Raw genomic sequence first — 44,064 nt, forward strand, 5'->3', positions numbered from 1 at the left:
CGGTCGTTCTGACGCGCCGGGTGGGCGTGCTGGTGGTTCCGGTCGTTCTGACGCGCCGGGTGGGCGTGCTGGTGGTTCCGGTCGTTCTGACGCGCCGGGTGGGCGTGCTGGTGGTTCCGGTCGTTCTGACGCGCCCGGTGGGCGTGCGGGTGGTGCCGGCCGTTCTGACGCGCCAGGGGGACGCGGCGGGGCCGCGGGTCCTTCCGGCGCGCCTGGCGGCCGTGCGGGCGGTTCCGGTCGTTCCGATGGGCCCGGTGGGCGTGCTTCAGGTCGTTCCGACGGGCCGGGCAGGCGTGCGGGCGGTCCCGGGCGTCCCGAAGGGGGCGCCGGGCGTCCCCGGGGAGCGAAGGGACGGCCCGACGGACCCGCGCGCGCCTTCAGATCCGAGGGCGGCGAGGGCTCCGGGCGTCCCCCCCGGCCGGTCGGCCCCCGGGGTGAGGGCCCCTGGCGCCCGTTCGGCCCCGGCCGTCGAAGGGTGCCGCCGCGAGGCCGCCCGCCGATGGGCCCCGACGACCCCGAGCGCCGTCCCGGGCTGCGCATCACCTGGAACCCCCGCCCGCCGGTCCCGCTGCGCCTTGGCAACCCCTCGCGCCGCATCAACATCGGCCTGATGGGGATGGCCGTCGTGCTGTCGCTGTTCGCCGGGCGCCTGGTGCAGCTCCAGGGCCTGGACTCCAAGGTCTTCGAGGCCAGGGCCGAGCGGCTGCGGGTCCAGGAGGAGACGCTGACCGCGCGCCGGGGGTCCATCACCGACGTCAACGGCCACGAGCTGGCCCTCACCGTCGAGGCCCGCGAGATCTCCGCCGACCCCACCAAGGTGCTCCCGGCCAAGCGCGACCAGGTCGCCGGGTCCCTGGCCGCGCTGCTGGGCGTCGACAAGGGCGTCATCGCCGCCAAGCTGGCGCAGCCGAAGACGCGCTACACGCTGCTGGCGGGCAACGTCCCCACGGCGACCGCCGCCAAGGTGCTCGACCTGAAGATCGACGGGCTGGCCGCGACGCCCCACTACGAGCGCCTGTACCCGGGCGGGAACCTCGCCGGCGGGGTCATCGGGTACGTCGGCGACGAGGGCCACGGCCTGGTGGGCTTCGAGCAGGTCTACGACAAGCTGCTGGCCGGGCAGGACGGCAAGCAGACCGTCGAGACCGGCGGCACCGGTCAGCGCATCCCCATGACGCGCAGCACCAAGCAGGAGCCGGTCGCCGGGCGCGGCCTCCGGCTGACCATCGACCGCGACATCCAGTGGGCGGCGCAGACGGCCATCGCCAAGCAGGTCCAGGCCACCGGCGCCCGCAGCGGCAGCGTCATCGTCATGGACGTGCGCACCGGCCAGGTGGTGGCCATGGCCAACGCCCCCGAGGTGGACCTCAACGACTGGGAGCGCACGCCGAGCCTGGGCAACCGCGCGGTGTCGGAGGTCTTCGAGCCGGGCAGCACCAACAAGGTCATCACGGCCGCGGCGGCCCTGGAGGCCGGGGCGGTCAGGCCCGAGACCGTGTTCGAGGTCGCCGACAAGTACCGCTGCGCCGACCGGGTGCTCAGCGACGCCCACCCGCACCCGCCCGAGAACCTGACCTTCACCGGCATCATCGCCGAGTCCAGCAACGTCGGCACGATCATGGCGGCCGACCGGGTCGGCGACCAGCCGCTGTACAACATGCTCAGGGCCTTCGGCTTCGGCGCCAAGACGGGCGCCGGCCTCTACGGCGAGGAGGCCGGGCTGCTGCCCAAGAGGGAGACCTGGTCGGGCAGCCAGCGGTGCACCATCGCCTTCGGCCAGGGCGTCTCGGTGACGGCCCTGCAGATGGCCAGCGTCTACCAGACCATCGCCAACGGCGGCGTGCGCGTCACCCCGCAGATCGTCGCCGGCACGGTCGACCAGCACCGCAGGTTCGTCCCGGCCAAGCCGGCCAGGCAGACCCGCGTCATCACCGCGCGCACGGCCAAGGACATCACGCGCATGCTGGAGGCGGCGGTGAGCGCCGAGGGGAGCACCGGCTCGCTGGCCGCCATCAAGGGATACCGCGTGGCTGGTAAAACCGGAACCGCCATGCGATACGACGAAAGCTGCCGAGGGTATTGCGGATATACCGCTACTTTTGTGGGGTTCACTCCCGCCGACGCGCCCCGGCTGGTGGCGCTGGCCGTGCTCCAGGCTCCGGAGAACGGCCACTTCGGTGGGGAGATCGCCGCACCCGTGTTCAAGGATGTCATGACGTTCGCGTTGAAGAGCCGCAAGATCCCGCCGACCGGCACGACCGCTCCATCGGTGCGCATGAGCACCGACGGGTGACGGGGGAAGGTACGCTCTCGCCCGTGCGTCCCCCGTCGTCCATGCGTCCAAGGTCCTGCCCGGTCCGCCCGCTGTCCGGCCTGGCGGCCATGCTCGGCGCGCCCTCCGGCGGCCCCCGAGCGCCGCTCGCCGCGGTGACCGGCGTCACCATCGACTCCCGCCAGGTCCAGCGCGGCGACCTGTACGTCGCCCTGCCCGGCTCCACGGCGCACGGCGCGGCCTTCTCCGCCGCCGCCGTCGCCGCCGGGGCCGTGGCGATCCTGACCGACCCCACCGGCCGCGAGGCCGCGGTCGCGACCGGCGTGCCGGTGCTGGTGGTGCCCGACCCCCGCTCGGTGCTGGGCCGGGTCGCCGCCTGGGTGTACGGGCAGCCCTCCTCCGGCCTGCTGCTGCTGGGCGTGACGGGCACCAGCGGCAAGTCGACCACCACGTTCCTGCTGGAGGCGGGCCTGCGGGCGGCCGGGCACAGCACCGGCCTCATCGGCGGGGTCGAGATCCACGTCGGCGCCACGACCTTCCCGCCCACCCTCACCACCCCAGAGGCGACCGACCTGCAGGGGCTGCTCGCCCTCATGCGCGAGGACGGCGTCACCGCCGCCGCCATGGAGGTCTCCAGCCACGCCCTGGCCCTGGGCCGGGTCGACGGGGCGTCCTACGACGTGGCGCTGTTCACCAACCTCTCGCAGGACCACCTGGACTTCCACCGCGACCTGGAGGACTACTTCCTGACCAAGGCGCGGCTGTTCACCCCCGAGCTGTGCCGCGCGGGCGTCGTCAACATCGACGACGAGCACGGCAGGGAGCTGGTGGGCATCGCCAAGGTGCCGGTCACCACCTTCTCGGCCGCCGGGGCCGCAGAGGCCGACTGGCGGGCCCAGGACGTGCGCCTGGGGTCCGACGGCAGCACCTTCCGGGTGATCGGCCCGGGCGGTGTCGAGGCCGACGTGTCGGTGGCCCTGCCGGGCCCGTTCAACGTCGCCAACACCCTCGGCGCGCTCGTCACCCTGGTCGAGGCCGGGGTGCCGCTGCAGACCGCCGTGAACGGCGTGGGCACGGTCACCGGCGTCCCCGGCCGCATGGAGCGCGTGCCGGGCGCGGACGGCTTCCAGGCCATCGTCGACTACTCCCACAAACCGGGCGCCGTGGAGTCGGTGCTGCGGGCGCTGCGCGAGGTCACCTCGGGCAGCCTGATCGTCGTCCTCGGCTGCGGCGGCGACCGCGACCGGGGCAAGCGCCCCATGATGGGCGAGGCCGCGGCACGCCTGGCGGACGTCGCCGTGCTGACCAGCGACAACCCCCGCTCGGAGGATCCTCTCCGCATCCTTTCCGCGATGTTCGAGGGCGTCCTGCGGGTGCCGCGCCGCGAGCGCGCGCACGTCATCGTCGAGCCCGACCGGGCCGCCGCCATCGGCCTGGCCGTCGGCCGGGCCGGTCCCGGCGACGTGGTGGTCGTCGCGGGCAAGGGGCACGAGCAGGGTCAGTACGTCGACGATGAAGTGCTGCCGTTCGACGACAGGCAGGTGGTCGCGGAGGCCATCCGCAGACGGGACCGCATGTGATCGTTGTGCTTGTGCGAGGCTGATGTGAAAGCCGGGCCGGGCGCCCCGTGCGAGGCGCCGGTCCATCCCGACACGCACGGACAGCTTGTATGGAGAGTAGGGAAGACGAATGATCCCGTTGCCGCTGGCGAGGATCGCCGAGGTGACCTCGGGGGCCCTGGCGGGCAAGGCCGATCCCCGCGCCGTGGTCCGAGGGCCCGTCCTGATCGACTCGCGCGCGGCCGAGCCGGGTTCGCTGTTCGTGGCGATCAGGGGAGAGCGGGCCGACGGTCACGAGTTCGCGGCCCAGGCCTGTGAGGCCGGCGCGGTCGCCGTGCTGGCGAGCAGGCCGCTGGACGTGCCCTGCGTGGTCGTGGCCGACGTCGTGACGGCGCTCGCCGACCTGGCGTCGGCGACGGTGGCCGAGTTGCCGCACGCGACCGTCGTCGGCGTCACCGGGTCGGCGGGCAAGACCACCACCAAGGACCTGCTGGCCCGGCTCACCGGCCGCATGGGTCCCACCATCGCCCCGGCCGGCAACTTCAACAACGAGATCGGCCACCCCCTCACCGTGCTGCGCGCCGACTCCGGCACCAGGTTCCTGGTCCTGGAGCTCAGCGCCCGGGAGGAGGGCCACATCGCCTATCTGGCGCGCATCGCCCCGCCCAAGATCGGCGTGGTGCTCAACGTCGGCACCGCCCACCTCGGCGTGTTCGGCGGGCGCGAGCAGATCGCCAAGGCCAAGGGCGAACTGCCCGAGGCGCTGCCCGCCGACGGGGTGGCCGTGCTGAACGCCGACGACCCGTTCGTGCGCGCGATGGCCGACCGCACCCAGGCCCGCGTCACCTGGTTCGGGCGCTCGGCCGAGGCCGGAGTGCGGGCCGAGGAGGAGCGGCTGGACGAGCGCGGCCGGGCCGCGTTCACCTTGCGCACCCCCTCCGGCACCGCCGAGGTGCGGCTGCGCCTGTACGGGGCGCACGCCGTGGAGAACGCGCTGGCCGCCGCCGCGGCCGCCTACGAGCTGGGCCTGCCGGTGGCCACCATCGCCGAGGAGCTGTCGGCCGCCGAGCCGCGCAGCCGCTGGCGCATGGAGGTCACCGACCGCCCCGACGGGGTCACCGTGATCAACGACGCCTACAACGCCAACCCCGACTCCATGCGGGCCGCCTTCGACACCCTCGGCGTGCTCGGCAAGGACCGCCGCAAGTACGCCGTGATCGCCTCCCTGCGCGAGCTGGGCGACGAGAGCGACGAGCTGAACGAGGAGGTCGGCCGGGTCGCCGCGCGGGCGGGCCTGGAAGGGCTGTGGGTGGTCGGAGAGGCCCCCTGGCCGGTCCTGGCGGGGGCGAAGGGGGCGCCGGCCGTCCACGTGCCCGACGCGGCCGCCGCTGCCGCGGAGCTCGCGGCCAGGCTCGCGCCCGGCGACGTGGTGCTCATCAAGGGCCCGCGCGCCGCGGGCCTGGAGAAGGTCGCGCAGGTCCTGCTCGGCGGTGAGGCCCGATGAGGGACATCCTCGTCGCCGCCGCGGTGGCGCTGCTGCTGTCGATGCTCGGCACCCCCCTGGCCATCCGGCTGTTCAGCCGCCGGGGCTACGGCCAGAACATCCGCGAGGAAGGGCCCTCGGGCCACCACGACAAGCGCGGCACCCCCACCATGGGCGGCACGGTCATCGTGATCGCCGCGCTCATCGGGTTCGCCTGCTCCCACCTGGCCACGCTCACCCCGCCGACGGCCTCGGCCGTGCTGGTGCTGTTCCTGATGGCCGGCCTCGGCACGGTCGGGTTCCTTGACGACTTCATCAAGATCTACAAGCAGCGCAGCCTGGGCCTGCGCAGCGGCGCCAAGGCCCTCGGCCAGCTCATCGTCGGCGCGATCTTCGCGGTGCTGGTCGTCCAGTTCAAGAACAACTACTCGATCACGCCCGCCGAGACGCGCCTGTCGTTCCTGCGCGACTTCGGGCCCTCCATCGGCATCGTCGTGTTCACGATCTGGGTCCTGATCATGATCGTGGGCTTCTCCAACGCGGTGAACCTCACCGACGGCCTCGACGGCCTGGCCAGCGGCGCCACCGGCGCCGTCCTGACCGCCTACGTGCTGATCGGCAACTGGCAGCTGCGCAACAGTTGCCTGAACCAGCTCGGCCCCAACTGCTACTGGGTGCGCGACCCGCTCGACCTGGCCGTGGTCGCCGCCGCCGTCCTCGGCGCGCTGGTCGGCTTCCTGTGGTGGAACGCGCCCCCGGCCAAGATCTTCATGGGCGACACCGGCTCCCTGGCCCTCGGCGGGGTGCTGGCCGGCCTGGCGATCACCACGCGCACGCAGTTCCTGCTGTTCATCCTGGCGGGCCTGTGCGTCGTCATCACCGCCTCGGTGATCATCCAGGTCGGGTTCTTCAAGATGACGGGTAAACGGGTGTTCCGCATGGCCCCGCTCCAGCACCACTTCGAGCTCAAGGGCTGGGCCGAGACCACCATCGTGGTCCGGTTCTGGCTGATCGCCGGCCTGTGCGCCGCCGCCGGGCTCGGCCTGTTCTACGTCGAGTGGATGCCCAAGGCATGACCATCTGCGTCACGGGTCTCGGGGTCTCGGGAGCGGCGGCGGCGCGCAGCCTGCTCCAGGCGGGCGAACGCGTCGTGGTGGTCGAGACCCGCGACGGCGAGCGCCAGCGGGCGGCGGCGGCCGAGCTGGCCGCCCTCGGGGCCGAGGTCCGCTTCGGCGGCGAGCTGCCCCCCGGCACCACCCTGGTGGTCACCTCGCCCGGCTGGCGGCCCGACCAGCCGCTGCTGGTGGAGGCCGCGGCCCGCGGTGTCGAGGTGATCGGCGAGGTCGAGCTGGCCTGGCGGCGCCGTCCCGCCGGCGCGGCGCCCTGGCTGGCGCTCACCGGCACCAACGGCAAGACCACGGCCGTGCGCATGCTCACCGCCATGCTCAGGGCGGCCGGGCACGCCGCCGCGGCGGTCGGCAACGTCGGCACCCCCATCATCGAGGCCGTCGCGCAGCCCTACGACGTGCTGGCGGTGGAGCTGTCCAGCTTCCAGCTCCACTGGTCCTCCACCGTGGCGCCGAGCGCCGCGGCCGTACTCAACGTCGCCGACGACCACCTCGACTGGCACGGCTCCATGGAGGAGTACGCCCGGGTCAAGGGCCGCATCTACCAGCGCGCCGGCGTGGTGGTCCACAACGCCGACGACGCCTGGTCCACCCGCCTGGCCGCCCCCTACGCCACGGCGGCGGACGGGCCGGTGGGCGGCGGGCCGCGCACGGCCGGGTTCACGCTCGGGGTGCCCGGCCGCGGGCAGATCGGCGTCGTGGAGGACCTCCTGGTCGACCGCGCCTTCGTCGAGGACCCGCTGCACGCCGCCGAGGAGCTCGCGACCCTGGCCGACGTCCGGCCGTTCGCGCCGCACAACGTGGCCAACGCGCTGGCCGCGGCGGCGCTGGCCCGCGCGCACGGCGTCCCCGCCGCCGCCGTACGGCAGGGCCTGCTGGACTACGTGCCCGACCCGCACCGCATCGCCCACGTGGCGCGGGTGGGCGAGGTCGACTACGTGGACGACTCCAAGGCCACCAACCCGCACGCCGCCGCGGCGTCGCTGGCCTCCTACCCCTCCATCGTGTGGGTCGCCGGCGGCCTGCTGAAGGGCGCCGACGTCGGCGAGCTGGTGCGCCGCGCGGCGGGCCGGCTGCGGGGAGCGGTGCTCCTGGGCGCCGACCGGGCACGAATTCGTGAGGCACTGGCGCGACACGCGGCGAATGTTCCGGTCGTGGAGGTCGAAGGGCAAGACACTGGGGTCATGGACCGTGTCGTCACCGAAGCCGCCCGGCTCGCCTCCCCCGGGGACACCGTGCTGCTCGCCCCCGCCGGCGCCTCGCTGGACATGTTCGCCGACTACGGGGCCCGTGGGGAGGCGTTCGCGCGAGCCGTCCACCGCCTGGCGACCTCGGGCGTGCGATGAGCGACACCACGATCGCCCCCGGCGGCGCCAAGGGCCTTCCCGCCGGCTCCGCTCCCGGCGCGGGCGATGAGGGCCGAGGGTGGGGGCACGAGCGGCTCGCCGCGCTCGGCAGGCTGCTCGACCGGCCGCTGACCTCCTACTACCTGCTGCTCGGGTGCAGCGCGCTGCTGCTCGCGCTCGGCCTGATGATGGTGCTGTCGGCCTCCAGCATCAAGGGGCTGCAGGTCAAAGGCGACCCGTTCTACTGGTTTCTGAAGCAGTCGATGTCGGTCGGCATCGGGCTGCCGCTCATGTGGGTCTGCTCGCGCCTGCCGCCGCGGTTCTTCCGGCTCGCCGGCTACCCGCTGATGGCCATCTCGATCATCGCGCTGATCATGACGATCTTCCTCGGCCGCACCGAGCTGGGCGCCCAGCGGTGGCTCGACATCGGCGGGTTCTCCCTGCAGGCGTCCGAGCCCGCCAAGCTCGGCCTGATGCTGTGGGGCGCCGACCTGCTCGCGCGCCGGGCCAAGGGCGGCATGATCGAGTGGCGCCAGCTCCTGCTGCCGCTCATGCCCGGCACCGCGATCATCGCCATCCTCGTCATGGTGGGACGCGACCTCGGCACCACCGTCGTGCTCATGCTCATCTTCCTGGCGCTGCTGTGGGTGGTGGGGGCGCCGCTGCGGCTGTTCGGCGGCGTCCTGGCCCTGCTCACCATGGCCACGGTCATCATGATCAGCGTCGAGGGCTACCGTTCCGAGCGCATCGAGGGCTGGCTGGACGTCTGGGGCACCGCCTCGGGCGCCGGCTACCAGGCGGCCATGGGGCAGATCGCCATGGGCTCGGGCGGCTGGTTCGGGCTGGGCCTGGGCAGCAGCAGGCAGAAGTGGGGCCGGGTGCCGCACGCCGAGAGCGACTTCATCTTCTCCATCCTGGGCGAGGAGCTCGGCCTGATGGGCACCCTGGTGGTGATCGCCCTGTTCGGCCTCCTCGGGTACGCCGGCCTGCGCGTCGCCTCCCGCGTCAAAGACCCCTTCATCCGGCTGGCGGCCTCGGCCGCCGTGGCCTGGATCGCAGGTCAGGCCATCGTGAACATCGGCGCGGTGATCGGCGCGCTGCCGGTCACCGGCATCCCGCTGCCCCTGGTCTCCTATGGCGGTTCGGCGCTGTTGCCCACGCTCGCGGCGCTCGGCATGCTGTTGTCGTTCGCCAAACGCGAGCCCGGCGCGGCGGACGCGCTGGCCGCTCGTGGACCCGGGCCCCTGGCGAGGGCTCTAAGCTGGCTTGGCCTGGGTCGCCCACCGGCGGGGGTCCGTCGTCCCGAGCGGCGCAGGCCGACATCGAGGCACGCGGATTTGAAAGGACCGACATGAGGGTGGTCCTCGCAGGTGGCGGCACGGCCGGTCACATCGAACCCGCCTTGGCGCTGGCCGACGCGCTGCGCAGGCTGGACCCGGGCATCGGGATCACCTGCCTCGGCACCGAGCGCGGGCTGGAGACCAGGCTGGTGCCCGCGCGAGGCTATGAGCTGGCGCTGGTGCCCGCGGTCCCGCTGCCGCGCGCCATCACGCCGCAGTTGCTCACGGTCCCGGGCAGGCTGGCCGGGGCGATCAACGCGGCCGCCGGCATCATGGACCGCGTCCAGGCCGACGTGCTGGTCGGCTTCGGCGGCTACGTCGCCACGCCGGCCTACCTCGGCGCCAGAAGGCGCGGGCTGCCCATCGTGGTGCACGAGGCCAACCCGCGCCCGGGCCTGGCCAACCGGCTCGGGGCCCGGCTCACCGAGCACGTGTTCACCGGCCACCCCGACGCCTCGCTGCCGCACGCCGAGTACGTCGGCATCCCGCTGCGCCGCGAGATCGTCGCGCTCGACCGGCTGTCCACCGGAGACAAGGCCAGGTCGTACTTCGGGCTGGAGAACGACCGGCCGACGCTGCTGGTCTTCGGCGGGTCCCAGGGGGCGCGGGCCGTCAACGAGGCGGCCCTCGCCAGCGCGCCCGTGCTGCGCCAGGCGGGCGTTCAGGTGCTGCACGTCATCGGCCCGAAGAACACCATCGAGGTCGAGCCGCCGCCCGGCGACCCGCAGTACGTGGTGCTGCCCTACGTCGACCGCATGGACCTCGCCTACGCCGCGGCCGATTTCGTGCTGTGCCGCAGCGGCGCGATGACCTGCGCCGAGCTCACCGCCGTCGGGCTGCCGGCCGCCTACGTGCCGCTGCCGCACGGCAACGGCGAGCAGAGGCTCAACGCCGCCCCCATCGTCGAGGCCGGGGGAGGGATGATGGTCGACAACGCCGACCTGACCGCCGACTGGATCCTCCAGCACGTGCTGCCCGTCCTGCGCGACCCCGAACGCGTGGTGCGCATGTCCGAGGCCGCCTCACGCATGGGACGAAAGGACGCCGACACGGTGCTGGCCCGCAAGGTGATGCAGGTCATCTCGGCCGGAGGCCGCCGATGAGCCTGGTCAAGCTGATCGAGCCGGTCGCTGCCACCGAGCTCGGCCGGGTGCACTTCATCGGCATCGGCGGCGCCGGCATGTCCGGCATCGCCCGCATCCTGCTCAAGCGCGGCGTCGCGGTGTCCGGCAGCGACGCGCGCAGCTCCCAGCTCGTCACCGAGCTGCGCGAGCTCGGCGCCATCGTCCACGTCGGCCACGCCGCCTCCCACATCAGGAACGTCGACACCGTCGTGGTCTCCACGGCCATCCGCGACTCCAACCCCGAGCTCGGCGAGGCGCTGCGCCAGGGGCTGCGCGTCATCCCCCGGGCGGCGGCGCTGGCCGCCGTCATGGTCGGGCGCACGGGCATCGCCGTCGCCGGCACCCACGGCAAGACGACCACCACCTCGATGCTCACCGTCGCCCTGCAGAAGTGCGGGCGCGACCCGTCCTACTGCGTGGGCGGCCAGCTCGTCACCACCGGGCTCGGCGCCGACGAGGGCGCGGGCGAGGTCTTCGTGGCCGAGGCCGACGAGAGCGACGGCTCCTTCCTCATGCTGGCCCCGCAGGTGGCCGTGGTCACCAACGTCGAGGCCGACCACCTGGACAACTACGGCGACCCGCAGGCCGTGTACGACAGCTTCGCCCGCTTCGTCGAGCGCATCGGCTCGGTCCTGGTGGTGTGCGCCGACGACCCGGGCGCCGCGGCGCTGATCCCGCTCGCCCGTGCCCGCGACCTGCGCGTGCGCACCTACGGCGAGTCCGAGGGGGCCGACTTCCGGGTCACCGGCATCGCCCCCGACGGGTTCGGCGTCGTGTGCACCGTCGAGGGCAGGGGCGAGGTGCGGCTGGTCGTCCCGGGCCGCCACAACGCGCTGAACGCCACCGCGGCCCTGGCCGTCGCCGAGGAGCTCGGCGTCCCGTTCGACGAGTTCCGCGACGGGCTGGCCGCCTTCACCGGCGCCAAGCGCCGCTTCGAGGCCAAGGGCGAGGCCGCGGGGGTCGCCGTCTTCGACAGCTACGCCCACCACCCGACCGAGCTGGCCGCCGACCTGCGCGCCGCGCGCGACGTCGTGGCGACCTTCTCCGGGCCGTCCGGCCGGGTGATCGCGGTCTTCCAGCCCCACCTGTACTCCCGCACCCGCTTCTTCGCCGAGGAGTTCGGCGCCGCGCTCGGGCTGGCCGACGAGGCCATCGTGCTCGACGTCTACGGCGCGCGGGAGGACCCCGAGCCGGGTGTCTCCGGGGCGCTGGTGGCGGGCAAGGTGCCGCTGCCGGCCGGGCGCGTGGCCTACGCGCCCGACCGCGGCGCGGTCGCCGCCCTGGTGGCCGAGCGGGCGCGTCCCGGCGACATCGTCCTCACCATGGGCGCCGGCGACGTCACCGAGCTCGGCCCGCACATCGTCGCCGAGCTCGCCTCGCGGTGAGCCATCCGGCGTGGCGAACGGCCTTCGTCGTCCTGCTGTCCTTCGCGGTGGTGGGCGCGGCGGCCTGGCTGGTGTTCTTCTCGCCCGTCCTCGGCGTCCAGCGCGTCGCGGTGTCGGGCGCCACGGGGACCGCGGCCGACCAGGTGCGGCGGGCGGCGGCGGTCCCCGACCGCCAGCCGCTGGCCACCGTCGATCTCGAGCAGGTCCGCCGCCGCGTCGCCGGGCTGCGGCAGATCGAGTCGGTGAGCGTCGAGCGCGCCTGGCCGGGCACGCTGAAGGTCCGCGTCGTCCAGCGCCGGCCGGTGGCCGTGGTGGCCGTGGCGGGCCGGGCCGAGGTGGTCGACCGGCACGGCGTCGTCATCGAGACCGGGGACGCCGCGCCGGCCGGGCTGCCCTCGCTGCACGTCGACCGCTTCGTCCCCGGCGACCCCGCCACCAGGGCCGCTCTGGCGGTCGCGGCCGGGCTCCCGCCCGACCTGCGCCGCCAGGTGCAGACCATCCGCGCGACGACGACACAGGACGTGTCGTTGCGTCTGGGCGACGGCCGTACGATCATGTGGGGTGGTGCCGAGCGCACGAAGGACAAGGCCCGGGTGGCCCTCACGCTGCTGCGACGCCCCGCGGACGCCTATGACGTCAGCTCGCCCGATGTCGTGACGGTCCAGTGATGAGCCCCGCCGCCCGACGGGCTCCGGCAGGAGCGAAAAGGGACAGGCCGCGACACGCCGGACGAGCTTGCGGCGCGGTGAGTTGACCCTGGGGGAGGGGCAACCCTACTGTCCGTATCATTCCTCAGGTTGACATAACTCTAAATCTCAACTTGAGGGTGAGAGTTAAACAAGAAGGTCCGGCACCGTTTCGGGCTTCACGTAATGCAAGTAAACGAGCGGAAAGGCCCCTCGTCGTGGCAGCACCGCAGAACTACCTCGCGGTCATCAAGGTCGTCGGCATCGGCGGCGGCGGAGTGAACGCCGTGAACCGGATGATCGAGGAGGGACTCAAGGGCGTCGAGTTCATCGCCATCAACACCGACGCCCAGGCGCTGCTGATGAGTGACGCCGACGTCAAGCTGGACGTGGGCCGCGAGCTCACGCGCGGCCTCGGCGCGGGAGCCAATCCCGAGGTCGGGCGCAAGGCCGCGGAGGACCACCGCGAGGAGATCGAAGAGGTCCTCAAGGGCGCCGACATGGTCTTCGTCACGGCCGGAGAGGGCGGCGGCACCGGCACCGGCGGCGCGCCCGTGGTGGCCAACATCGCCCGCTCGCTGGGCGCGCTGACCATCGGCGTGGTGACCCGGCCGTTCAGCTTCGAGGGCCGGCGCCGGGCGATGCAGGCCGAGGCCGGCATCGAGACCCTGCGCGACGAGGTGGACACCCTCATCGTGATCCCCAACGACCGCCTGCTGTCGATCTCCGACCGCCAGGTCAGCGTCCTCGACGCCTTCAAGGCGGCCGACCAGGTGCTGCTGTCCGGTGTGCAGGGCATCACCGACCTCATCACCACGCCCGGCCTGATCAACCTGGACTTCGCCGATGTGAAGTCGGTCATGTCCGGCGCCGGCTCGGCGCTCATGGGCATCGGGCACGCGCGCGGCGACGACCGGTCGGTGGCGGCCGCCGAGATGGCGGTGTCCAGCCCGCTGCTGGAGGCCAGCATCGACGGCGCCCACGGCGTGCTGCTGTCGATCGCCGGCGGCTCCGACCTCGGCCTGTTCGAGATCAACGAGGCGGCCCAGCTGGTGTCCAACGCCGCCGCCATCGACGCCAACATCATCTTCGGCACGGTCATCGACGACGCCCTCGGCGACGAGGTGCGGGTCACGGTGATCGCCGCCGGGTTCGACGAGGTCGCGCCGTCGGAGAAGCCCGCGGCCCAGCCGGCCGCGCGCCCCCAGCAGGCCTCGCGTCCCGCGCCCGCCCCGGCGGCGCCCGCACCGCCCGCACGACCGGCCGCCTCGGCCTTCAGCGCGCCCAAGAACGAGCCGCCGCGGGCCGAGCAGCGTCCCGCCCCGGTGCGCCCGCTGCCCTCGGCGCAGCCGGCCGCGGTGCCCGACCCGGCGCCCGCCGCCGACGCGGCGGTCTCCTCCTCCGTTCCGGCCGCCACGCCGTTCACCCGCGAGCCCGCCGCGACCGAGACTCAGGGTCCGCAGGCCGCTCCGGCCGCGCAGGCCGAGCAGCAGCCCCAGGGGCCGGTCTCGATCCCGCGGCCGGCTCCCGAGCCGCCGACGCCGATCACCTCCCGCGTCTCCGAGCCCGCCCGGCGCCGCCCGGTGGTCTTCGAGGAGCCGGAAGAGGAACTGGACGTCCCCGACTTCCTGAAGTGAGCCCGGCGCGCGCCGTCCGTCCCTATGGGGGAGTGGTGGCGCGTGCCGCTCGCCGGCCCGGCCCGGTGGCCGCCCCCTCCCGTGGGGCCCCGTCCCGTGGGGCCCCGTCCCGTGCGGCCCCGTCCCGTGCGGCCCCGTCCCGTGCGGCCCCGTCCCGTGCGGCCGCGGTGAACGCTCCGCGTCCCGCCGGACCTCCGCCGGCGTGCGGCCCTCCGCGCGCCCCGACACCGCGAAACGATCGAACCCCCTCGTGAACAACCGTGACACCACGCGCCGCGACGAGATCGCGGCCGGCCTGACCGAGGTCGAGCGCCGCATCGCCGCCGCCTGCGCGGCGGCCGGCCGCGCCCGCCAGGAGGTCACCCTCGTCGCGGTGACCAAGACCTATCCCGCTTCCGACGTGCGCCTCCTTTCCGGACTGGGCGTCGCGCACGTCGGCGAGAACCGCGACCAGGAGGCGGCGCCCAAGGCCCGCGAGTGCGCCGGCCTGCCGCTGACCTGGCACTTCGTCGGCCAGATCCAGACCAACAAGGCCAGGTCGGTGGTGTCCTACGCCGACGTGGTCCACTCGGTCGACCGTCTCCGGCTGGCCGAGGCGCTGAGCCGCGCCGCCGCCGGGGCCGGGCGGCGGGTCACCTGCCTGCTGCAGGTCGCGCTGGACGACGACCCGGGCCGGGGAGGCGTCCTCCCCTCGGGGGTCGCGGCGCTCGCCGAGGCGGTCGCGGCGTCCGAGGGGCTGGTCCTCGGCGGCGTGATGGCCGTCGCCCCCCTCGGCGGCGATCCCGGCCGGGCGTTCGCCCGGCTCGCGGAGATCTCAGCGGATCTGCGGACGGACCACCCCGAAGCGACGGTGATCTCGGCGGGCATGAGCGGAGATCTGGACCACGCGATAGCCCATGGTTCGACACTCGTGCGTGTCGGTACGGCGTTGCTCGGTCGCCGCAAGCCCTTCGTCAGGTAATGTCCCCCCGAGTGGACCATGATGTCCACAGATCCGAGCAGAGGTCGACAGCGGTGCCTTAGGTTGCCCTGGGTGCGGCGACCATGAGCAGGAGGACGACGTAGCGATGGCCGGCGCGATGCGCAAGATGGCGGTCTACCTCGGTCTCGTGGAGGACGACCGCTACCCGGATTACGGCAGTTACCCCGATGACGACGACTACACCGACGACTACGTCGAGCGGCGTCGCGGCGACGAGCGGGTGCTTGGAACGCCCCAAGAGGGCCAGGAAGAGGTCGAAAGCCCTGTTCCGGCCCCTCGTGCGGGGGCGGCGGTCGTGGAGCGCCGTACGACCGATCTGGCGCGCATCACGACCCTGCACCCCCGCACCTACAATGAGGCGCGCACCATCGGAGAGCACTTCCGCGAGGGCACACCTGTCATCATGAATCTGACTGAAATGGTCGACAGTGACGCGAAGCGTCTTGTTGATTTCGCGGCAGGTCTGGTCTTTGGCCTACATGGCAGCATTGAACGTGTTACCAACAAGGTGTTCCTGTTGTCCCCTGCCAATGTCGAGGTGACCGCCGAGGACAAGGCCCGAATCGCGGAACGAGGGTTCTTCAACCAGAGCTAGAGTTCCACCATGAGCAGTGAACGGCCATACATGGCCCACCCAGACCGAGATCGGCAGATCGGGATGGAGGAGGCAGGGCGCGACCGTGGGGATCGTTAGCGACATCTTGGTCACCGTCCTGTCCATCTACCTGGTCCTGCTGATCGGCAGAATGATCTTTGATGCGGTGCAGGCGTTCGCCCGCTCCTGGCACCCCCGGGGGGTAGTCCTGGTGCTGGCGGAGGCCACGTACACGGCGACGGATCCACCTCTCAAGTTCCTCCGCCGTTTCATTCCGCCCCTCCGGTTGGGTACGGTGGCCTTTGACCTAAGCTTCACAGTGCTGTTCATTGTGGTCTTGGTCATGATCCAAATCGTGTCCGCGCTTCCTTTTTGATCGGGTACCGTCCCCCGGACAGACTCCGAGCGCGCCAAGGAGACCGAAATGCCGCTGACGCCCGCTGATGTGCGGAACAAGCAGTTCAGTACGACCCGGCTCAGGCCGGGGTACGACGAGGAAGAGGTTGACGCCTTCCTGGACGAGGTCGAGGCCGAGCTCGACCGCCTCATCCAGGAGAACGAGGAGCTCCGGGCGAAGCTCACCGAGTGCTTGCGTGGCAAGGTGCCGGGTGGCATGGGCATGAGCATGGCGCCGGCCCCGGTCGCCGAGCCCAAGCCCGAGATGATGATGCCCCAGCCGGAGCCGATGAAGCCGCCGGAGCCGATGAGGCCCGAGCCGGTGCCCGTGGCCATGGGCATGCCCCCGGCCGAGGACAACATGGACACCGCCGCCCGCGTGCTCGCCCTGGCGCAGCAGACCGCCGACCAGGCGATCGCCGACGCCCGCCGCGAGGCCGACGAGACGGTGACCCGCGCCCGCCGCGAGGCCGACGAGGTCCTCGGCAAGGCCCGCCGCCAGGCCGAGCAGATCATCGGTGACGCGCGCGCCCGCGCCGAGACGCTCGAGCGCGACGCCCAGGAGCGCCACCGCCAGGCGATGGGCTCGCTGGTGCAGACCCGCGACGAGCTCGAGCGCAAGGTGGAGGAGCTGCGCAGCTTCGAGCGCGAGTACCGCAGCAGGCTCAAGCTCTACCTCGAGAACCAGCTCGCCGAGCTCAACGTCTCCGCCGAGGGCAGCGGCGCCTTCCCCGTCGTGGGCGCGCAGATGGGCGGGGCTCCGGCCATGTCCCACGCGGTCCAGCAGGGTGGCCCGCAGCAGCTGCAGGGCAACCCGAGCAACCCCTTCGCCCCCGAGCCCGCGCAGCACTCCGGCGCCTTCCAGGGAGTTGACGGCCCGCACAACGACCGCCGTTAGGGTAACGGGTCAGGGCAGTCACCGACCCGCGTCTGGGAGCACCTGTGATCTACGTCAGCGCCATTCTGGTCGTCCTCGCCTTCGGCCTTCTGGTCGCGGGCGTGGTGACCGGAACAGCGGTTCTGGTCATGTGGTCGATCGTGGTCAGCGTGCTGTCCGCGCTCTTCCTGATGATCGGGGCGCTGCTGCGACGCCACGAGCTGTTCCCATCCGGCGGCAGGCCGGCGGACCTGGTTCCGCCGATGCCTCCGGTGGGCGCCGGCGTCGGCGGTGGCGTGATGGGGCGCAGCGCGACGGTGGTCTCCGACCGTCCCGGAGCGATGCCCGGGGGCCCGCTGCGCGGGCCTTCATCCCCCCTCGCCACCCCCATGGCCGCGCCGCACATGGCGCGCCAGACGACCACCATGGCTCCGCCGCGGGGTTTCCCCATGCCGGGGCCGCCCCGGGGGCCGGCCGCCGCGGGCGCGCGAGGCGGGCCGTCCCCCGAGGCGATCGTCCTGGTCGTGCCGGGGCGCAAGCGGTTCCACCTGCCCGGCTGCCGCCAGCTCGCCGGGCGCGACACCGAGGAGCTCACCTACGAGGAGGCGCGCGAGGAAGGCTTCACCGCGTGCACCACCTGCCTCCCCGACGGCTACAAGCCCTCCGCACCCCCCACCTCCGGCCGCCTCACCACGACGGCCTCCGGCCGCCCCTCCGCCTCGCCCTCAGAGCCGTCCGACGCTTCTGAGCCGTCCGACGCTCCCGAGCCGCTCGACGGTCCCGGACCGTCCGACGCCTCCGATTCCGAGGAGGCGGCCGCCGCCGCGACCTCCTCCCGCGCCGAGCCCGGACGTCCGTCCTCTTCGAGACCCGGGCCGGGCGGTCCCTCCGGCTCCACGACCCCGCGTCCCGATTCCGGCCGTCCGTCCGACTCCTCGCTCCTGCGTTCGGAGCGGGGTCGTCCGTCCGGCGCGGAGCGTGACCGGGCAGAGGCGAACAAGCCGGGGCCCGAGTCCGGTCGCACGTCCGCCTCCCGGCCCTCCGCCGGGCCGGACCCGTCCGGCACCACCTCAACCGGGTCCGCCAGGCCGTCCGGCTCCACCACGTCTACCGGGTCCACCGCGTCTTCCGGGTCCACCGCCTCCGGGGGGCCGGGGGCCGGTCATGGGTCCGCGGCGGGGGAGTCCACGCGGTCAGCGCCGGGCTACCGTTCGGACGAGACGCGGCCGGTGTCCCATCTCCGTGGCGAGCAGAAGGACCGGGACGACCAGTCCCCCGGGCCCGCCGGGGCTCCCGCCCGGCCCGGGGCCTCCGACTCCGCCGCCGCGCGCCCGTCCGCCGCCTCCTCCCGGCCCTCGGTGCCCCTGCCGGTGCCGCCGGTGGTCCCGGAGGCTTCGACGCCGTTCCAGGCGTTCAGGCGGCCCGATTCCGCCAAGCCGGCGAGCGGGCCGTCCACATCCACGAGCGAGCCCTCCACGTCCCCGAGCACGCCGCCCGCCAAGCCGTCGGCCGCCTCCGCGTCCGGCTCCGGCACCACCCGGGACGGCAAAGACGAGGACGACAAGGGCACGAAGGACGACAAGGGCACGAAGGACGACAACGACAAGAGCCGCACGTCCGGCGGCTCCGGTGCGCCCGCCCCCTCGGGCGGCTCCGGCGCCTCCACCGCGCCCGCCTCCTCGGCCGCCTCTTCCGGCCGATCCGGCGGCGACGACGGGTCCGTGGTCGTGGTCGGCTCGCCGTCGCGCACCGGCGGGACCGGCGGCACAGGCGTCCCCGCGAAGACGCGCGAGAGCGGCGCCCCGGCAAAGGACGACAAGGAGCGGCGGCCCGGCGACGCGGCCGGCGCGTCGACGTCCGGGGCGAAGGCGACGTCCGGGGCGAAGGCGACGTCCGGGACGAAGCCGGCGGGCGAGGCGAAGCCGGCGGCGGGCGAGCGGCCCGCGGACCGTGAGGCTTCCGAGCCGGCCGCCACGTCCGCGGCCAAGCCGTCCACCGGCTCCCCGGCGGGTGCCAGAAGCGGCGCCCCGGCCAGGGACGACGACCCGTCCGACGACGACGGAGCCGACACCGCGATGTTCCCCGCCATCGGCTCCGCCGAGGCCGAGCGGCAGCAGGCCAAGGCCGCCGCGCGCCCGGCCGGCGACGCCTCCGGCAAGGGGCGCGGGCCGGCCGCGACGGATGACGGCTCCGGCGAACGAGGCGGCGCTTCGACGGCCACCTCCGGCAGGCCGGCCGGTCCCTCGACCGGGACCTCGGGCAAGCCGGCCGGTCCCTCGGCCACGACCTCCGGCAAGCCCGCCGGCGCCTCGGCCGCGGCGGACGAGCGCGGCGGCTCGGGTGGCGCGGGCGGGGCGCAGGCCGGGACGTCCAAGGCGGGCGGCGCCTCCGGCACGTCGAAGGCGGGCGGTACGTCAAGCACGTCAGGCAAGAGCGGGGAGCGTCCCCGGCCGGGCATCGTCAAGGTCATCCCGGGCACCCGGCGCTACCACAGCGCCGCCTGCCCGCTGATCAAGGGCTCCGACCCCGCGACGCTGGAGACGATGTCGCGTGACGACGCCGAGGCCACCGGCCTCACCCACTGCTCGGTGTGCGAACACTACTGACGGCCGTAAAAGTGCGGGCACAGGCCGAGACCACCTCCGGAGGGCCCGCGGGAGCGTCACGGGCCGTACTTGTATCCTGACGATCATGAAAGCGATCACGCTGGACAAGTACGGGTCGGCCGATGACCTCCAGGTCGTCGAGCTGCCCGAGCCCAAGGTCGGCCCCGCTGAGGTGCTGGTCCGGGTGAAGGCCGCGGGCGTCAACCCCGTCGACTGGAAGCTCGCCGCAGGCTACCTCGACCCGGTCATGGAGGTCCGCTTCCCCCTGATCTCGGGCTGGGACGTCGCGGGGGTCGTCGAAGCGGTCGGCATGGACGCCGGGGAGTTCGCGGTGGGCGACGAGGTCTACGGTTACATCCGCAAAGACTGGGCGCAGAACGGCGCCTACGCCGAACTCGTCGCGGCGAACGTGCGGATGCTGGCCGCAAAGCCCGCCTCCCTGAGCTGGGAGCAGGCGGCCGGGGTGCCGCTCGCCGGGCTCACCGCCTACCAGTCGCTCAGGCGCGTCAGCGTCGGACCCGGCGACACCGTGCTCGTCCATGCCGCCGCCGGAGGCGTCGGGACGTTCGGGGTGCAGATCGCCGTGGCGCTCGGCGCCCGCGTCATCGGCACCGCGAGCGAGCGCAACCACGACTTCCTGCGCTCCCTGGGCGCCGAACCCGTCACCTACGGGGAGGGGCTGGCCGACCGGGTACGCGGCCTGGCCCCGGACGGCGTCGACGCGGTCCTCGACTTCGTTGGAGGTGACGCGGTGGAGACGTCCCTGCCCCTGGTGCGGCGGCCCGACCGCGTGGTGTCCATCGCGAGCGGCGAGGCCGAGAAGCACGGCGGCCACCTGCTGTGGGTGCGCCCAGACCCGGCGGGCCTGGCGAAGCTCGCCGAACTGGCCGACGCCGGCAAGCTCACCACCCACGTGGAGCGGACGCTCCCGCTGGAGCAGGCGGCCGAGGCATGGCGGCTGAACGAGTCCGGCAGAACCCGCGGCAAGATCGTCCTCACCGTCTGACGGCCGCCCCTGCCGTCCCCTCGGTCAGGGAGGCCCGGCCGCGGGCGACCGCGTCAGTTCTTGCGGGCGACGGCGCCGTAGAGCCACTTGGTGGCGGCGGGGGCGGGGTCGTCGGGGTCGGGGTGCCAGGCGTCGATGGTGACCAGGCCGGGGTCCACCAGGTCGAAGCGGTCGAAGAAGCGGGCGACCTCGGCGTGCTCGCGGAAGTAGATCGGCGTGGGGGTGGCGGCGTAGACCGACTCGATCTTCTCGACCGCCTCGCGGGAGTGGCCGTCGCGGGTGACGTGCGTGGCCGCGATGTGGCTGCCGGGGGCCAGGGCGTCGTACAGGGTGCCCATGATGCCCTCCCGCTCCTCCATGGTGAGGAAGTGCGTCATCGCGATGAGCAGGACGCCGACGGGGGCGTCGAAGTCGATGAGCTCGCGGGTGTCGGGGTGGCCGAGGACGCCCTCGGGGTTGCGCATGTCGGCGCCGGCGACCCGGGTGTTGCCGTCGGTGGCCAGCAGGGCGCGGCCGTGGGCGAGCACGATGGGGTCGCGGTCGACGTAGACGACGCGCGCGTCGGGGATGACCGACTGGGCGATCTCGTGGGTGTTGCCGGCGGTGGGCAGACCGGAGCCGATGTCGATGAACTGGCGGATGCCCTGGCGGGCCATGTGCCGCACGGCCCGGCGCAGGAAGGCGCGGTTCTCCTGGGCGAGCAGGCGGATCTCGGGCATGGCCTGCTCCACGCGGTCCACGGCGGCCCGGTCCACCGCGTAGTTGTCCTTGCCGCCCAGGTAGTAGTCGTACATCCGGGCGACACTGGGCCGCGTGGTGTCGATGTCCGCGGGGATGGAGGGGTCCAGGTCGGCCAAGGCGGTCTCCGTCGGTGTCGTGCGGAGGCCGGGGTGCGGCGGGGCCGCCACGCCCTGTCAGGAGGGCATCCGCTTCCTCGAAATGGGCTGGTTCATACCTTAGGACCTGTCCGATCTTGACGGGGCCTGTTTCCGCGGCCGGTGAGGCTCTCACCCGCCCGGCGCGAACGCGGGACGTAAGGACGAGCCGTTGATTTGCCGATCATGCCGTAGGGACCGAGGCGTCGCGCCGGGCGAGTGGGCCGAGGCGTCGCATGATCGGGACATGCGCCAAGTGAGAGCCGTCCTCGCGGCACTGCTGGCCGGGACCGCGACCCTGCCGTTGTGCACGCCTGCCCCCGCTCGCGCGAGCGGGTCGTCCTCCATCCTTGTCCGCGCCGGGGAGTCGTCGTACGCGCCGGTTCCCTCTCGCATGAGCGGACGGCCGTACGGCGTCGCGGCCACGTCGCCGTTTCTGCCGGGTTCCGTTCGAGGGGGCGGGGCGGACGCGCCGGAGGACTGTCCGGCCGGCGCCCTGTGCGGGACTCTGCGGGTGCCCCTGGACCGGGACGACCCGGCGGCCGGCACCACGGCCGTGGCCTACCGGCTGGTGTACCGGCGGGACGTGTCTCGTGCGGCCGTGGGGACGATCCTCCCCAATCCCGGCGGACCGGGCATGGCGGTCATCGGGCACCGCGACTACACCGGACGATATCGGGACCTGCTGGAGGACCACGACCTCCTGCTCGTCGATCCGCGTGGCGTCGGCAGGTCCGATCCGCTGACCTGCCGGTCGGCCGGATGGAACGGCCTGCGCGGCACGCACGCGTCGGCGGTCGCCGCCGCCAGGGCGTGCGGCCGTGAGCTCGGCCCCACCCTGCGGCACTACACGACGGCCGCCGCCGCCGACGACATCGACGCCGTCCGCGCGCACCTGGGCATCGACCGGCTCGACCTGCTCGGCCAGTCCTACGGGACGTATCTGATGACGGTGTACGCGCGCCGGCACCCGCGCCATGTCCGCTCCATCGTGCTGTCCGGGGCCTACCCGCTGCGCTTCGACATGCTGGGCCGGCCGTCGGCGCACGCCATGCGCAGAGCCCTTCGCCTGCTGTGCCACCGCTCGGGCGGCGCGTGCGACGGGGGAGAGGTGCTGGGGGACCTGTCGACCATGGCGGCGCGGCTGGACGAGCATCCCGCGCGGTACGGCGCGGACGCCGTCCTGGACGAGACCGCGCTGGCGAGCACGGTCTACAAGCTGACCTCCGGCCATGTGGACCGGCTGGGCCGGCTGCCGTCCGCGCTGCGCGCGGGCGTCCACGGGGACCTCGGCCCGCTGGAGGAACTGGCGGGGCAGGTGCGGCCGATCAGCGGGTCATCCGGCGGCGGCCGCTTCAGCATGCCGATGTACGTCACCATCGCCTGCAACGACTACCCGGTGCTGTGGGACCGGCGTGACCCGGTCCGCGCGCGGGCCCGGCAGTTCGGGGCGCTGCTGCACCACCTGGAGGCCCGGGACTACCGGCCGTTCAGGCCGGCCGCCTGGGTGCACGGCATCGCCGACCTCGGCGACCTGTGCGTCGGCTGGCCCGATCACCGGGAGCGGGCGCGGGTGCGGCTCGGCCGGGCGCCGGACGTGCCCGTGCTGGTGCTGACCGGCGAGCTGGACACCGGCACGCCGACCGAGGAGGCGCTGCAGGCGGCCGACCAGTACCGCCGCGCCGAGGTGATCGAGGTGCCGAGCGCCGGGCACGTCGCCGAGAACGACCGCAGGGCCGGAGCGTGCGTGGTGTCCCTGGAGACGCGCTTCATCCGCCTCCGGCACATCGCCGACCCTGCCTGCCTGCGCCACATCCCACCCGTCCTGGTCGACTCGGTGAACCACCCCCTGACCTGACCTGGACCTGATCCGCCGCCCGACTGGGCCGAACCCGGACCTGCCCTGTCGCCTGCCGGCCGGATCCGCCGCCCGCGCCGCGGACTGTTCAGCTCCCGGTCCGCCCTCCGGTCCCTGGCGGGCAAAGCGGTGGTGCGGACAATTCGGGCGGGTATTTTTCGTCGATCATCCCCATCCGTGCCGTGCCGCCGTCGCTGGCAGCGTGAGAGCGGGGGGATGCGCCGCATCCGGCGCCGCCTCCCCGGCGACGGAAGGGGCACGCAGTGCAGGTCAGTGCGAAGGCCGGCGTATCGGTCACGGGGCTCGGCGCCACGACGCCGCTCGGCGGTGACGTGCGGGGCACCTGGGAGGCGATGCTCGGAGGGCGGTCCGGCATTGTGCCGATCGAGGAGGAGTGGGCACAGGGCCTGCCGGTCCGCATCGCCGGACGGATGGCGGCCGACCCCGCGGGCGTGCTGGGACGGGTCGCGGCGCGCCGGCTGGACCGCTGCCAGCAGGCCGCGCTCGTCGCGGCCCGGGAGGCATGGGCGGACGCGGGAGCGCCCGCGGTCGAACCGGAACGCCTGGCGGTGGTCATCGGCACGGGGGTCGGCGGGATGCTGACCACGCTGGGCCAGGACGACCTGCTGGAGGCGTCCGGGGCCGGCAGGATCTCGCCGTACACCGTCCCGATGATGATGCCGAACGGCCCGGCGGCCGTGGTGAGCATGGAACTCGGCGCCCGCGCGGGCGCCCACACCCCGGTGAGCGCCTGCGCCTCCGGAGCCGAGGCGATCGCCATGGGGCTGGACTTGATCCGGCTCGGCCGCGCCGACGTGGTCGTGGCGGGCGGCGCCGAGGCGTGCCTGCATCCGCTGACCTTCGCCGGATTCGCCCAGGCCAAGGCGCTGTCGCAGCGCAACGGCGCCCCGGCCGAGGCGTCGCGGCCCTTCGACGCAGCCCGGGACGGGTTCGTCCTGGCCGAGGGGGCGGCGCTGGTGGTCCTGGAGCGCGCCGGCTTCGCCGCCGCGCGCGGCGGCCGGGCGTACGCGACGCTGGCCGGGGCGGGGGTCACCTCCGACGCCGGCCACATCACCGCGGCCGACTCCGCCGGGCAGGCGCGCGCCATCCGGCTGGCCCTGGCCTCGGCCGGCCTGACCGGAGCCGACATCGGGCACGTCAGCGCGCACGCCACCTCGACCCCGCTCGGCGACGTGACCGAGGCGGAGTCGATCGCCGAGGCGGTGGGCGCGCATCCGGCGGTCACCGCGGTCAAGTCGATGACCGGCCACCTGTGCGGGGCGGCGGGGGCGCTCGGCGCGATCACCACCGTGCTCGCCCTCCGCGAGGGCGTCGTCCCGGCCACCCGCAACCTGGACGACCTCGACCCCCGGGTCAAGCTCGACGTGGTCACCGGCCGCCCCCGCCACGGCCGCTGGACCGCCGCCCTCACCAACGCCTTCGGCTTCGGCGGCCACAACGCCTGCCTCCTGTTCACCACCCCGCAGGCCGATGGCGGGCGCTGAGCGGTTCTTGAGGGGACGGTCCCCGATGCGGCGCGGCGATAGATTTCTCCGGGATCGTGTCGATCCGCGGGCCGCTCGTTCGACCTGTGGGTGCGAGGGCCGAGAGGCGGCCCCGGCGGAGGAGGAGAACGCGATGTCGAAGTACCTGCTGATCATGCGGGGCACCGACGAGTCGAACGCGGCCATGATGGCCGACATCGAGGAGATGATGGCCGCGACCCACCGGTTCATCGAGGAGATGGTCAAGGCCGGCGTTCTCCTCGCGGCCGAAGGGCTGGACGATCCGGGCCAGGGCGTCGTGGTCGACTTCAGTGGCGAGGCCCCGGTGGTCACGGACGGGCCGTACGGCGAGACCAAGGAGCTGTTCGGCGGCTTCTTCCTGCTCGACGTCGCCTCGAAACAAGAAGCGGTCGAGTGGGCCAAGCGGGTCCCGGCGGCCCGCGGGTCCAAGATCGAGGTCCGGCGGGTGCCCGGGAGCGACGAGGTCCCGCAGGTCGACCAGTGATCACCGGGCGCGAGAGCAACGGCCGGATCTGATGAGTACGGCCGATGTCGAAGCCGTCTGGCGGATCGAGTCGGCGCGTATCGTCGCCGCGTTGACCCGGTTCACCGGCGATTTCGGGCTGGCCGAGGACGCGGCCCAGGAGGCGGTGGCCGAGGCGCTGGTGTCGTGGCCGCTCGCCTCTCCGGCGAATCCGGCCGGCTGGCTGATGGCCACGGCCCGGCGGCGGGCGATCGACGCGATCCGCCGCCGGGCCGCCCTCCAGGACCGATACGCCCTGCTGGCCGCCGAGCCGGCGGTTGACTCGGCGGTCGACGAGGAGATCGATCCCGACAGGATCGATGACGATGTGCTGGCGCTGATGTTCGTCAGCTGCCACCCGGTGCTCTCCCCCGAGGCCCAGGTGGCGCTGACCCTGCGCGTGGTCGGCGGCCTGTCCAGCGAGGAGATCGCCCGCGCGTTCCTGGTACCCGTGCCGACCGTGCAGGCCCGCATCACCCGGGGCAAGAAGACGATCGCGGCGGCCGGGGTGCCGTTCGAACTCCCGCCGGCGGCCGAGCGCCGGGAGCGGCTGGGCGGCGTGCTCAGCGTCCTCTACGTGATCTTCACCGAGGGGTCGACGGCCACGTCGGGCGACCGGCTGCTGCGCCCCGACGTCGCCTACGAGGCGATCCGGCTGGCCCGCACGCTGGCCGCGCTGCAGCCGGACGAGCCGGAGGTGCACGGTCTGCTGGCGTTGTGCGAGCTGACGGCCGCGCGTTTCCCGGCCCGGACCGGCCCGGACGGTTCGCCGGTCCTGCTCGGCGAGCAGGACCGGCGGCGGTGGGACTTCTCGGCGATCCGCCGCGGGCTGGCCGCGCTGGCCAAGGCGTCCAGTCGCGGCCTCGGCCCCTACGGCCTGCAGGCCGCGATCGCCGCCACCCACGCGTCGGCGCCCTCGGTCGAGGCGACCGACTGGGACCGGATCGTGCTGCTCTACGAGGCACTCGGCCGGGTCGCGCCCTCGCCGGTGGTCGAGCTCAACCGGGCCGTCGCCGTCGCCATGGCCTCGGGCCCGGCGCGAGCCCTGGCCATCGTGGACGAGCTGATCGCCTCGGACCGGCTCCCCGGTTCGCATCTGGTCCCGACGGTGCGCGGTGAGCTGCTGGCCCGGCTCGGACGGCGACCGGAAGCGCGCGCCGAGCTCGAACTGGCGGCCCGGCTGTGCGCCAACCAGCCCGAACGCTCAGTGCTACTGCGCAAGGCGGCCACACTGAGCTGACCGCTCCGGCTCGGTCGGCGACCATGATCAGATGTGCCGGCGCCCTCACTGATTCGGCCGAAGTGGGCATGTCCGGCTCGTGATCGATGCTGATCTACATCGTAAAGGGCCCCGGGACGTGTGTTCCGGGGCCCTCTGTACGGTGCGGGTCAGGCGCTGGTGCGCCTGAGGTGGAAGGTGAGGCCGAGGTCGGGGTCGTGGTGGGCGGGGAGGTCCTCCGGGGGGGTGCCTTCTGTCAGGGAGGTGGCCAGGACCTCCTCGGCGAGTTTGGCGCCGCCGGTGCGCAGGGCCTCGGCGAGGTCGCCGGAGGCGGTCCACCACAGGTCGATGCGGTCGGTGATGGACAGGCCGCTGGACTTGCGGGTGTCCTGCACCAGGCGGATGACCTCGCGGACCAGGCCCGCGCGCATCAGCTCCGGTGTGACCGCGAGGTCCAGCGCCACGGTCTCGCCGGTGCCGGTGCCGGTGCCCACCGCGCCGCTCTCCACCGCCCAGCCGGCCCGCGGCTGCTCGGTGATGATCACCTCGTCCGGGCCGAGGTCGACCGGCTCGCCGTGCACGACCACCGTCGCCGTCCCGCCGCCGCGGATGCCCGCGGCCAGCTCGGCGGGGTCGGTCGCGGTGAGGGCGGCGGCGACGTCCTTGGTGTCGCTGCCGAACCGCTTGCCGAGGGCGCGGAAGTTCGGCTTGACGGTGAAGGACACCAGGTCGGCCGAGTACGCCGACAGGTCCTCAAGGGCCTGCACGTTCAGCTCGTCGGCGATCAGCTCGCGCAGCGAGCCGGGCAGCGACGACCACCGCGGGCTGCCGACGAGCGCGCGCCCGAGCGGCTGACGGGTCTTGACCCCGCTGGACGCGCGCGCCGACCTGCCCAGCTCGACCAGGCGGCGCACCAGCGCCATCTGCTCAGACAGCCCGGCGTCCAGCAGGTCCTCGCGCACCTGCGGCCAGGTGGTCAGGTGCACCGACGCGGGCGCGTCGGGCGCGCGCAGCACGTCCCACACGTGGTCGGTGATGAACGGCACGAGCGGCGCCAGCAGCCGGGTGACGGTCTCCAGGCACTCGTACAGCGTCGCGAACGCCGACTCCTCGCCCGACCAGAAGCGGCGGCGCGACCTGCGGACGTACCAGTTGGACAGGTCGTCGAGGAACTCGGTGAGCCGCCGCCCGGCGCGGGTGGTGTCGAACGCCTCGAGCGCGTCGGTGACCTCGGCCACCGTGCGGTGCAGTTCGGCGAGCGCCCAGCGGTCGATCAGCGGCCGCTCGGCGTGCGGCGGGGCCTCGGCCAGCCGGGCCGGCGACCAGGACTCGGCGTTGGCGTACAGCGTGAAGAAGGAGGTGGTGTTCCAGTAGGTCAGCAGGACCTTGCGGACGATCTCCTCCAGCGCGGCGTGCCCGACCCGGCGCGGCGACCACGGGGACCCGGAGGTCGCCATGAACCAGCGCAGCGCGTCGGCGCCGTGCTGGTTCATCAGCGGGATCGGCCGCAGCACGTTGCCCAGGTGCTTGCTCATCTTGCGGCCGTCCTCGGCGAGGATCAGGCCGAGGCACAGCACGTTCTCGTAGGAGGACCGGTCGAACACCAGGGTGCCGACGGCCATCATGGAGTAGAACCAGCCGCGCGTCTGGTCCAGCGCCTCGCAGATGAACTGGCCGGGGTAGGCCGCCTCGAAGGCCTCCTTGTTGAGGTGCGGGGCGCCCCACTGGGCGAACGGCATCGAGCCGGAGTCGTACCAGGCGTCGATGACGTCGGGAACGCGCCGGGCCTCGTCGCCGCACACCGGGCAGGGGAAGGCGACGTCGTCGACGTAGGGCCGGTGCGGGTCCAGCGCCGACAGGTCGCGCCCGGCAAGGTCGCCGAGCTCCTTCAGCGAGCCGACGCAGGTGACGTGCGACTCGTCGGTCGTGCACACCCACAGCGGCAGCGGCGTGCCCCAGTAACGCGACCGGGACAGGGCCCAGTCGACGTTGTTGCGCAGCCACTCGCCGTAGCGGCCCTCCTTGATGGTGGGGGGGTACCAGGCGGTGCGCTCGTTCTCGGCGAGCAGGCGGTCCTTGATGCGCGTGGTGCGGATGTACCAGGACGGGAGCGCGTAGTACAGCAGCGGGGTGTGGCAGCGCCAGCAGTGCGGGTAGGCGTGCTCGAAGTGGTCGCCGCGGAACAGCAGACCGCGGGCCCGCAGGTCGTCGGTCAGGCCTTCGTCGGCGTCCTTGAAGAACTTCCCGCCGACCTGCGGCACGTCGGGCAGGAACCGCCCGTCCGGGCCGATCGGGTTGACCACGGGCAGGCCGTAGCGCTTGCAGACCGTCATGTCGTCGGCGCCGAACGCCGGGGCCTGGTGGACCAGGCCGGTGCCGTCCTCGACGGTGACGTAGTCGCCCAGCACGACGAAGTGGGCGCCGGGGATGTCGACCAGGTCGAACGGCCGCGAGTAGGGGGTGTGCTCCAGCTCGGTGCCCGGGAAGCGGTCGCCGGCCGTCCAGCCCTCGCCGAGGGCGCCCTCGAGCAGCGGCTCGGCCACGATGACCGGCCGCTCGCCCTCCTTGGAGGCGACCACGTACGTCACGTCGGGGTGCACGGCGACGGCGGTGTTGGACACCAGCGTCCACGGGGTGGTGGTCCAGATGAGCAGGTCGGTGCCCACGAAGCGCCCGGAGGTGACCGGCATGCGGACGTACACCGACGGGCTGGTGACGTTCTCGTACCCGCCGGGCTGTCCGAGCTCGTGGTCGGACAGGCCGGTGCCGCAGCGCGGGCAGTACGGCGTGATGCGGAAGTCGCGGAACAGCAGGTCCTTCTCCCAGATGACCTTCAGCGACCACCAGACGGACTCGACGTAGGAGGGGGCCATGGTGAGGTAGGCCTGGGACATGTCGACCCAGTAGCCCATGCGCTCGGTCATCTCTTCGAAGGCGTCGACGTGGCGCTGCACCGACTCGCGGCAGCGCTCGTTGAACTCGGCGATGCCGTACGCCTCGATCTCGGGCTTGCCGGACAGCCCGAGCTCCTTCTCCACCGCGACCTCGACCGGCAGGCCGTGGCAGTCCCAGCCGGCCCGGCGGGGCACGTTGTAGCCGCGCATCGACTTGTAGCGGGGGAAGACGTCCTTGAAGACGCGCGCCTCGACGTGGTGGACGCCGGGCATGCCGTTGGCGGTGGGCGGGCCCTCGTAGAACACCCAGGCCGGGCCGTCTGCGTTCTGCTCGAGCGAGCGCTCGAAGACCTTGCCGTCGCGCCAGCGGTCGAGCACCTCGGCCTCGAGGGCGGGCAGGTCCACCTGGGCGGCGAGCGAGCGGAAGTAGGGTGCTGACATCGTAGGGGCAGACCTCCACGCGTGCGTTTCTCCATGGCGTGGAGGGACGAGGCGCCGGGCCCCGCGGTACCACCCTCCTTGACCTCCCCTGCGGATCTCCCCAAAAGAAGATCTGCCGAAAAGAGGCCCTCTCTTTGTTCACCGCTGCCGGGTCTACTGGGCCGTGACCGTCGTACGGGCGCGGCCGTTCTTCCGGCGGCTCCGGGGTGATCTTCCCTCCGGGCCTCGCCCCGGGCTCGCACCGTCCCCGGGTCGCTCGTGCGAGGGGGCTCGGAGGTACTCGTCCCCATCAATGCCTTGCAAACTGAAACGATATCCCACGTTGGGGAAGGAGCCGACACGTTTATGAGGCTGGCCATCAGGGTGCGGCCGGGCGCCGCCCGCGAGTCCGTCGGCGGCGCCTACGGCGAGGAGGCGGTCGTGGTCAAGGTCAACGCGCGGGCGGTGGACGGCAGGGCCACCGAGGCGGCGCTGCGCGCGGTCGCGGACGCCTTCGGCGTGCGGCGGGCGGAGGTGCGTCTCGTAACCGGAGCGACAAGCAGGGACAAGGTCGTGGAGATAACCGGTAACGACCAGGAATTGACCGAAAGGGCTGTGGCGTTACGGATGGCGTAAACGGTCGGCGCGTCGTTTGTTCTTCGGATATGGCCGACCTATGCTTCCCGCACTGCTCAACAGGTGGATCGGCGAGGAGGCCTCGATGGCCGGTGTGACGCGGGCGGAGAAGACCGCCACTGAGACGAGCGGGGCGGCCGGCTGGACCGAGGAGGAACTCTCCGAGGTCCGAGGGCGCCTGCTCGGAGAGATCGACGAGCTGAACGCGGAGGTGGCGAGGTCGGAGTCGCAGATCGCCTCGGGCGACATCAGCGACAGCGCCGGGGACGACCAGGCCGATGCGGGGGCCAAGACCTATGAGCGGGAACGCGAGATCGCCCTTACCCTGAATGCGCGCGATCTGGTCGCGCAGAACGAGCGGGCGATCGCCCGCATCGACGCAGGAACATACGGAGTGTGCGAATCGTGCCACAAGCCGATCGGCAAGGAGCGGCTGCAGGCGTTCCCGAGGGCGACGCTGTGCGTGTCGTGCAAGCAGCGGGAGGAACGCCGCTGAACGCCTCGCCGGACGTGCCCCCCTCGCCCGAGGCCCCCGAGCCCCCCGAGCCTTCAGAGCGCGCCGAGGGGCGCGATGCGCCGCGCGGGCGGCGCATCGGCGCCCTGGCGGCCCTCGCGGTGCTGGTCTACGTCTTGGACCTGCTCAGTAAGACCATCGTGGTCGACGTGCTGGAGGGTCGTGAGCCGGTCCGCGTGATCGCCGGGGTGCTGCAGCTGCGGGTGATCCGCAACTCCGGCGCCGCCTTCAGCATCGGCACCGGCATGACGATCATCTTCACGGTCATCGCGGCCGTCGTCGTCGTCGCGATCCTGCGCACGGCCCGGCAGTTGCGCAGCGTCCCGTGGGCGGTCACCCTGGGCCTGCTGCTCGGCGGGGCCCTGGGCAACCTGACCGACCGCCTCTTCCGCTACCCCGCGCCCTTCCAGGGGCACGTCGTCGACTGGATCGAGGTCTTCCCGGTCACCCGCTTCCCCGTGTTCAACATCGCCGACTCGGCGATCGTGTGCGGCGGCATCCTGGCGGTGTTCCTCGCCTGGCGGGGCTACCAGATCGACGGGTCGCGCGCCGGCGACGAGCGCCCCGCCCCGTCCGGCGGCACTGGCGATGGTTTCGGCAGTGGCGGCGGCGACGTGGAGGGCGGCGCCCGTGGGTGAGCAGCGCAGTCTCCCCGTCCCCGACGGCCTGGAGGGTGAGCGCCTGGACGCCGCCCTCGCCCGGCTGTTCGGCTTCTCCCGCACCCGCGCCGCCGAGCTGATCGCCGCCGGCGACGTGCAGGTCGACGGCGCCGCCGCGGCCAAGTCCGACCGCGTGCACGCCGGCGCGTGGCTGGAGGTCGTGATCCCGCCGCCGCCCGGCCAGCCGGTGCCGGTGGCCGAGCCCGTCCCGGGCATGGGCATCCTGTACGAGGACGACGACATCGTGGTGATCGACAAGCCGATCGGGGTGGCGGCGCACCCGACGGTCGGCTGGACCGGCCCGACCGTCCTCGGCGGCCTGCTCGGCGCCGGGCACCGGGTGGCCACCAGCGGCGCGGCCGAGCGCCAGGGCATCGTCCACCGCCTGGACGCCAACACCACCGGCGTCATGGTGGTGGCCAAGAGCGAGGTGGCCTACTCCCGGCTCAAGCGCGCCTTCAAGGAGCGCACGGTCGAGAAGCACTACCACGCGCTGGTGCAGGGCCACCCCGACCCGCTGCGCGGCACCATCGACGCCCCCATCGACCGTCACCCGGCCGGGGACGGCCGGTTCGCCGTCGTCGCCGGCGGCAAGCCGTCGATCACCCACTACGACACGATCGAGGCGTTCCGGGCGGCGTCGCTGCTCGACATCAAGCTGGAGACCGGCCGCACCCATCAGATCAGGGTGCACATGTCGGCCACCCGCCACCCGTGCGTGGGCGATCTCGCCTACGGCGCAGACCCCACGCTGGCGGCGCGGCTGGGCGTCACCCGCCAGTGGCTGCACGCCGTCTCGCTGTCGTTCGACCACCCGACGGGCGGCGAGCGGGTGACCTTCACCAGCGGCTACCCCGAGGAGCTGTCCCGCGCGCTGGACGCCGTCCGCGCCGAGTCCTGACCACGGCCGGGCCGCCGGGCATCGTCCGGTCCGCCGGGTGATCACGGCCGGGCCGCCGGGCGCCGTCCGGTCCGCCCAGTCTGATCACGGTCAGGCCGCCGGGCCGCCGTCCGGGCTCACGTGCCCGACAGGGGGCCTCCGTCGACGTAGGAGGCGTCGTCGCCGCTGGTCTGGCCCTGGTCGTTGGTGACGTCGCCCTCGCCGCCGCCCCCGCCGTCCTGGCCGTCGCCGCGAGGCTCGTCGCCGCCCTGACCGGGCGGCACGGGGTCGTTCTCGCCCTTGTCGCTCTGGGTCTTGGTGGGCTTGGGCTTGGGAGTCGGCTTGGCGGAGGGCTTGGGCTTGGGCGTCGGCCGGTCCTCGCCGCCCTTGGTCCGGTCCGGCGTCGGCCGCCCCTGACCGGTGCGGGCCGCCGAGGAGACCGGCGCGTGGACGCTGGGCTGCCCGCCGCGCGAGGGAGCGTAGCCGTCCTGGCCCGAGCGCCGGGTGACCGGCTCGGCGGTCGGGGTGACCGACACCGTGACCCGCACGGTCGGGGAGACCTGCGGCGTCGAGGTGCCCGCCGAGCGGGCGGTCACCCAGGCCAGCCCGCCGGCCACCAGGCCGACCGACAGGATCAGCGAGGTGAGCCCGGCGAGCGCGATGCCGCGCCCGCCTCCCGGCCTGGTCTGCGGCGGCACCGACGCCGGGTCGGTGATCGGGGCGGCGGCCAGCCGTTCCCTGGTCGGGCTCGACGCCTGGGCCGGCACCGGGGCCGGCGCCTGCACGGGCAGGGCCGGCGTGGTCGGCTCGGGCTGGATGCCGGCGGCGACCATCCGCAGGTAGTGCTCGGCCTCGGCGGCGGTGAGCCGCTCTGCCGGGTCCTTGCGCAGCAGGCCGTTCAGCACAGGGCCGAGCGGGCCGGCCAGCCGCATCGGCTCGGGCGGGTCGTGCATGACCGCGCCGAGCGTGGCCAGCGGATTGCCGCGCTGGAACGGCGAACGCCCCTCCACAGCGACGTACAGCGTGACGCCGAGGGACCACAGGTCCGAGGACCGGGTCGCCTGGCCGCCCGCGGCCCGTTCGGGCGCGATGAACGCCGGGGTGCCGATGAGCGTGCCGGTCCGGGTGACCGGGGAGTCGTCCTCCAGGGTCGCGATGCCGAAGTCGGTGAGCACGGCCCGGCCGCCGTGCTTGGCCAGCAGGACGTTGTCGGGCTTGACGTCCCGGTGCAGCACCCCGGCGTGGTGGGCGGCGCGCAGCGCGGCCAGCACCTCCAGGCCGATCTCGGCCACGCGCACCGGGTGGAGCGGTCCCTGGTCGCGGACGACGGCGCCCAGCGTGTCGGAGTCCACGAGCTGGAGCACGATCCAGGGGTGGCCGTTCTCCTCGAACACGTCGTAGACGGTGGCGACGCCGGGGTGGCTGACCCGTCCGGCGGCGCGCGCCTCCCGGAAGGTTCTCGTCGCGAAGATCTCGCGTTCCGGACCGGTGAGCTCCGGTGGCGCGATCAACTCCTTGACGGCTATCTCACGGCCGAGAATCTCGTCATGGGCCCGCCAGACGGTGCCCATTCCACCTCGGCCGATGGGTTCCAGCAGACGGTATCGGCCTGCCACGACTCGGTCTGTGACCTGGGAGGAATCCGGCATGTTGGGCTGGCTACCCCAAAATTTCGGTCACATGCACTCGTAGTCAGGACGGCCGGAAACTTTTCACGAACATCTCGAAAAGGGGACGATCTCTCTTCCAGGTCGCGTCGGTCGTGTGCCAGTAGATCGTGTACTGCCGCCCGTCCGCCGTGGCGAAGGCGCGGTCGAGCACGTGCGCCCGCCCGGACGACATCGTCCAGGTGAACTCCCAGTCGGCGGCCGGCCGGCCCCGGTAGGTCAGGGCGCGCAGCGACAGCAGGCGGTAGCCGGGCAGGCGGTTCCTGGCCACGGCCTGCTCCTCCACCTCCCGCAGCGCCGTCAGCGGGTCGGCGGCCGTCCACGGAGTCGTGTCGACCAGCAGGAAGCCGCGCGAGCCGGGCATGCGGAAGTGCACGCGGGTCTTGTCCCTGCCGAACTCCGGCCAGCGCTCGGGGAGGGCGACGCTGAAGCCCAGCGCGTCGGTGTGCGGACGCCAGCCCTCCGGCAGGGCGACACCCGCTTCCGAGGGACTCGGGCTCGGGCGCGACGGGCTCGCGCTCGGGGTCGCGCTGGGGCTTGGCGGGGAGGACGAGGGCACCCCCGCCGAGGACGTCCGCGCCGGTGTGGGGGAGGCCGAGGGCGATGTGGCGGCCGCCGAGCCCGCGACCTGCCGATAGCCGTACCAGCCGCCCAGGCCGACGGCGACGGCCAGCACCGGGACGCCCACGAGCACGGCGGCCCGGGACCTCGGGCGTCGGGAGGGCCCGCCGGTCCCGGCCGCCGGCCCTTCGAAGGTGGACCACTGGGCATGGGCGGCGCCGGGCATCGTCCCGCCCTGGAACGGCGGCACGGCCCCCGGTCCAGGACCGTGCCCGGTCTGCCACCCGGGCACCTGCCCCGCCTGCCACCCGGGACCCTGGCCGGTCTGCCACCCGGGCACCTGCCCCGCCTGCCACGCGGCACCCTGCCCGGCGGCGACGCGGCGCAGGGCTTCGGCGGCCTCGGCGGCGGACAGGCGCGTGCCCGGCTCCTTGCGGAGCAGCCCGGCGATCACCGGGGCCAGCGGCCCGGCCAGCCGGGGCGGCTCAGGCTCGTCGTTCAGCACCGCCGCCATCGTGGGCACAGGCGCCCCACGGTCGAACGGCGGGCGGCCCTCCACGGCGGCGTACAGCGTCGCGCCCAGGGACCACAGGTCGGACTCGGGCACGGCGGGCCGGCCCTGCAGCCGCTCGGGCGGGATGAACGCGGGGGTGCCCGACAGGCCGCCGGTCGTGGTCAGCGCGGTCTCCTCGGGCATGGTGGCGATGCCGAAGTCGGTCAGCACCACCCTGCCGCCCTCGGTGAGCAGGACGTTCTCGGGCTTGACGTCCCGGTGGAGCACCCCTGCGGCGTGCGCGGCGCGCAGCGCGTCGAGCACCTGCCCGCCGATGTCGGCCACCGTCCGCGGCTCCAGCGGGCCCGCGGACCTGAGCACCTCGCCCAGCGAGCGCGACCGCACGAGCTGCATGACGATCCAGGGCCGGCCGTCCTCCTCGATGACGTCGTGGACGACGACCACCGACGGGTGGTCCAGCCGGCCGGCCGCCCGCGCCTCGCGGATCGTGCGCCGGTTGAAGGCGGCGCGGTCCTCCTCGCTCATCGCGCGGTAGAGGACCTCCTTGACCGCGACCGGGCGGTCGAGCAGCTCGTCGTGGGCCCGCCACACCACGCCCATGCCGCCGCGCCCGATCGGCTCCAGCAGACGGTATCTGCCGGCGACCCGGCGTTGCGTCTCAGCGGTCACCTCGCCCCGCCCTCCCTTCCCGGCCACCGCATCGTCCCATAACCGGACGCGTGCGGGCGCCGGACCGCCGCCCGGCGGACATCGAACCACCGCTCCCGGTCGGCGGCCGGCGACCGTCCCGGCGCCGACCACTCTCGCGGCGCCGACCACCGTCCCGGCGCCGACCACTCTCGCGGCGCCGACCACCGTCCCGGCGGCCGACCACCGCCGAGCGTGCGACGGACGTCCGGCGGGCACCGGAGCGGCGACCCGCGGGCGGGGGAGCCGCTGCCACCCGATGGTGTCTCGGGCGGGCTACTTGGCGGGCTTGAAGGTGGCGGCGAGGGTGTCGAAGAGCTTCTTCTTCGCCTTCCAGTCCTTGTCCTCTGTCTTGAACAGCAGCGCGTAGCCGTTGTGCTTGTCGGTGACGAAGCCGCGGTCGATCACGCGCGACCGGAAGCGGCTGTCGCCGAAGGTGAACTCCCAGTCGGCCGCGGTCTTCCAGTAGCCCTTGACCTCCCTGATGGCGACCAGCCGGTAGCCGGGGAAGTTGCGGCTCATACCCGGCACGTCGCGCCGCCAGACCTTCAGGGCGTCGGACTCGGGGCTCCCGGTGTGGTGGACCTCCAGGTAGGTGTGGGAGTCCCCGCGGAAACGCACCTCGCCGTTGCCCCGGCCGTCCACGTGCCACCCCTTGGGGAGGGCGAGGGAGAACCCGCTGGAGTGCTTGTACTTGTGCCACCCCTTGGGGACGCCCGCCGGACTGGAGGAGGTCGGCTTGGGGGAGGACGTCGGCTCGGCCGTCTCGCTCGGCGAGGACGACGGCGAGGAGGACGCGTCCCCGGACGGCGCCGGGGACGCCCCGGAGGACGGCGGGGCCGTCCCTCCGGCGCCCGTGGGGTCGCCCGAAGCGGCCGAGGAGTGCCCGCCGGACGCCGCCGCGCCGTCCGAAGGGGTGTCGGAGGCCTCGCGCGCGCCCAGCCACATGGCCACGCCGGCCACGATGAGCAGGGCCGGGATGGCGACCAGGACGACGCGCAGGAGCGGCACCGGCCGCCGGGGGCCGCCGGAGTCGTCCTCGTCCGGCGCCATGGGGACCACCGGCGGGGCGATCGAGGTGGCGCCGTGGCCGGTCATGTCGTCATAGGCGGACGGGGCCGGGCTCTCGTAGGAGGCGGCCAGGGCCTCGGCGGAGGCCGCGGCGGGGGAGGCGGACGAGCCGCCATAGGGGCGTTTGCGCGTCTCGGGCCGGGTGTGCGCGTCGGTGCCGCGCGCGCCTGGTTGTCTCGGGACGTTCGTCGGACGCTGCGGCTCACCGGCCCCGGCGGGGGCCGCGGGCTCGGCGGACCGCTCCACGGGATCTGCGCGCCTGACCGGCTGGACGGGCGCCTTGACCGGCCGCCCGGCGGCTCTGCCCTCCGGGCGGGACGGGGCCGTGGACCGCGGGCCGGCCGGCCCCGGGAGGTCGGCCTCCGCGGACCCGGCGGCCTGTTCCCGCTCCGCCGCGCTCCTGCCCGCGTCCGCGAGGTGGTCTTCCCGCTCGTCTTCGTTCTCGCCGCTTTCGAGGTCCCGTCGCCGGGCCTCGTCGTCGTCAGTGAGGCGCCGGTCCCGCGCCGCGTCGCCGGTGGAAGAGGTGCCGGCGGTCCGTGTGGGCGCGGGAAGACCGGCCTCCTGGGCGCCGCCCCCCGCGGACCCGGCGTCCGGCGCGGCCTGCGCGCCCTCTCCGGCCGTCCGAGGCGTCCGAGGCTCTCCGGTCGTGCTCGGCCGTGCGGTCTTTCCCGCGGCGCCCGCCGCCGCGAGCCCGGCCGCCGCTGCGGCGGCCTTCCGGGCCGCCTTACCCGCGGCCGGCGCCTCGGCCCCTCCGGGGGCCTCACCAGGGGAAGGCTCGGCGGAGGGGGCCTGCTTGAGCGACTGGACCTTCTCCAGCGCCCCGGCCCGGTCGCCCGACCCGGCCTCCGCGCCCGTCCGCGGCGCGGCCTGCTCGGGCTGCCCCGCGGGGCGGCGGGCCGGCTTGGGCTGCTTGCGCGGCGGGCTGGTGGGAGGAGTGGGCAGCGGCGTCGCCGGCAGCGTCCGCTGGGAGGTGGTGGGGACGCTGGAGCGGTCCTCGGCGATGCTGCGCAGCATGCGCTCGGCCTGGTCGGCGCTCAGGCGGCTGTCGGGGTCCTTCTCCAGCAGCCCGGACAGGACGGCGCCGAGGCGGCCGGCGCGCAGCGCGGGCTCGGGCTCGTCGTTGAGCACGGCGTGCATCGTGGCCATCGCCATGCCCTTGTCGTGCGGCGGGCGGCCCTCGACGGCCGCGTAAAGCGTCGCGCCGAGCGACCACAGGTCGGACTCGCGCTGGGCGGGGTAGCCGCGCAGGCGTTCGGGGGCGATGAACGCGGGCGTGCCGACCAGACCCGTGCGGGTCATCGTCGTGTCGGTCTCCATGCGCGCGATGCCGAAGTCGGTGAGCACCACCCGGCCGTCGTCGGTGAGCAGCACGTTCTCGGGCTTGACGTCGCGGTGGAGCACGCCGGCCGCGTGCGCGCTGCGCAGCGCCTCCAGCACCTGCAGGCCGATCTCGGCGACCATGCGCACCGGCAGCGGCCCGTCGTCGCGCAGCACCTGGCCGAGCGAACGCGAGTCGACCAGCTGCATGACGATCCAGGGGCGGCCGTTCTCCTCGATGACGTCGTGGACGACCACGACGTTCGGGTGCGAGAGCCGGCCCGCGGCCCGCGCCTCTCTCAGCGTGCGGCGGTTGAGCTCGGCGACCTCGTCGTCCTGGGGGTCGCCGGGATAGCGGACCTCCTTGACGGCGACGGGCCGGTCGAGCAGCTCGTCGTGGGCCCGCCATACGATGCCCATGCCGCCACGGCCGATCGGCTCCAGTAGCTGGTAGCGGTCGGCCACGCGGCGTCCCTGTCGCCGTTCGCCCGGCCGTGCTTCCGACATCACCCGCCGCTACCCCCTTTCAGGCGAATGAATCGTCCCATAGAGGTGCGCACGTGCAAACGCGGCGCCGCTCGATCAGTCCGCCATGTGAGACGCGGCGTCCAGCAAATGGCGGATCTCTGTTACCCTTGAGGCCGTGACTTGCTATTTCGTGGTCTTGGGCCCGGCTCCGGGAGGGCCGGTCGCCGTCACGATCTAGCGACAACCGGAGCCGGCAGAGGCGGAGACGAACGGTCTTCGTCGTTTCGTCATTCAACGACCCCGCCGGCTCGCGGGTGACGCGGCCGGCGCCCACCACAGGGAGCCGACATGTCATCGACCGGGCGACCGGGCCCGCAGGCCGTACAGATCGGGAGCCTCACGGTGGGCGCGGGGCCGGCCGTGGTGCTGGGCGGCGACCCCGCCTCCGGGACGGGCGCCGACGGGCGCTGGGTGCGGCCCGGAGCCGGGCGCGCCGCCGAGGCGCTGGCGCAGGTCAGATCCGCCTGGGACGGGCCGCTGCTCGCCGAGCCGGCGTCCCATGACGACCTTCCCGCCCTCGCCGCGCACGCCGACGGGGTGGTGCTCGCCGCTCCGTCGTGGTCGCGCGACCCCGGCTTCGCCCGGGCCGTGTGCGCGCTCGCCCTGCCCGTCGTGCTGACCCGCACCGCGGGCACTCCGCTGGAGGAGTGGCTGGAGGCCGCCGGCCGGTGCACCGGGGCGGGGGCGCGGGGCGTGGTGCTGTGCGAGGACGGCGACCCCGGCGGCGGCCTCGCCGCCGATCTGGCCGCGGCGCTCGTGGCCGGTGAGCGCTCGGGCCTGCCCGTGATCGCCGCGCCCGGCGGCGACGCGGGCCTCGCGGCGGCGGTCGTGGCCGCCGGGGCGGACGGGCTGTGGCTCGGGCCGCAGGCCCCGGCGGCGGTGGTGGCGGCGGCGCGCGAGGCGGTGACCGTGGTCGGCGCTCTGGTACGCGACGAGAACCCCGCCACGGTGGCGGCGGCGCGCGAGGCCATCGACCGGGTGGACGCGGCGCTCGCCGTCCTGCTGGAGCGCCGCGCCGGCCTGGCGGGCACCATTCAGCGGCTCAAGCCGGTCGGCGGCTTCGCCGGGCGCGACATGGACCGCGAGCGCCGCCTGGTCGCCGCGATGGCCCGCCGCGCCCCGCGGCTCGGCGAGGAACTGCTCGCGCCGGTCATGAACGCCGTCATCGAGGCCGGGCTGCACCTGGCCGAGCGAGAGCGGGCCGAGACGGCTCGGCCCGCCGGGGACGCGGCGCCGGCCGCGACGGGCGGAGGGCCGCCGGCGACGGCCGGGACGGGCGAGGCTCCGGGCGGCGACACGCGGGAGAATGGAGGCGAACACGCGCCCGACGGCGTCCAAGGTGGCTCCCAAGGCGGCTCCGACCAGGGCGACCTGCGTGATCGCGCGGCCGTGCGGGCCTTGGCCGCTCCGGTGCCGGATCACGATTGAGACCGGCGGGCCCCGTGTGCCACGAGAGGCGCCCGGCACGGCGTAGGCTCTCATCCGCCGCACCGGATCGAGGGGAGAGGGACGGCCCGCATGGCTGAATCGTTTGTGCATCTGCACGTTCACACCGAGTACTCCATGCTCGACGGAGCGGCGCGGTTGAAGCAGATGTTCAAACAGGTCGGCGATCTCGAGATGCCCGCCATCGCGATCACCGACCACGGCAACATGCACGGCGCCTACGACTTCTACAAGCAGGCGACCGGGGCCGGCATCAAGCCCATCATCGGCATCGAGGCCTACGTCGCCCCCGCCTCCCGCCACCAGAAGAAGCCCGTGCTGTGGGGCGAGCCGCACCAGAAGCGCGACGACGTGTCGGCGGGCGGCTACTACACGCACATGACGATCTGGGCGCGCAACGCCACGGGTTTGGGCAACCTGATGAAGCTCTCCTCGCGCGCCTACACCGAGGGCTTCGTGCGCAAGTGGGCCCGCATGGACGCCGAGCTGCTCGCCGAGCACGCCGATGGCCTGATGGCCACCACCGGCTGCCCCTCGGGCGAGGTGCAGACCCGCCTGCGCCTGGGCCAGTACGACGAGGCGCTCGCGGCCGCCGCCCGCTACCAGGAGCTGTTCGGCAAGGACAACTACTACCTGGAGATCATGGACCACGGCCTCGACATCGAGCGCCGGGTCCGCGACGGGCTCACCAGGATCTCCGCCGAGCTGGGCATCCCGCCGCTGGTGACCAACGACTCGCACTACACCTACGAGTCCGACTCCACCTCCCACGACGCGCTGCTGTGCATCCAGACCGGCAAGCAGCTGTCCGACCCCGACCGGTTCCGCTTCGACGGCAGCGGCTACTACATCAAGACCGCCGACGAGATGCGCGCGGTCGACTCCTCCGATCTGTGGGCCGAGGGCTGCCGCAACACGCTGCTGGTCGCCGAGAAGGTCGACCCGGCCGGCATGTTCACCTTCAAGAACCTCATGCCGACCTTCCCCATCCCCGAAGGCCACACCGAGGAGAGCTGGTTCCGCGAGGAGATCGAGCGCGGCATGCGGCGCCGGTTCCCCGAGGGGGTGGACGAGGAGCACCAGCGGCAGATCGAGTTCGAGATGGGCGTCATCCTGCAGATGGGGTTCCCCTCCTACTTCCTCGTCGTCGCCGACTTCATCATGTGGGCCAAGAACAACGGCATCCGGGTCGGCCCCGGCCGAGGCTCGGCCGCCGGGTCGCTGGCGGCGTACGCGCTCGGCATCACCGACCTGGACCCGCTGCCGCACGGCCTGATCTTCGAGCGGTTCCTCAACCCCGACCGCGTGTCCATGCCCGACGTCGACATCGACTTCGACGAACGCCGGCGGGCCGACGTCATCCGGTACGTCACCGAGAAGTACGGCGCCGACAAGGTCGCGATGATCGCCACCTTCGGCACCATCAAGGCGAAAGCGGCCATCAAGGACGCCGCCCGCGTCCTCGGCTATCCCTACGCGCTCGGCGACAAGGTCTCCAAGGCGTTCCCGCCCGCGGTGATGGGCAAGGACATCCCGCTGTCGGGCATCTTCGACAAAGATCACCCGCGCTACAACGAGGCCGGCGAGCTGCGCAAGCTGTACGAGGAGGACGTCGACGTCAAGGCGGCGATGGACCTCGGCCGGGGCCTGGAGGGGCTGATCCGGCAGACCGGCGTGCACGCCGCGGGCGTCATCATGTCCTCGGACGTGCTCACCGACTACATCCCGATCATGCGCCGCGACTCCGACGGCGCGATCATCACGCAGTTCGACTACCCGACCTGCGAGACGCTCGGCCTGCTCAAGATGGACTTCCTGGGCCTGCGCAACCTCACGATCATCGACGACTGCCTGAAGATGATCGAGGCCAACACCGGCAACATGATCGACCTGCTGAAGCTGCCGCTGGACGATCCCAAGACCTACGAGCTGCTCGGCCGGGGCGACACCCTCGGGGTGTTCCAGCTCGACGGCGGCGGCATGCGCTCGCTGCTGCGGCTGATGAAGCCCGACAACTTCGAGGACATCTCCGCCGTCGGCGCGCTCTACCGGCCGGGGCCGATGGGCGCCAACTCCCACACCAACTACGCGCTGCGCAAGAACGGCCAGCAGGAGATCACCCCCATCCATGAGGAGTTCCGCGAGTCGCTGGCGGAGATCCTCGGCACGACCCACGGCCTGATCGTGTACCAGGAGCAGGTCATGGCCATCGCGCAGAAGGTCGCCGGGTTCTCGCTCGGCAAGGCCGACCTGCTGCGCCGCGCGATGGGCAAGAAGAAGAAGGCCGAGCTGGACAAGCAGTTCGCGTCCTTCGAGCAGGGCATGAAGGACAACGGCTACTCCGCCGCGGCCATCAAGACCCTGTGGGACATCCTGGTCCCCTTCTCCGACTACGCCTTCAACAAGGCCCACAGCGCCGCCTACGGGCTGGTGTCCTACTGGACCGCCTACCTCAAGGCGAACTATCCGGCCGAGTACATGGCCGCGCTGCTCACTTCGGTCAAGGACGACAAGGACAAGTCGGCGCTCTACCTCAACGAGTGCCGCCGCATGGGCATCAAGGTGCTGCCGCCGGACGTCAACGACTCCGACTTCGACTTCACCCCGCGCGGCACCGACATCCGCTTCGGCCTGTCGGCCATCCGCAACGTCGGCGGCAACGTCGTCGACGGCATCATCGGCGCGCGCAAGGAGAAGGGCCGCTTCGGCGACTTCAAGGACTTCCTGCGCAAGGTGCCGGCGCTGGTCTGCAACAAGCGGGTCATCGAGTCGCTGATCAAGGCGGGGGCGTTCGACTCGCTCGGCCACGTGCGCAAGGGCCTGGTCATGGTGCACGAGCAGGCCGTCGACGCCATCATCGACATCAAGAAGAACGAGGCCATCGGCCAGGACAGCCTGTTCGGGGCGATCGACGGGGCCGAGGACCAGACCTTCGACGTGCAGATCCCGGCGGGGGAGTGGGACAAGTCCACGCTGCTGGTGTTCGAGCGCGAGATGCTCGGCCTGTACGTCTCCGACCATCCGCTGTTCGGCGTCGAGCACATCCTGTCCTCCGGCGCCGACTGCTCGGTCGCGGCGCTGCAGTCCGACGACCGTCCCGACGGGCAGGTCATCACGGTGGGCGGCATCCTCACCGGCCTTCAGCGCAAGGTCACCAAGAAGGGCGACACCTGGGTGCTCACCACCCTGGAGGACCTCGAGGGCGCCATCGAGGTCATGATCTTCCCCTCGGCCTACCAGCTGTGCGCCACCGTGCTGGCCGAGGACGCCATCGTCTTCGTCAAGGGCCGGCTCGACAAGCGGGAGGACGTCGCCAAGATCGTGGCGATGGAGGTCACCGCCCCCGACCTGTCACAGGAGGCCGGCGGCCCGCTGGTCGTCAGCATGCCGGTGACCCGGTGCACGCCCCCGGTGATCGGCCGCCTCAAGGAGGTGCTGTCCACCCACCGCGGCACCACCGAGGTCCACCTGCAACTGCACAGCGGCTCCAAGACCACCGTGATGCGCCTGGACGACCGCCTGAGGGTCGCCACCTCGCCCGCCCTGATGGGCGACCTCAAGCAACTCCTCGGCCCCGCCTGCCTCGGCGTCTGACAGATCCCCCCGCGTGACCGCATGAAGGCCGGCTGACGGCCCGTTCGGGCGGGGGCCGGTGGACGCGGCGGTCCCGGCCGGCGAACCTCGGGTCGGCGCCGGCCGCGAACGCAGGACCCGCGGCGGGCGTCCCGCCGCGGGTCCTGCGCGTCCGGCTACGACCGAGCGCCGGTCAGCGGGTCCAGGTCCATTTCTGGTTGGTGCCGCCGTGGCAGGTGTAGAGCTGGATGGTGGTGCCGTTGGCGGTGCCCTGTCCGGTGGCGTCCAGGCACAGT

Annotated in this window: 32 protein-coding genes; 26 read left to right on the plus strand and 6 right to left on the minus strand. The window is 73.3% G+C overall.

Going from position 1 to position 44,064, the window contains the following annotated elements:
* The first annotated feature begins 610 nt into the window (after positions 1-610).
* The 16 genes from ACWEN6_RS38165 to ACWEN6_RS38240 all read left to right on the plus strand — a co-directional run bounded on the left by ACWEN6_RS38165 (position 611) and on the right by ACWEN6_RS38240 (position 20,421).
* Complete coding sequence (locus ACWEN6_RS38165; protein ID WP_452576863.1) at positions 611-2,293, plus strand: peptidoglycan D,D-transpeptidase FtsI family protein; 1,683 nt, start codon at positions 611-613, stop codon at positions 2,291-2,293.
* A gap of 41 nt (positions 2,294-2,334) precedes the next feature.
* Positions 2,335-3,852 (plus strand): UDP-N-acetylmuramoyl-L-alanyl-D-glutamate--2,6-diaminopimelate ligase, encoded by a 1,518-nt coding sequence (locus tag ACWEN6_RS38170; protein ID WP_354931001.1) that lies wholly within the window; start codon positions 2,335-2,337, stop codon positions 3,850-3,852.
* Positions 3,853-3,961: 109 nt separating this feature from the next.
* A complete protein-coding gene (locus tag ACWEN6_RS38175; RefSeq protein WP_452576841.1) occupies positions 3,962-5,335 on the plus strand; it encodes a UDP-N-acetylmuramoyl-tripeptide--D-alanyl-D-alanine ligase in 1,374 nt (457 codons plus the stop codon).
* The gene (mraY, locus tag ACWEN6_RS38180; protein WP_354850283.1) at positions 5,332-6,390 is read left to right on the plus strand and encodes a phospho-N-acetylmuramoyl-pentapeptide-transferase; all 1,059 of its coding nucleotides are present in this window, start codon (positions 5,332-5,334) and stop codon (positions 6,388-6,390) included. Before ACWEN6_RS38175 ends, mraY begins: the two co-directional genes overlap by 4 nt.
* A complete protein-coding gene (gene murD, locus ACWEN6_RS38185; RefSeq protein WP_452576842.1) occupies positions 6,387-7,787 on the plus strand; it encodes a UDP-N-acetylmuramoyl-L-alanine--D-glutamate ligase in 1,401 nt (466 codons plus the stop codon). The genes mraY and murD overlap by 4 nt, the downstream gene beginning before the upstream one ends.
* Positions 7,784-9,142, plus strand: a complete 1,359-nt coding sequence (ftsW, locus tag ACWEN6_RS38190) for a putative lipid II flippase FtsW (RefSeq protein ID WP_354850289.1) — start codon at positions 7,784-7,786, stop codon at positions 9,140-9,142. Before murD ends, ftsW begins: the two co-directional genes overlap by 4 nt.
* A complete protein-coding gene (murG, locus tag ACWEN6_RS38195; protein WP_354850292.1) occupies positions 9,139-10,230 on the plus strand; it encodes an undecaprenyldiphospho-muramoylpentapeptide beta-N-acetylglucosaminyltransferase in 1,092 nt (363 codons plus the stop codon). The genes ftsW and murG overlap by 4 nt, the downstream gene beginning before the upstream one ends.
* Positions 10,227-11,636: a UDP-N-acetylmuramate--L-alanine ligase gene (gene murC / locus ACWEN6_RS38200; protein ID WP_452576843.1), complete on the plus strand. Its 1,410-nt coding sequence runs from the start codon at positions 10,227-10,229 to the stop codon at positions 11,634-11,636. Before murG ends, murC begins: the two co-directional genes overlap by 4 nt.
* Positions 11,633-12,304, plus strand: coding sequence for a cell division protein FtsQ/DivIB (locus tag ACWEN6_RS38205; protein ID WP_452576844.1), 672 nt, complete (start codon positions 11,633-11,635; stop codon positions 12,302-12,304). Before murC ends, ACWEN6_RS38205 begins: the two co-directional genes overlap by 4 nt.
* A gap of 236 nt (positions 12,305-12,540) precedes the next feature.
* Positions 12,541-13,959, plus strand: coding sequence for a cell division protein FtsZ (gene ftsZ / locus ACWEN6_RS38210; RefSeq protein ID WP_452576845.1), 1,419 nt, complete (start codon positions 12,541-12,543; stop codon positions 13,957-13,959).
* A gap of 250 nt (positions 13,960-14,209) precedes the next feature.
* Positions 14,210-14,920: a YggS family pyridoxal phosphate-dependent enzyme gene (locus ACWEN6_RS38215; RefSeq protein ID WP_452576846.1), complete on the plus strand. Its 711-nt coding sequence runs from the start codon at positions 14,210-14,212 to the stop codon at positions 14,918-14,920.
* Positions 14,921-15,026: 106 nt separating this feature from the next.
* A complete protein-coding gene (locus ACWEN6_RS38220) occupies positions 15,027-15,536 on the plus strand; it encodes a cell division protein SepF (protein WP_354850305.1) in 510 nt (169 codons plus the stop codon).
* Between the two features lie 85 nt (positions 15,537-15,621).
* A complete protein-coding gene (locus tag ACWEN6_RS38225; RefSeq protein WP_354850308.1) occupies positions 15,622-15,912 on the plus strand; it encodes a YggT family protein in 291 nt (96 codons plus the stop codon).
* 48 nt (positions 15,913-15,960) lie between these two features.
* Positions 15,961-16,830, plus strand: coding sequence for a DivIVA domain-containing protein (locus tag ACWEN6_RS38230; protein ID WP_452576847.1), 870 nt, complete (start codon positions 15,961-15,963; stop codon positions 16,828-16,830).
* Positions 16,831-16,874: 44 nt separating this feature from the next.
* A complete protein-coding gene (locus ACWEN6_RS38235) occupies positions 16,875-19,415 on the plus strand; it encodes a hypothetical protein (RefSeq protein ID WP_452576848.1) in 2,541 nt (846 codons plus the stop codon).
* Between the two features lie 85 nt (positions 19,416-19,500).
* Entirely contained in the window at positions 19,501-20,421 is a 921-nt protein-coding gene (locus ACWEN6_RS38240) for an NADP-dependent oxidoreductase (RefSeq protein ID WP_452576849.1), read from the plus strand.
* Positions 20,422-20,474: 53 nt separating this feature from the next.
* Here the strand turns inward: ACWEN6_RS38240 and ACWEN6_RS38245 are convergent, their stop codons facing one another.
* Complete coding sequence (locus ACWEN6_RS38245) at positions 20,475-21,278, minus strand: SAM-dependent methyltransferase (protein WP_380831854.1); 804 nt, start codon at positions 21,276-21,278, stop codon at positions 20,475-20,477.
* Positions 21,279-21,543: 265 nt separating this feature from the next.
* Between ACWEN6_RS38245 and ACWEN6_RS38250 the strand changes: the two genes are divergently transcribed.
* The 4 genes from ACWEN6_RS38250 (at position 21,544) to ACWEN6_RS38265 (ending at position 26,422) form a co-directional block, all read left to right on the plus strand.
* On the plus strand, positions 21,544-23,154 hold the full coding sequence (locus ACWEN6_RS38250) for an alpha/beta hydrolase (protein WP_452576850.1): 1,611 nt from the start codon (positions 21,544-21,546) through the stop codon (positions 23,152-23,154).
* A 263-nt stretch (positions 23,155-23,417) separates the two neighbouring features.
* The gene (locus ACWEN6_RS38255; RefSeq protein WP_452576851.1) at positions 23,418-24,659 is read left to right on the plus strand and encodes a beta-ketoacyl-[acyl-carrier-protein] synthase family protein; all 1,242 of its coding nucleotides are present in this window, start codon (positions 23,418-23,420) and stop codon (positions 24,657-24,659) included.
* 133 nt (positions 24,660-24,792) lie between these two features.
* Positions 24,793-25,164 carry a YciI family protein gene (locus ACWEN6_RS38260; protein WP_452576852.1) on the plus strand — a complete coding sequence of 124 codons (372 nt, stop codon included), beginning with the start codon at positions 24,793-24,795 and terminating at the stop codon, positions 25,162-25,164.
* Positions 25,165-25,195: 31 nt separating this feature from the next.
* Positions 25,196-26,422, plus strand: coding sequence for an RNA polymerase sigma factor (locus ACWEN6_RS38265; RefSeq protein WP_452576853.1), 1,227 nt, complete (start codon positions 25,196-25,198; stop codon positions 26,420-26,422).
* Positions 26,423-26,571: 149 nt separating this feature from the next.
* On the opposite strand, the gene ileS is transcribed toward ACWEN6_RS38265, so the two are convergent.
* Positions 26,572-29,736 (minus strand): isoleucine--tRNA ligase, encoded by a 3,165-nt coding sequence (gene ileS, locus ACWEN6_RS38270; RefSeq protein ID WP_452576854.1) that lies wholly within the window; start codon positions 29,734-29,736, stop codon positions 26,572-26,574.
* Between the two features lie 345 nt (positions 29,737-30,081).
* Here ileS and ACWEN6_RS38275 point away from each other — a divergent pair, with 345 nt between their 5' ends.
* The 4 genes from ACWEN6_RS38275 (at position 30,082) to ACWEN6_RS38290 (ending at position 32,425) form a co-directional block, all read left to right on the plus strand.
* On the plus strand, positions 30,082-30,351 hold the full coding sequence (locus tag ACWEN6_RS38275) for a DUF167 domain-containing protein (protein ID WP_452576855.1): 270 nt from the start codon (positions 30,082-30,084) through the stop codon (positions 30,349-30,351).
* A gap of 85 nt (positions 30,352-30,436) precedes the next feature.
* Positions 30,437-30,847, plus strand: coding sequence for a TraR/DksA family transcriptional regulator (locus ACWEN6_RS38280; protein ID WP_452576856.1), 411 nt, complete (start codon positions 30,437-30,439; stop codon positions 30,845-30,847).
* The gene (lspA, locus tag ACWEN6_RS38285) at positions 30,811-31,503 is read left to right on the plus strand and encodes a signal peptidase II (protein ID WP_452576857.1); all 693 of its coding nucleotides are present in this window, start codon (positions 30,811-30,813) and stop codon (positions 31,501-31,503) included. The genes ACWEN6_RS38280 and lspA overlap by 37 nt, the downstream gene beginning before the upstream one ends.
* On the plus strand, positions 31,496-32,425 hold the full coding sequence (locus ACWEN6_RS38290) for an RluA family pseudouridine synthase (protein ID WP_354850350.1): 930 nt from the start codon (positions 31,496-31,498) through the stop codon (positions 32,423-32,425). Before lspA ends, ACWEN6_RS38290 begins: the two co-directional genes overlap by 8 nt.
* 116 nt (positions 32,426-32,541) lie before the next feature.
* On the opposite strand, the gene ACWEN6_RS38295 is transcribed toward ACWEN6_RS38290, so the two are convergent.
* From ACWEN6_RS38295 to ACWEN6_RS38305, 3 genes are all read right to left on the minus strand, one after another.
* Positions 32,542-34,053 carry a protein kinase domain-containing protein gene (locus ACWEN6_RS38295; RefSeq protein WP_452576858.1) on the minus strand — a complete coding sequence of 504 codons (1,512 nt, stop codon included), beginning with the start codon at positions 34,051-34,053 and terminating at the stop codon, positions 32,542-32,544.
* Positions 34,054-34,096: 43 nt separating this feature from the next.
* Positions 34,097-35,815: a protein kinase domain-containing protein gene (locus ACWEN6_RS38300; RefSeq protein ID WP_452576859.1), complete on the minus strand. Its 1,719-nt coding sequence runs from the start codon at positions 35,813-35,815 to the stop codon at positions 34,097-34,099.
* A 294-nt stretch (positions 35,816-36,109) separates the two neighbouring features.
* Positions 36,110-38,686, minus strand: coding sequence for a protein kinase domain-containing protein (locus ACWEN6_RS38305; protein WP_452576860.1), 2,577 nt, complete (start codon positions 38,684-38,686; stop codon positions 36,110-36,112).
* A 351-nt stretch (positions 38,687-39,037) separates the two neighbouring features.
* Here ACWEN6_RS38305 and ACWEN6_RS38310 point away from each other — a divergent pair, with 351 nt between their 5' ends.
* Both ACWEN6_RS38310 and dnaE read left to right on the plus strand, forming a co-directional pair.
* Positions 39,038-40,177, plus strand: a complete 1,140-nt coding sequence (locus tag ACWEN6_RS38310; RefSeq protein ID WP_452576861.1) for a chorismate mutase — start codon at positions 39,038-39,040, stop codon at positions 40,175-40,177.
* A 90-nt stretch (positions 40,178-40,267) separates the two neighbouring features.
* Positions 40,268-43,789 carry a DNA polymerase III subunit alpha gene (gene dnaE, locus ACWEN6_RS38315; protein ID WP_452576862.1) on the plus strand — a complete coding sequence of 1,174 codons (3,522 nt, stop codon included), beginning with the start codon at positions 40,268-40,270 and terminating at the stop codon, positions 43,787-43,789.
* A gap of 172 nt (positions 43,790-43,961) precedes the next feature.
* On the opposite strand, the gene ACWEN6_RS38320 is transcribed toward dnaE, so the two are convergent.
* Positions 43,962-44,063, minus strand: coding sequence for a ricin-type beta-trefoil lectin domain protein (locus ACWEN6_RS38320; protein WP_452576864.1), 102 nt, complete (start codon positions 44,061-44,063; stop codon positions 43,962-43,964).
* Position 44,064 lies beyond the last annotated feature (1 nt).

This window comes from Sphaerisporangium sp. NPDC004334 (genome assembly GCF_053602655.1).

Coding starts and splice junctions, on each gene's coding strand:
- ACWEN6_RS38165 (WP_452576863.1), top strand. CDS start 611: ATGGGGATGGCCGTCGTGCTGTCGCTGTTCGCCGGGCGCCTGGTGCAG.
- ACWEN6_RS38170 (WP_354931001.1), top strand. CDS start 2,335: ATGCGTCCAAGGTCCTGCCCGGTCCGCCCGCTGTCCGGCCTGGCGGCC.
- ACWEN6_RS38175 (WP_452576841.1), top strand. CDS start 3,962: ATGATCCCGTTGCCGCTGGCGAGGATCGCCGAGGTGACCTCGGGGGCC.
- mraY (WP_354850283.1), top strand. CDS start 5,332: ATGAGGGACATCCTCGTCGCCGCCGCGGTGGCGCTGCTGCTGTCGATG.
- murD (WP_452576842.1), top strand. CDS start 6,387: ATGACCATCTGCGTCACGGGTCTCGGGGTCTCGGGAGCGGCGGCGGCG.
- ftsW (WP_354850289.1), top strand. CDS start 7,784: ATGAGCGACACCACGATCGCCCCCGGCGGCGCCAAGGGCCTTCCCGCC.
- murG (WP_354850292.1), top strand. CDS start 9,139: ATGAGGGTGGTCCTCGCAGGTGGCGGCACGGCCGGTCACATCGAACCC.
- murC (WP_452576843.1), top strand. CDS start 10,227: ATGAGCCTGGTCAAGCTGATCGAGCCGGTCGCTGCCACCGAGCTCGGC.
- ACWEN6_RS38220 (WP_354850305.1), top strand. CDS start 15,027: ATGGCCGGCGCGATGCGCAAGATGGCGGTCTACCTCGGTCTCGTGGAG.
- ACWEN6_RS38230 (WP_452576847.1), top strand. CDS start 15,961: ATGCCGCTGACGCCCGCTGATGTGCGGAACAAGCAGTTCAGTACGACC.
- ACWEN6_RS38240 (WP_452576849.1), top strand. CDS start 19,501: ATGAAAGCGATCACGCTGGACAAGTACGGGTCGGCCGATGACCTCCAG.
- ACWEN6_RS38250 (WP_452576850.1), top strand. CDS start 21,544: ATGCGCCAAGTGAGAGCCGTCCTCGCGGCACTGCTGGCCGGGACCGCG.
- ACWEN6_RS38260 (WP_452576852.1), top strand. CDS start 24,793: ATGTCGAAGTACCTGCTGATCATGCGGGGCACCGACGAGTCGAACGCG.
- ACWEN6_RS38265 (WP_452576853.1), top strand. CDS start 25,196: ATGAGTACGGCCGATGTCGAAGCCGTCTGGCGGATCGAGTCGGCGCGT.
- ileS (WP_452576854.1), bottom strand. CDS start 29,736: ATGTCAGCACCCTACTTCCGCTCGCTCGCCGCCCAGGTGGACCTGCCC.
- ACWEN6_RS38275 (WP_452576855.1), top strand. CDS start 30,082: ATGAGGCTGGCCATCAGGGTGCGGCCGGGCGCCGCCCGCGAGTCCGTC.
- ACWEN6_RS38280 (WP_452576856.1), top strand. CDS start 30,437: ATGGCCGGTGTGACGCGGGCGGAGAAGACCGCCACTGAGACGAGCGGG.
- ACWEN6_RS38295 (WP_452576858.1), bottom strand. CDS start 34,053: ATGCCGGATTCCTCCCAGGTCACAGACCGAGTCGTGGCAGGCCGATAC.
- ACWEN6_RS38310 (WP_452576861.1), top strand. CDS start 39,038: ATGTCATCGACCGGGCGACCGGGCCCGCAGGCCGTACAGATCGGGAGC.
- dnaE (WP_452576862.1), top strand. CDS start 40,268: ATGGCTGAATCGTTTGTGCATCTGCACGTTCACACCGAGTACTCCATG.